Source organism: Arthrobacter sp. 10L424, assembly GCF_056395325.1.
In genome coordinates this window covers 509,490-567,160 of record NZ_JBFTJH010000003.1, presented here as the reverse complement: position 1 = coordinate 567,160, position 57,671 = coordinate 509,490, and the positions used below count along the sequence as shown (strand labels likewise).

Sequence of the window (57,671 nt, the reverse complement as noted above, 5' to 3'; positions counted from 1 at the left end):
GTCCCTGCTCGGTGAACAGTCAGTCGGTTCGGGAAACCGCCGCGTCGAGGCCTTCGTCGGCATGGACGCCTTCCGGCACCTCGCGGCCGAACGCGCCCTCGTCACCGAACTCACCGAAATGCTGAAGGTTCCCTCCGGTCTCCTCACGGACCGCATTGCCACCACCCTGACCAAGCTCAAGACCGCCGAAAAGGAACTGGAGCGCCTGCGCAAGGAGCAGCTCACGGCGGCAGCCGCGCAGCTCGTGGGCACCGCGAAGGATGCCGCCGGAGTCAAGGTCATCGCGCACGACGCCGGCCAGGTCAGTGGAGCTGACGACCTGCGCGGCCTGGCCCTGGACCTCCGGACCCGCCTCGGGTCCGAGCCGGCCGCCGTTGCGGTCGCCGGTGTCAGCAACGACCGCCCGGTCATCCTGATCGCCACCAACGAGGCCGCGCGCGCCGCAGGCGTCAAGGCCGGCGCCCTGGTGCGCCTTGCCGCCGGGATCCTCGGCGGCGGCGGTGGCGGCAAGGACGACGTCGCCCAGGGCGGCGGCACCGATGCGGCCAAGGTCGGCGCGGCACTCGACGCCGTCGTGGACGCCATTACCAGGCGTTAGCGGACGAGCCATGAACGAAGCTGCTGTGCCCGGCGACTACCCCCAGGGCGTGAAACTCGGGGTAGACGTCGGCACCGTCCGGGTCGGCGTGGCGGTCTGCGACCGTGATGGCATCCTTGCCACGCCTCTGCGCACGCTGGACAGGAACGCGAAGAAGAACACCGATGTGCGGATTCTGGCGGCCCTTGCCGTGGAACTCGGCGTGGTGGAAATTTTCGTTGGCCTCCCGCGGACGATGAAGGGCGAGGAACATGCCTCGGCCCGGATGGCTTCGGACTACGCCAAGCTACTGGCGGGTAAACTGGGGGAGAGCGGTTCTGACGTGCCGGTACGGCTGGTGGATGAGCGGCTGAGCACCGTGACTGCCCACCGGAACCTGCACGAAGCTGGCATGAGCAGCCGAAATCACCGTAAGGTTGTTGATCAGGTTGCGGCCGCAGGTATTCTGCAACAAGCGATCGATATGCAAAAGGCCAGGGGGACGGAAGTCGGAAGCCGCGTATACGCGGAGTCCGCGCCGGGGCCGACCGGGGATGGCGCTCAGGCCACTCCGGGACCAGACACGCAATCTGCACAACGCATTCTGCCCAAAATGGAAGGCTACAGTGAGCCCGGTCAATAATGACGACCCCTCCGGTGATGCTTTCGGCGGCGCCGGCCGACCGCTGACGCGCAAGGAGATCAGGGCCCAGGAGAAGTCCCAGGCGACCCAAAGCCAGGACGTTATCCCGCCGCAGGCCTTCGAGACGGGCGAGGACATTCCGGCAACTGCGCCGCGTGCCGCGACCGGGCGGGACACCGCCCCCGAAGCCGCTTCCCGGGCCGAGCCGATCCAGCCCGTGCCGATGCAAGCTGCCGATGCACCGGACGTGCCTGCAGTAGCGCCGACCGTGCACGAAGAGCAAGTGCATGAAGAGCCGTTGCATGAAGAGCCTGTGCATGAAGAGCCGTTGCACGAAGAGTCTGCGCACGAGCCCGTGCATCACGAGCCGGTGCACGAAGAGCCCGTGCACGAAGAGCCCGTGCACGAAGAGCCCGTGCACGAAGAGCCCTCCTACTACGCGCCGGCCCACGAAGAGCCCGTGCACGTGCACGCCGGCGGGGTTGCCCATGGGGACACCGCCCACTATGAAGCTGACGTCCCGGCCGCCTACGATCACGGCCATGACGCTGAGTTCCACCCCGACCACGCAGAGCACGCCTCCGGCGATGCGCACTATGCCTACGATGCCGCGGACGGCCAGCCTGCCGAAGACCACCACGAAGAAGACGGCCATGTTGTGATGGCCGGAGGTGCCGCCATCCGCACGTCCAAGGGCCCGTCCAAAAAGGTCCGACGCCGGCGCCGGTTCCTTGCGCTGTTGCTGACGTTGTCGGTCTTTGTCATCGCGATTGCCGTCGGTGCGCAGTTCCTGAAACCCCTCCTCGGCGGCGATACGGTCGCCGATTACCCTGGCCCCGGAACGGGCGAGGTCACCATCACCGTGCCCGAGGGCGCGGGGCCGAAATCCGTGGCCACCCAGCTCCAGGAGAAGAAGGTCGTCGCGAACGCCGACGCCTTCCTCCGGGACTTCCTCGCCGCAGGCGGGGCGCTGGCCCCCGGCGAGTTCACCATGCGCAATGAGATGAAGAACTCCGACGCCGTGGCAGTGCTGATGAACAAGGACAAGGGCAAGGTCATGTACTTCGCCCTCAGCGCCGGGCTCAGGATCGGAGAATCGCTCCAGGCCATCTCCGAGGGCTCCGGAGTGCCGGTCGCGGAACTCAAGGCGCTCAACGAGTCGCCCGCCCAGTTCGGCCTGCCGGCCAAGGCCAAGAACCTCGAGGGTTTCCTCGCCCCCGGCGAGTACCGGTTCCCGCTCGGCACCCCGGCCAAGGACGTGGTGCAGAAGCTCGTCACCACCACCCTCGACGAGCTCAAATCGCAAGGTGTCACGGATCCCGCGAAGCAGTACGACGTCGTCACGGTCGCCAGTATCGTGCAGGCCGAGGGCGGCCAGGCCGAATACGGCGATGTGGCGGGCGCGATCTACAACCGGCTCAAGCCGAACAACACCGAGACGAACGGGCTGATCCAGTCGGACGCCACGGTGACCTACGGGTTGGGCATCAAGAGCTTCCACATTGACGAGGCCCAGAAGGCCGACAAGTCCAACCTGTACAACACCTACGCCAACCAGGGCCTTCCGGTGGGGCCGATCGGCTCGCCGGGCAAAACGGCCATCGACGCGGCCGCAAAGCCCAAGACGAACGAATACCTCTACTGGGTGACCATCAACCTGGACACCAAGGAGACCCTGTTCGCCAAGACGCTGGCGGAGCACAACACGTACGTCGCCAGGTACAACGCCTGGTGCAACGACAACCCCGGACGCTGTGTATGACGCTGCGGGCCGCCGTGCTCGGGCACCCGATCAGCCATTCGAAGTCACCGGCACTGCACCGGGCCGCCTATGCCCGTCTCGGCCTGCAGCTGGACTACTCGGCGATTGACGTGACAGAGGACGCGCTCCCGGCCTTCATGGCCAGGGTCCGGGAGGACGTCCGGCAGGGGGAGAGCTGGCGCGGGCTGTCGGTCACCATGCCGCTGAAAACCGGCATGGTCCGGGAGCTGGATGAGGTCCGCGGCGTTGCCCGCGCCCTCGGGGTCGTCAACACCGTGGCCTTTGAGCGCCCTGCCCCCGGTGCGGCCGCCGGCGCCACCCGGCTGGTGGGCTACAACACCGACGTCGCCGGAATCGTCAACGCGCTCCGCCATGCGGGCGCCGCGTCCGCGCCCACCGCCGTCGTCCTGGGCGGCGGCGGCACCTCAGCCGCTGCCATCGCCGCGCTGAAGGAGCTGGGCGCACCGGACGCGGACATCTTCGTCCGCGATGTCAGCCGCGCCGCGGAGGCCCGGGCGGCCGCCGCCGCCGTGGGCCTGGCCATCCGGATACTACCCCTCGACGGAGCGGCCGCCGCCGTCGCCGCGGCCGATGTCGTCATCTCCACGCTGCCGCCCCGTGCCGCCGATCCGCTGGCCGACGAACTGGTGCGGGCCTTCGCGCTGCTCCCGGGGGAGCAGGTCCGGCCCGGGGTGTTGCTCGACGTCGCCTACGATCCCTGGCCCAGCCGGATCGCCTCCGTCTGGCAGGAAGCCGGCGGCACCGTGGTCCCCGGACTCGAGATGCTCATCTACCAGGCCGTGGAACAGGTCCGCCATTTCACAGGCCTCGGCGAGGCCATGCCGGCCGAAGTCATAGATGTGATGTGTGACGCAGTCGGGGCGCCCCGACGGGTGTTCTAACCGCCTTACATGGCAGGATGGATTTATGTTGCGTTGGTTGACTGCCGGAGAATCCCATGGCCCGGCCCTGGTCGGAATTATTGAAGGCGTGCCCGCCGGTGTTGAACTCACCAGCGCCCAGATCGCCGATTCGCTGGCCCGCCGGCGGCTCGGCTACGGCCGCGGCGCCCGGATGAAATTCGAGCAGGATGTCGTCACCATCCTCGGCGGCGTCCGCCACGGCCTGACCCAGGGCGGCCCGGTCGCCATCCAGGTCGGCAACACCGAATGGCCCAAGTGGGAACAGATCATGTCCTCCGATCCCGTGGCCCCGGAAATCCTCGCCGACCAGGCCCGCAACGCCCCGCTGACGCGCCCGCGGCCCGGCCACGCGGACTTCACCGGCATGCAGAAGTACGGCTTTGACGAGGCCCGTCCCGTGCTGGAGCGCGCCAGCGCCCGCGAGACCGCCACCCGGGTGGCGCTCGGCACCGTCGCCTCCGCGTTCCTCAAGCAGCTCGGCATCGAGCTGGTCTCCCACACCGTGTCGATCGCCAGCACCGCCGTCCCGGAAGGCCGGCCGCTGCCGGTCCCGGGCAACGTCCTGGCCCTCGACGCCGACCCCCTGCGCTGCTTCGACCGCGAAACGTCCGACGCCATGGTGGCCGAGGTCGACGCCGCGCACAAGGAGGGCGAAACCCTCGGCGGTGTCGTCGAGGTCCTCGCCTACGGACTGCCGCCCGGACTGGGCAGCTACGTCCACTGGGACCGCCGCCTCGATTCACGGCTGGCGGCCGCCCTGATGGGCATCCAGGCCATCAAGGGCGTCGAGGTCGGAGACGGCTTCCTCACCGCGTCCCGCCGCGGCTCCGCCGCCCACGACGAAATCGTCAAGGACGCCGACGGCAGGATCATCCGAACCTCCAACCGCGCCGGTGGCATCGAAGGCGGCATGAGCATCGGCGACGTGCTCCGCGTCCGCGCGGCCATGAAGCCCATCGCCACCGTGCCCCGCGCGCTCAAGACCGTCGACGTCAGCACCGGCGAGGCCGCCAAGGCCCACCACCAGCGCTCCGACGTCTGTGCGGTCCCGGCCGCCGGCGTCGTGGCCGAGGCCATGGTGGCCCTCGTCCTGGCCGAGGCAGTCACCGAAAAGTTCGGCGGCGATTCCGTGCAGGAAACCGCCCGCAACATCAAGGGTTACCTGGACAACATTCCGGCAACCCTGGACTCGATCGGCCACTAGTGCCGGCCGACAATCCGGCGGCGGCAGGGACCGCCGCCCGGCCCGTCGCGCTGATCGGGCCCATGGCAGTGGGCAAATCGGCGATCGGACACCAGCTGGCCCACCAGCTGGGAGCCTCGTTCGTGGACACCGACGTTGTGGTGGTGGCGAACCACGGATCCATCGCGGAGATCTTCGCGAGCCGCGGCGAGCACGCCTTCCGCGAGCTCGAAGCAAGGGCCGTCGCGCGGTCCATTGAAGATGCGCAGGGCAGCAATACGGTAATCTCGCTGGGCGGCGGCGCCGTGCTGGACTCCGGCACCCAGCAACTGCTGGAACACTGCACGGTGGCTTACCTCGAGTGCGATGCGGACACCGTGGCGGAACGCATCGCCCGGAATTCCGGCCGGCCACTGCTGGCCGGAGACGCCATGGAACGATGGAAGACGCTGTTCGCCACCCGGCGGCCGGTCTACGAACGGCTGGCCGACGTCGTCCTGGATGTGCGGACCGGAACGGTCCAGGACCTCGCCCGACGGCTAGAAGAAGCGCTGCAAAGGTACGCCGCTGGAACATCAGCGGCAGAAGCCACCCCAGCGCGGACAAAGGAAGTTGAAAAGTGATCACCGAATCAACCGTCATCAAGGTCACCGGGCAGACGCCCGGTGAGAACTACGACGTCGTTGTGGGCCGCGGCCTGCTGGCGAGCCTGCCCGGGCTGCTGGGCGAGCGGGTCAAGCGTGTCCTCGTCATCCATCCCCGCGCGCTGCGCCTCACCGGCGACACCGTCCGGGAAGAACTCGCCGCCGCCGGCTTCACGGCCCTCACGGCCGAGATCCCCGACGCCGAGGAAGGCAAGCACATCGAGGTGGCGTCCTTCTGCTGGCAGGTGCTCGGCCAGAACGACTTCACCCGCTCAGATGCCGTCGTCGCCGTCGGCGGCGGGGCGGTAACCGACCTGGCCGGCTTCGTGGCCGCGACGTGGCTGCGCGGCGTGAAGGTCATCCACATGCCCACCAGCCTGCTCGGCATGGTGGACGCCTCCGTCGGCGGAAAAACCGGCATCAACACCGCCGAAGGCAAGAACCTCGTCGGGGCCTTCCACCCTCCGGCCGGTGTCCTCGTGGACCTCGACACCCTGGACACCCTGCCGAAGAACGAGATGATCTCCGGCATGGCCGAGGTCATCAAGTGCGGCTTCATCGCCGATCCGGCCATCCTCGAGCTGATCGAAAAGGATCCGGCGGCCGTCACCGATCCCCGGTCGGACGCCGTCCGGGAACTCATCGAACGCGCCATCACGGTTAAGGCCAGGGTCGTCTCCGAAGACCTGAAGGAAACCGGGCAGCGGGAGATCCTCAACTACGGCCACACCCTTGGCCACGCGATCGAACTCGCCGAACGCTACTCCTGGCGCCACGGCGCCGCCGTCGCCGTCGGCATGATGTTCGCCGCCGAGCTGGCACGCAGCGTCGGCCGCCTCAGCGACGCCGACGCCGACAGGCACCGCAGCATCCTGGAGAGCCTCGGGCTTCCCATCACCTACCGGCGCGACCGCTGGCAGGCCCTTCTCGACGGCATGCGTCGGGACAAGAAGTCGCGCGGGGACCTGCTGCGCTTCGTTGTGCTCGACGGCGTGGGCCGCCCCGGCATCCTCGACGTCCCGGACACCTCGCTGCTGTTCGCCGCCTACCAGGAGATCGCCTCCTGATGCCCTTCATCTCAGGGACCAGCGATTGGCCGGATGCAGGCTTTCCGGGGATCAAGATCAACCCGGACAGCCTTGTGCCGCAAATCGTCAACGAGGAGACCTGCGCCGCGGCGCTGGCAGCCTCGACCGACCCCGGTGACCTGATCTTCGTCCGCCTCGTCGAGGGGCACGCCGCCGAGGCCGCCGAGCTGCTCGCCGAGGCCCGGTACAGCGACCCCTCGTCGCTGCGCCTGCGCATCTTCGAAGCGGACATCCTGCGGGTCTCCCACCGGCTGGACCGGGCGGTTGAACTGTTCCGCCAGCTGCTGGCGGAAACGCACGGCACGCTGGACGAGGCTGCCGTCCGCCAGCACCTCGGCCGGTCCTACTTCGCCAGCGGCAACATTGCCGCCGCCGTCGAATCCTTCGCCAAGGCGCTGGACCTGCGGGTTGCCGGCTCCGCCGACGCGGCCCTGATCTACGCCTCCACCGTGGCGCTGCAGCGCGCCCGGGACGTTCTGGATCTCGCCTCCTGAAACCGGGCCGGCGACGCCTCCACGGAGGCCCCGCACCGGGGCGTCCGGCAGTGTTGGCGCAAAACCGGTAGAATAGTTCTTGGATTTTTGATAAATACGCGCTGGCAGCCATTCGGCATGCTCGCCTGGCATAACCGGCTGGCAGCTAGAACCAGCAAGAAACGAAACCAGAGGATACTGTGGCAACCACTAACGACATCAAGAACGGGACCGTCCTTAAGCTTGAGGGCCAGCTCTGGAACATCATCGAGTTCCAGCACGTCAAGCCCGGCAAGGGTGGCGCGTTCGTCCGCACGAAGATGCGCAACGTGATGTCCGGCAAGGTCGTCGACAAGACCTTCAACGCCGGACTCAAGATCGAGACCGCCACGGTGGACCGCCGCGATTACCAGTACCTGTACCAGGACGGCGCCGACTTCGTGTTCATGGACACGTCCGACTTCGACCAGCTCACCGTTCCGGGTGCCACCGTCGGTGACGCCACCAACTTCATGCTCGAAAACCAGATGGTCAACATCGCCATCCACGAAGGCAACCCGCTCTACATCGAACTGCCCCCGAGCGTTGTGCTCGAGATCACCTACACGGAGCCGGGCCTGCAGGGCGACCGCTCCTCGGCCGGCACCAAGCCCGCCACGCTCGAAACCGGCTACGAGATCCAGGTGCCCCTGTTCGTCGAGAACAACACCAAGGTCAAGGTCGACACCCGCGACGGCAGCTACCTCGGCCGGGTCAACGACTAGTGAGTGCACGCGGTAAGGCCCGTAACCGGGCCCTGGATGTTCTCTTCGAGGCGGAACAGCGTTCCGTCTCGGCGTTCGATGTGTTGAAGTCCCGCCGGGAGCAGACGGACCAGATCGTCAACCCGTACACCCTCGAAATCGTTGAGGGCGTTGTCTCCCACCAGGCGGCGATCGACGAGTTCCTGGAAACCTATTCGCAGGGCTGGACGCTTGAGCGGATGCCCTCCGTGGACCGCACCATTCTGCGGATCGGCACCTGGGAGCTGCTCTACAACGACGACGTCCCCGACGGCGTTGCCGTCAGCGAGGCCGTCGCGCTGGCCAAGACCCTCTCCACGGACGAGTCGCCGTCGTTCATCAACGGCCTGCTGGGCCGCCTGCAGCAGCTGAAGCCTTCGCTGCTCGCTTAGGGGCACCGCGCTTCAAAGAACCCGCCCGGGACATCCCGGGCGGGTTCTTTCATATCCGGCCGTTCTTTCACGGCGCTGGCGTAACGGATATCGTGTGCGGGTGGACACCGATTCCGTGCTCGAGGCAACGCTCCGCACCCGGCTGGGGTCCGTGCACCCAAGGTTTGCCGCGGCCGCCATCGCCGGCGGAGAGAAAACCACCGTGGTCAGCGGAGTCGCTCCTGACGCCGATTTCGAGATCGGCTCGATCTCCAAGGGGATCACCGGCCTGCTCTATGCGGACGCGTGCGGGCGGGGCGAGATTTCCCCGGACACCGCGCTCGGGGAACTGCTGCCGCTGGGGAACTGCGCCGCGGCGGGCGTCAGCCTTGGCGCCTTGAGCCGGCATGCCTCGGGGCTGCCCCGGCTGGCGCCCGCCCTACCCGGTTCCGCGTCCGTGATGCAGCGCACGGTGTCACTCCTCCTGCAGGGCGAAAACCCGTACGGGGAGAGCCTCGCGGAACTGCTGGAGCAGGCCCGCGCCGCACGGTTGCAACGGCCCCGGTCGCAGGGGCCGCGGCCACGGTATTCCAACCTCGGGTTCGAACTCCTCGGCCACGCGACGGCGGCCGGCGCCGGGAAGAGCTACCGGGACCTCGTGGCGGCACGCCTCAGCGGGCCGCTGGCTCTCGGCTCGGTGTACCTGCCTGCCACCCCCGGCGAACTCGGCCCCCACGCCCTCACCGGCACCAGCCGCCGTGGCCGGCCCCGGGAGCCCTGGACCGGTGAGGCGCTGGCTCCCGCCGGCGGCATCCGCGCCTCCATCCAGGACCTCGCCCGGCTCACCGGGGCGCTGCTCGACGGCACCGCCCCGGGCATGTCCGCCCTCGATCCGGTGGCAAAATTTGCCGGCCCCGCGGTCCGCATCGGCGCCGCCTGGCTGACCCTCGACTCCAAGGGGCGGAGGATCACCTGGCACAACGGCGGCACGGGCGGGTTCAGCGGCTGGATCGGCCTGGACCGGGAAGCCAAGGCCGGGGTGGTCCTGCTCACGGCGACGGCGGCTTTGGTTGACCGCCCGGGTTTCGAGCTGCTGCGGGAACTGGTTTCGCGCTGACGCGCAGTCAGCGAACGCCCCTACCGAACGACGGCGGCCCGGAGGGCGGCGATTTCGGCGAGCTGGTGCCGCTCATCGAGTTGGTGCGCCGGGACGTCCCGGCCGCTGAGGATCCGCTGTCGGGTGAAGGCCAGCTGGGTGGCGGCATCGAGAAGGGCCTTCATCTGCGGGCCGCGCCCGGTGGACTTTGCCCAGCGCAGGGCGGAGCGGCGGCCGCCGCTGGTGGCCAGCATGTCCACCTCGGCCGCGCTGAACCAGCCGGCCGCCGAGTATTCCCTGAGCCGCTGGCGCGTAAGCCTGCGCTCGGCGACGCGCAGCAGCACGATAACCACAACCGCCAGCAGGAAGATTGGCACCTGCACCATCACGTACGTGGCCAGGAAGTCCGCGCCCATGCTGTTCCAGGCGCTGTGCAGCAGCATCGCAGGCACCAGACCGACGGCGAACGCCAGCACGGACAGGCCGTTGTGCCAGCGGCGCGCGGCGAAGCCCATGATCAGGCCGGTGGTGCCCGTGAAGATGGCGTGGGCGAACGGCGACATGACCCCGCGGAGGAAAAATACCACCGCCAGCTCGGTGCCGGGGTCGCTGGATTCGGCGATTGCACGGCCGAAATAGAGGATGTTTTCAGTGAACGCGAAGCCGGCCGCGATGGTGAAGGCGAACACCACCCCGTCGACCGGGCCGTCGAAGTGCTTCCGGGCGAAGAGCAGGAGCAGCAGCAGCCCCAGGGACTTGGCGAATTCCTCCACCACCGGCGCCTGGACGGTCACGGCGAACGTTGTGTAGTCCAGTCCCGAGGCGGGCCCCGCCACGGCCGAGAAGTATGGCTGCAGGAGCATGGTCACGGCAATCGAGACCACCGCTCCCCAGAGGAAGGCGAACAGCAGCAGTGGACGCGGCTCCGGCTCCCAGCGGTCGATGAAGCGCACGGTCAGCAGCACGGTCCCCAAGGGAATGAGGGAGGCGATGAAGCCGATGACGAAGCCGGAGATCCCGGTGCTGCCCAGAAGGAACGGCAGGACCAGGAAGTATTGCGGCCGCGCCGGGCCGCTGGGAGTGCCGGCGGGAGGACCGGCTGGAACCCGCCACGGTCGTTGGCCGGTGCCTGCCGGTAGTACTCCGGCTGGACATGCCCCAGCCACGTCGGGTTGGCCTGCTGCTGCAGCGGTTGGCCGCCGGGGGAGTACCCGGGGCGGTCTTGCCCGGGCCGCGGCTCGTTCGTCGTCATGAACCCGAGCCTATGTCCGTGTGAGGTTAAACGCATGCCGGCAGCGCCGGGGCGCCAGTAGCGCTGTGGTAATTTGAGAAGGCAAATAATCCTTTTTTAATTCCGTCCCGTGAGGCGGGGAAAGGGGAGACGAGCGTTGACTTCTGTTCCAGAAGCACCGGTTCCGGCCAAGGTTGTACTCACCCGAGTGGTACTCAACCAGGCGGATATCGACCGTGCACTCACTCGTATCGCCCATGAGATCCTCGAGTCCAACAAGGGCTCCCAGGACCTGGTCCTGCTGGGCATCCCGCGGAGGGGCTACCCCCTCGCCGTCCGGCTCGCCGCCAAGATTGCCGCCGCCGATCCCACCGTGGACCCCGCCGCGATCGTCGGCCAGCTGGATGTGACCATGTTCCGGGATGATCTTTCCCACCAGGCCATGCGCCCGCCGTACCCCACGCAGCTTCCCCGCACCGGCATCGACAACAAAGTCGTGGTGCTGATCGACGACGTCCTGTACTCCGGCCGGACCATCCGTGCCGCCCTGGACGCGATCATCGACCTCGGCCGCCCGCGCGTCGTCCGCCTCGCGGTCCTGATCGACCGCGGCCACCGGGAGCTGCCCATCCGTGCGGACCACGTCGGCAAGAACCTCCCCACCTCCTCGTCCGAGAAGGTCAGGGTCCGGCTGGCCGAAACGGACTCGGTCGACGGCGCCCCCGTCAACGAAGTGGTCATCGAGGCCACCGCATGAGGCACCTGCTCTCCACCGAAGACCTGAGCCTTTCCAACGCCGTCCGTATCCTCGACACCGCCGAGGAAATGGCAGCCGTGGGGGAGCGCGAGGTCAAGAAGCTTCCCACGCTGCGCGGCCGGACCGTGGTCAACCTGTTCTTCGAGGACTCCACCCGTACCCGCATCTCATTCGAGGCCGCCGCCAAGCGGCTCTCCGCCGACGTCATCAACTTCGCCGCGAAGGGCTCCTCCGTCTCCAAGGGCGAATCCCTCAAGGACACGGCCCAGACGCTCTCCGCGATGGGCGCGGACGCCGTCGTCATCCGGCACTGGGCCTCCGGGGCCCCGCACCGGCTCGCCGCCACGGACTGGATCGACGCCGCTGTCATCAACGCCGGCGACGGCACCCACGAACACCCCACCCAGGCGCTGCTGGACGCGTTCACCATGCGACGGCACTGGTCCAAACTGGCGGGCACCCCGTCCGCGGGGGCGGACCTCAAGGGAATGCGGGTCGCGATCGCCGGGGACGTGCTGCACTCCCGGGTGGCCCGCTCCAACGTCTGGCTGCTGCGCACCCTCGGCGCCGAGGTCACCCTGGTGGCGCCGCCGACGCTGCTGCCGATCGGCGTCGAACAGTGGCCCTGCACGGTCAGCTACGACCTGGACGAGACCCTCGCCCGCGGCGTGGACGCCATGATGATGCTCCGCGTGCAAGGGGAACGGATGAACGCCTCGTTCTTCCCGACCACCCGCGAATACTCGCGCCGCTGGGGCTTCGACGACAACCGGCTCCGCGCCCTCGACAGCCTGGGCCTGAAGGACACCATCATCATGCACCCCGGGCCCATGAACCGCGGCCTGGAGATCTCCTCCGCCGCGGCCGACTCGCCCCGCTCCACGGTGCTGGCGCAGGTCCGCAACGGCGTCTCCATCCGGATGGCGGCCCTCTACCTGCTGCTCTCCGGGGACACCCGCGAACCGGCCGTCCACGCCACCCCCACCCACCCCGCTTCCGCAGAGATCCACTCCGCCCACGTCACCAAGGAGAGCCACTGATGGCATCACAGCAACAAGACGCAGTCACCGGCGCCTACCTGATCCGCGGAGCCGCCATTCTCGGCGGAGCCCCCGAAGACCTCCTGATCCGCGACGGAATCATCGCCGAACGCGGCCAGGACCTCTCCGCCGATGGAGCCACTGTCATTGAGGCCGCCGGCCTGGTGGCCCTGCCCGGCATGGTGGACATCCACACCCACCTGCGCGAACCCGGCCGCGAAGACGCCGAAACGGTCGAGACCGGCACCCGCGCCGCGGCCCTGGGCGGCTACACCGCCGTGCACGCGATGGCCAACAGCACCCCGGTGGCGGACACCGCCGGCGTCGTCGAACAGGTCCTCACCCTCGGCCGCACCGCCGGCTGGGTGGACGTCCGCCCGGTCGGCGCCGTCACGGTCGGCCTCGCGGGGGAGCAGCTCGCCGAACTCGGCGCGATGGCCGACTCCCGCGCGCACGTCCGCGTCTTCTCCGACGACGGGATCTGCGTCCACGACCCCGTGCTGATGCGCCGGGCCCTGGAATACGTCAAAGCGTTCGACGGCGTCGTCGCCCAGCACGCGCAGGAACCCCGGCTCACCGCCGGCGCGCAGATGAACGAAGGCGAGGTCTCCGCCGTCCTGGGCCTCACCGGCTGGCCCGCCGTCGCCGAGGAAAGCATCATCGCCCGCGACGTCCTGCTCGCCCAGCACGTCGGGTCCCGGCTGCACGTCTGCCACGTCTCCACCGCCGGCTCCGTGGAGATCATCCGCTGGGCCAAGTCCCGCGGCGTCAACGTCACGGCCGAGGTCACCCCGCACCACCTCTGGCTCACGGACGAACTCGCCCGCAGCTACGACCCCGTCTACAAGGTCAACCCGCCGCTGCGCACCGACGCCGATGTCCAGGCCCTGCGCGCCGCGCTGGCTGACGGCACGATCGACGTCGTCGGCACGGACCACGCGCCGCATCCCAGCGAACACAAGGAGTGCGAGTGGGCCCAGGCCGCCATGGGCATGACCGGGCTGGAAACCGCGCTGTCCGTGGTGCAGCACACCATGATCGAAACCGGGCTGATGGGCTGGGCCGACTTCGCCCGCGTCACGTCCACCGCCCCGGCAGCGATCGGCCGGGTCGAGGACCAGGGCCGCCCGCTCGACGCCGGCGAACCCGCGAACGTCACACTCGTGGACCCGGCTGCGCGCTGGACCGTGGACCCTTCTAAGATGGCAACCATGGGCCGTAACTCTCCGTTTGCCGGCCGGGAACTTCCCGGCAAGGTGGTGGCGACGTTCTTCAAGGGCCACCCCACCGTCCTCGACGGCAAACTCAACACCCCGTACCGGTGGCTCGCCGAAACGCCGGCCGCGCCGGGCACCACAGCGGCGGGCCTCTCCTGATGGACAAGCTGCCCTTCTTCCTGATCATGCTGGCCCTCGCCGTGGGCATCTTCGCCATGCTTGCGGTGGGCTGGCGTAACCGCCTGCGCCGCCAGGCCGACGTCGACCCGCTGCCGGAGATCCCCGGAGCGTTGGGCGCCGCGCTGGCGGTAGCGGACGGCCAGTACGTCGCGTCCACCACCGCCGGTGACTGGCTGGACCGGATCGCCGTGCACAATCTGGGCATCAGGACCAACGCCGAACTCAGTGTCCACCGCGAAGGCGTGCTCTTCGACCGCTCCGGCGCGGCCCCGGTCTTCATCCCGGCCGCCAGCCTCACCGGGGTGCGGCAGGAAAGCGGCATGGCCGGGAAGTTCGTCGAAAAGGACGGACTGCTGGTGCTCAGCTGGATGCTCGGCACACGCGAACTCGATTCCGGGTTCCGCACCCGGCACGCCGACGACAAAACCAAGCTCCTCAATGCCCTGCAAGAATTGATCCCCGCGGCCCCCCAGGCCAATGCCGATAGTGGAAAGTAACAACGTGACGGACCCCAACCACATGACATCAAACGCAGCAGCCTCCACCCCGGCAGCGCTCGTCCTCGAGGACGGCCGGATCTTTCGCGGGACCAGCTACGGCGCCACCGGAACCGCGCTCGGCGAGGCCGTGTTCGCGACCGGCATGACCGGCTACCAGGAGACCATCACGGATCCCTCCTACGCCCGCCAGCTCGTGGTGCAGACCGCCCCGCACATCGGCAACACCGGCGTGAACAAGGACGACGCCGAGTCCCGCCGCATCTGGGTGGCCGGCTACATCGTCCGCGACGCCGCCCGCCGCCCGTCCAACTGGCGCTCCGAACGCTCCCTGGACGACGAACTGGTCGAACAGGGCATCGTCGGCATCCAGGGCGTGGACACCCGGGCCATCACCCGGCACCTGCGCGAACACAAGACCATGCGCGCCGGGATCTTCTCCGGCGACGCCGTCCGCGCCACGGACAAGGAACTCGTGGACACCGTCCTGGCCAGCGCCCCGATGGAAGGCTCACGCCTGGCCGAGGAAGTCAGCGTGGACGAGGCCTACACCGTGGAACCCAAGGACTGGGGCTGGGACGGCGAACCGCGCTTCAGCATCGCTGCGATCGACCTCGGCATCAAGCGGATGACCCCCATCCGCTTCGCCGAACGCGGCGTCCGCGTGCACGTGCTGCCGGCCACCGCCACCCTGGCCGATGTCCAGGCGGTCAACCCCGACGGCTTCTTTATGTCCAACGGCCCCGGCGACCCCGCCACCGCCGACAACCAGGTCAAGCTGCTCCGCTCCGTCCTGGACGAGAAGATCCCGTACTTTGGCATCTGCTTCGGCAACCAGATCCTGGGCCGCGCGCTGGGCTTCGGCACCTACAAGCTGCGCTACGGCCACCGCGGCATCAACCAGCCCGTGATGGACCGCCGCACCGGCAAGGTAGAGATCACCTCGCAGAACCACGGCTTCGCCGTCGACGCCCCGCTCGACGGCGCCACGCAGGCCCCCGAGGAGCGCTTCGGCCGCGTCGAGGTCAGCCACGTGAGCCTCAACGACGACGTCGTCGAGGGCCTGTCCTGCCTCGACATCCCGGCCTTCTCGGTGCAGTACCACCCCGAAGCCGCGTCCGGCCCGCACGACGCGGCCTACCTCTTCGACCGCTTCATCGAGCTGATGGCGGACGCTTCTACAAAGACTGAGACCGTCACAAAGACTTCCACCGAATCCAAGACTGAGGACAAGAAGTAATGCCCAAGAGAACTGACCTTAAGAGCGTCCTGGTCATCGGTTCCGGCCCGATCGTGATCGGCCAGGCGGCCGAATTCGACTACTCCGGCACCCAGGCACTGCGCGTCCTCAAGGAGGAGGGCCTCCGCGTCATCCTCGTCAACTCCAACCCGGCCACCATCATGACCGACCCGGAGTTCGCCGACGCCACCTACATCGAGCCGATCACCCCCGAGGTGGTCGAGAAGATCATCGCCAAGGAACGCCCGGACGCGATCCTGCCCACCCTCGGCGGCCAGACCGCGCTCAACACCGCGATCGCACTGGACAAGAACGGTGTGCTGGAGAAGTACAACGTCGAACTGATCGGCGCCAACATCGCCGCGATCGAGCTCGGCGAGGACCGCGAAAAGTTCAAGGGTGTCGTGGAGCGCTGCGGTGCGGAATCGGCCCGCAGCCACATCATCCACACCATTGACGAGGCCCTCACCGCCGCCGAGGACCTCGGCTACCCGATGGTGGTCCGGCCCTCCTTCACCATGGGCGGCCTCGGCTCCGGCCTCGCCTACGACGAGAACGACCTCCGCCGGATCGTCGGCCAGGGGCTGCAGTACAGCCCCACGTCCGAGGTGCTGCTCGAAGAGAGCATCCTGGGCTGGAAGGAATACGAGCTCGAGATGATGCGTGACAAGAACGACAACGTCGTGGTGGTCTGCTCCATCGAGAACTTCGACCCGGTCGGCGTGCACACCGGCGACTCGATCACCGTCGCCCCCGCCCTGACCCTGACGGACCGCGAATACCAGCGCCTGCGCGACATCTCCATCGCTGTCATCCGCGAAGTCGGCGTCGACACCGGCGGCTGCAACATCCAGTTCGCCGTCGAGCCCGACACGGGACGCGTCGTCGTGATTGAAATGAACCCGCGCGTCTCCCGTTCCTCCGCCCTGGCCTCCAAGGCCACCGGCTTCGCGATCGCAAAGATCGCCACCAAGCTCTCCCTCGGCTACACCCTGGACGAGATCCCGAACGACATCACCCAGAAGACCCCGGCCTCCTTCGAGCCGACCCTGGACTACGTCGTCGTGAAGGTCCCGCGCTTCGCCTTCGAGAAGTTCCCGGCGGCGGACCCCACCCTGACCACCACCATGAAGTCGGTGGGCGAGGCCATGGCCATGGGCCGGAACTTCACCGAGGCACTGCAGAAGGCCCTGCGCTCCCTGGAGCAGAAGGGGTCCCAGCTGGACTTCAGCCACGTCCCGGAATGGGAAGTCGCGGAGCTGATCGAGAAGTCCAAGCGTCCCACCACGGACCGCCTGCACCAGGTCCAGCGTGCCCTGCTCGGCGGCGCCACCGTGGAGCAGCTCTTCGAGGCCACCAAGATCGACCCCTGGTACCTTGACCAGCTCCAGTTGCTGAACGAGATCTCGGTGGAGATCCGCCAGGCCGCTGCGCTTACCCCGGAGATGCTGACCCGCGCCAAGCGCCACGGCTTCTCCGACGAGCAGATCGGCGCCCTGACGCACAACTCCGAGGACGTCGTCCGCGGCGTCCGGCAGGCCCTCGGCATCCGCCCCGTCTACAAGACCGTGGACACCTGCGCGGCCGAGTTCGCCGCCTACACCCCGTACCACTACTCCTCCTATGACGAGGAGGACGAGGTTGCGCTGCACGCCAAGCCGTCCATCATCATCCTCGGTTCCGGCCCCAACCGGATCGGCCAGGGCATCGAATTCGACTACTCCTGCGTGCATGCCTCGATGGCACTGCGCAAGGCCGGCTACGAGACCGTGATGGTCAACTGCAACCCGGAAACCGTCTCCACCGACTACGACGTCTCCACCCGGCTGTACTTCGAGCCGCTGACCCTGGAGGACGTGCTCGAGGTCATCGCGGCCGAGGAACGCACCGGCGGCGTGATGGGCGTCTTCGTCCAGCTCGGCGGCCAGACCCCGCTCAAGCTCGCCCAGCAGCTCGCCGACGCCGGCGTGCCGATCCTCGGCACCTCCCCGGAGGCGATCGACCTCGCCGAGCACCGCGGCGCTTTCTCCCGGGTCCTCGACAAGGCCGGGCTCATCTCGCCGAAGAACGGCACCGCCGTGTCCTTCGAGGACGCCAAGAAGATCGCGGACGAGATCGGCTACCCGGTCCTGGTCCGCCCGTCCTACGTCCTGGGCGGCCGCGGCATGGAGATCGTCTACGACGAGCCCAACCTCTCCCGCTACATCGCCAACGCCACGGAGATCACCCCTGACCACCCGGTGCTGATCGACCGCTTCCTCGAGGACGCCGTCGAAATCGACGTCGACGCCCTCTACGACGGCACCGAGATGTACCTCGGCGGCATCATGGAGCACATCGAGGAGGCCGGCATCCACTCCGGCGACTCGGCCTGCGTCCTGCCGCCCATCACCCTGGGCAACAATGTGCTGGAACGGGTCCGGACCGCCACCCTGGCGATCGCCGAGGGCGTGGGCGTCCGCGGCCTGATCAACATCCAGTTCGCCCTCGCCTCCGACGTGCTCTACGTCCTGGAAGCCAACCCGAGGGCCTCCCGCACGGTACCGTTCGTCTCCAAGGCGACCGGTGTGCAGATGGCGAAGGCGGCGGCCCTGATCGGTACCGGCGTCACCATCAACCAGCTCCGCACCGCCTATAAGATGCTCCCGGAAACCGGCGACGGCTCCTCGCTGCCGCTGGACGCCCCGGTCTCTGTCAAGGAAGCCGTGCTGCCGTTCAGCCGCTTCCGCACCCCCGAGGGCAAGGTGGTTGACTCCCTGCTCGGGCCGGAAATGCGCTCCACCGGCGAGGTCATGGGCATCGACAAACACTTCGACACCGCCTTCGCCAAGAGCCAGGCCGCCGCCAACAACGCGCTGCCCACCGAAGGCAAGATCTTCGTCTCGGTGGCCAACCGGGACAAGCGCTCGGTCATCATGGGCGTCAAGCGGCTCTCCGACCTCGGCTTCGAGATCGTCTCCACCGGCGGCACCGCCGACGTGCTGCGCCGCAACGGCATCCAGGCCACCCCGGTCCGTAAGGTCGCCGAGGGCTCCAGCGCCGAGGGCGAGGGAACCATCGCGGACCTCATCATCGCCGGGGAGATCGACATGGTCTTCAACACCCCCTCCGGTGGCGAGGCCCGCAGCGACGGCTACGAACTGCGTGCCGCCGCGACGTCGATCGGCATCCCGTGCATCACGACCGTGGCCGAGTTCAACGCCGCCGTCCAGGCGATCGAGGCGCTGCGCACCTACGAATGGTCCGTCACCAGCCTCCAGGAGCACGCGGCTGCGCTGTTTGCCTCGCAGAATGCGGTATCGCAGAATGCCTGAGGCTGCTGCCACTGATGCGTCCGGCCGGGAGTCCTTCGGCTCCCGGCTGGGCCGGGCCATGGCGGACCTCGGCCCGTTGTGCGTCGGGATCGACCCGCACCCGGCGCTGCTGCAGCACTGGGGACTGAACGACGACGTCGCCGGGCTGGAGCGATTCTCGCTCACCGTCGTGGACGCGGTGGCTTCGCTCGCTGCCGCGGTCAAACCCCAGGTGGCCCTCTACGAGCGGCACGGTTCCGCAGGCATGGCCGTGCTTGAACGCGTCCTCGCCGCGGCGGCGGACGCCTCGGTGTTGACCATTGCCGACGCCAAGCGCGGCGACATTGGCTCCACCATGGCCGCCTACGCCGACGCGTGGCTGCGGGACGGTTCCGCCCTGGCCGCCGACTCGGTCACCCTGAGCCCGTACCTGGGCTTCGAGTCGCTCCGCCCCGCACTGGACCTCGCCGCGCAGACCGGGCGCGGCGTGTTCGTCCTGGCGCTGACATCCAATCCGGAGGGCGCGTCCGTCCAGCATGTCGGCGGCGCGGACTCAGTGGCCCGCCGGATCGTCCGGGCGGCGGCGGCGGAAAACCAGCGGTACGCGGGGGAGTTGGGATCAACCGGGCTCGTCGTCGGTGCGACCGTCGGCTCCGCCCTCACTGACCTGGACCTGGACCTCGCAGCGGTGCGCGGCCCGATCCTGGCCCCGGGCCTCGGCGCGCAGGGCGCCACCGCGGCGGACCTGCGTCGCACCTTTGGCAGCGCCTACGGCCAGGTGCTCGGGACGTCCAGCCGTGACATCCTCGGCGCCGGTCCGCGGATCCAGGACCTCAGCGACGCCGCCCTGCGGACCCTTGAGGAGCTCCGCTCGGCCTAGCCGGGCACCGGGTTCTTCGATCCGAGTCCCGAGGCCCTGGCCACGACGTCGTCCCGCGTCGCGGCCACGCGTTTGACGCAAGTGGCCGCCATGGGGGCCGTGATAGCGGCCATTCGTGGTGAACGGACGCAGCCGGGCCACTGCCGTTCAAGGTCGGGCCGCCATCTGACGCAACCGGCCGCTATGGGGACGGTCGTGGCGGCCATTCGTGGCGAATGGGCACAGCGCGGCCGGCGTCACTCCGGGTCGCATCACCCATTTGACGCAAGTGGCCGCTATGGGGAGGGTCAATGCGGCCATTCGTGGCGAACGGGCGAGCCGGGCCGCCTTCATCACGCGGGGCCACCCATTTGACGCGAGTGGCCGCTATGCGGAGAGTCGTCTCGCGTCGAGGCCACGCAGATGACGCAAGTGGCCGCTAATGGGAGGGTCATTGCGGCCATTCGTGGTGAATTGGCGCAGCCGGGCCATTGCCGTTCAAGGTCGGGCCGCCATCTGACGCAAACGGCCGCTATGGGGAAGGTCGTTGCGGCCTTTCGTGGCGAACGTATGCAGCGAGGCCGCGGTCGGCACGGGTCGGGCCACTTATTTGCCGCAAGTGGCCGCCATGGGGACGGTCATTGCCGCCCCTCGTGGCGACGGACGCAGTCGGGCCGCCGTCGTCACGCGGGGCCACCCATTTGACGCAAGTGGCCGCTAAGGGGAGGGCCATTGCGGCCATTTGTGGCGAATGGACGCAGCCGGGCCGTTGCCGTGCAAAGGTCGGGCCGCCGTCTGACGCAACCGGCCGCTCTGGGGACGGTCGTCCGGCCATTCGTGGCGAATGGCCCCAGCCGCATTGGAGCCGGGCCGACGTCGACAGTCCTGCCCCCTGGCCCGACCTTTGGACAAGCTGGGGCCGGGGCAATCATCCATTGATTTCTTCGGCATCCAGACGGTAGGTTCAGGACAAGTCCGCGGTACCGGCCGGGGCCGTTCGGCCCCGTCCCGCCGGGCCGTTCCTGCGGCCCGTCTGACAATGCAGGGAGGCATTCAGTGAGTTTGCGACCCCTCACTCCGCAGGAGCGTGCCGATGCCTTGAGCAAGGCCGCCGCCGCCAGGACCACCCGGGCCACCGCCAAGGACCGGCTGAAATCGGGGAAGCTGACCATTGCGGAATTGCTCAGCGCAGGGGAGAGCGATGATGCGATCGCCCGGATGAGGATCGTCGAACTGCTGGAGGCGCTGCCCGGAATCGGACGGGTGCGTGCCGCCGCAATCATGGACCAGCTCGGCATCGCCGCGTCGCGCCGGGTCCGCGGCCTGGGAATTCACCAGCGCCGGGCGCTGGTAGATTTTATAGACGACAAACAGCCCGGTCCGCCGCGCTGACTTCAAACCGCCCAAAGGAATATGTGAGCAACAAACCGGGACTGACAGTCCTCGCCGGCCCGACGGCTGTTGGCAAAGGCACCGTGTCCACCTACATCCGGGACAACTATCCCGAGGTCTGGTTGTCCGTTTCGGCTACCACGAGGGCTCCGCGGCCCGGGGAAATCGACGGCGTGCACTACTACTTCAAGTCGAAGGAAGAGTTCGAGTCCCTGGTGGCTGCCGGCGAACTGCTCGAATGGGCCGTGGTGCACGGGCAGAACACCTATGGCACGCTGAAGAGCACGGTCGACCAGGCTATAGCCGAGGGCCGCCCGGTGCTCCTGGAAATCGATCTGCAGGGAGCGCGCCAGGTCAGGCAGGCCGTTCCGGAGGCCCAGTTCGTGTTCCTGGCGCCGCCCAGCTGGGACGAATTGGTGCGCCGGCTGGTGGGCCGCGGCACGGAAAGCGCCGAGGAACAGCAGCGGCGGCTGGAAACCGGTAAAGTAGAGCTAGCTGCTGAACCGGAGTTCGACCACACCGTTGTTAATGACGACGTTCGCCGGGCAGCGGACGAGCTCGTTTCACTCATGGGGCTGACCCCCCACCCGCGCTAGGCGCGGGAAGCCATCAGCCCGTTAGAATTTGGAGAATTCGTGTCCACGAACCTTGAAGGCATCATCAACCCGCCGATCGACGAGCTGCTGAAGGCTGCCGACTCGAAGTACGGACTGGTGATTTTCGGCGCCAAGCGCGCCCGTCAGATCAACGCCTACTACGCCCAGCTGCACGAGGGCCTGTTCGAGTATGTCGGCCCGCTGGTCGACACCAAGCTGAACGAGAAGTCGCTCTCCATCGCCCTGCGCGAGATCAACGAAGGCAAGCTCGTTTCCACCCCGATCGAACCTGCAGAGTAGTTCCGCAGACGCAGACGGAGGTCACGTGCGCATAGTCCTCGGAGTCGGGGGAGGGATAGCCGCCTACAAGGTGGCGTCGCTCCTCCGGCTTTTTACTGAAGCCGGCCATGACGTCACAGTCATCCCCACGGAGGCCGCGACCCGCTTCGTCGGCGTCGCCACATGGGAAGCGTTGTCCGGGCATCCGGTCAGCAACAGCGTCTTCGACGAGGTGCACACGGTCAACCACGTCCGCCTCGGCCACGAAGCTGAGCTGATCGTGGTGGCCCCCGCCACGGCCGACCTGCTGGCACGGGCCGCCACCGGCCAGGCCAACGACCTCCTGAGCAACACCCTCCTGATGGCCGGCGGCTGCCCCGTGCTGATGGCCCCTGCCATGCACACCGAGATGTGGCAGCACCCGGCGACGCAGGCCAATGTCGAGACGCTCCGCAGCCGGGGCGTCACGGTGCTGGAGCCCGCCTCCGGCCGGCTGACCGGATCGGACTCCGGACCGGGCCGGCTGCCCGAACCCGAGGCCATTTTCGAAGCAGCACTGGCCCTCGCCGGTGCACCAACGGTACCGGCGACGGCGCCCCTGCCGGCGTCGGATGCCGCATTGTCTTCCCCGCTAAGCCCGCTGGCCGGGCTCATCGTCACGGTCAGCGCCGGCGGCACCCGCGAACCCCTGGACCCCGTCCGCTTCCTCGGAAACCGCTCTTCCGGCAAGCAGGGAGTGGCGCTGGCCGCCGCTGCCCGCGACGCCGGTGCGAGGGTCCGGCTGCTGGCCGCCCACATGGACGTCCCGCCGCCGTCCGGCGTCGACGTCGTCAAAGTGGAGACCGCACTGGAACTCCGCGAGGCCGCACTGCACGCCGCGGCCGATTCCGACGTCATCATCATGGCCGCCGCCGTCGCCGACTTCCGGCCGGCGGACGTCTCCGGCACCAAGATCAAGAAGCGCGACGACGTCGACGATCCAGTCATCTCGCTGGTCCGGAACCCGGACATCCTTCGCGAGCTCGTCGAGGTCCGCCACGCGGCCTCCCGCAACCAGCTGATCGTCGGCTTCGCGGCCGAGACCGGCGACGCCGACGGCGACGTCCTGGAATATGCCGCGGCCAAGCTGCGCCGCAAGGCGTGTGACCTGCTGGTGGTCAACCACGTGGGCCAGGACAAGGTCTTCGGCGAGGACACCAACTCCGTAGTCATCCTTTCCCGCTCCGGCTCCGAACCCCAAGAGGCGTCGGGTTCCAAGTCCGACGTCGCGGCTGCCGTGATTGACCGCATCAGCGCCGAGCTGAGCCGGGTTGTTCCGCCGGCCTGAGCCGGGCGTAAGCAACGTCTCCTTAGCACAGGGACACGCGCCGCCGGACGTCCGTTTTCCAACCAGTAAGGTAGTTGAGTGACTTTACCGCTGCACATCCCTGACTTCCACGGGTCCACGCCCGCCTCGCTCCGGCTCTTCACTTCCGAGTCGGTGACTGAAGGACACCCCGACAAGATCTGCGACCAGATCAGCGATGCGATCCTCGACGCCCTGCTGGCCAAGGACCCGGAGTCCCGGGTGGCCGTGGAGACGCTGGCCACCACCGGGCTGGTCCACGTCGCCGGCGAGGTCACCACCGACGCGTACGTCGAAATCCCGCAGATCGTCCGGGAGACCATCCTGGGCATCGGCTACGACTCCTCGGCCAACGGTTTCGACGGCGCCCGCTGCGGCGTGTCCGTCTCTATCGGCCAGCAGTCCAACGACATCGCCGGCGGCGTCTTCAATTCGCTGGAGGCCCGCGAAGGCCGCCAGGAAGATGACTACGACCTCCAGGGTGCCGGCGACCAGGGCCTGATGTTCGGCTACGCCAGCGACGAGACCCCTTCCTACATGCCGGTTCCGATCTGGCTCGCGCACCGGCTCTCCGAGCGCCTCACCGAGGTCCGCAAGAACGGCGAGCTCGCCTACCTGCGCCCCGACGGCAAGACCCAGGTCACCGTCGGTTACGACGGCGACCGGCCCGTCTCGGTCGAGACCGTCGTCATCTCCAGCCAGCACGCCGAGGGCGCCAGCCTGGATCAGCTCCGTGCAGATCTGGCCGCCCACGTGGTGGACCCGGTCATGGCGCTGTCCAACCTGGACATCTCGCGGACCAGGAACATCCTGAACCCCGCCGGCGCCTTCGTCATCGGCGGCCCGGTCGGCGACGCCGGCCTGACCGGCCGCAAGATCATCGTGGACACCTACGGCGGCATGGCCCGCCACGGCGGCGGCGCCTTCTCCGGCAAGGATCCGTCCAAGGTGGACCGCTCGGCCGCTTACGCGATGCGCTGGGTAGCCAAGAATGTGGTGGCGGCCGGCCTCGCGAAGCGCGCCGAAATCCAGATCGCCTACGCGATCGGCCAGGCACGCCCGGTGGGAACCTACGTCGAGACCTTCGGCACCGAGACCGTGGATCCCGCCCGGATCAGCGCCGCCATCGCCGAGATCTTCGACCTGCGGCCCCGGGCCATCATCGATGCCCTCGACCTGAAACGCCCGATCTACGCCAAGACCGCAGCCCATGGCCACTTCGGCCGCGAGGACCCCGACTTCACGTGGGAGCGGCTGGACCGGGTGGACCAGCTGAAGGCCTTCTTCAACGCCTGAGGCCGGAGTTCCCGTCCGCTGTGACACCGCCGTCAATGTCACAGCCCTGTGATGTGCTGTAGCCAGGCCGCCGATACCGGCGGCCTGGCTATTCTTTATGGGGCCGGCCTCGACGTGAACCGGCACCAACTGCTGCTGAAGGGAGGACCTGCGCGATGAGCCCGATCCACGGTGCCGCGGCGCCGGACGAGCCCTTCCAGCTCTCGTTGCTGCAAGGTTTTCCAGCTTCCGCGGCAGCGTCCTCCGGCCCCGCCCTGGCCGCGCAGCTTCCGGTGGCGCGGGTGCGGCTGGAGTCCTCCCTCCCACACCTCGACCGGCCCTTCGACTACAGCGTTCCGGCCGGGCTCGACGCTGCGGCGCAGCCCGGTGTCCGCGTCAAGGTGAAGTTCAACGGCCAGGAACTGGCCGGGTACCTGATTGACCGCGTGCAGGAATCCGACGCCGGACACCCCCTCGTCCCGCTGCACAAAGTGGTCTCTCCCGTTCCGGTGCTGACGGCCCCCATCGGCGAACTCGCCGGGCGAGTAGCTGCGCGCTACGCCGGCAGCGTCAGCGATGTGCTGCGCGTGGCCGTGCCGCCGCGGATGGCGAAACTGGAGAAAGACCTCGCCCCTGACGGCGTCCTGGATCCCTCCGTTTTCGCAGCCGAGGGGACCGAAGCCGGGGCCGGAACCGCGATTCCTGCCGGTCTGGAAACGTCCAGCTGGGCCTCGTACCGCAACGGCCGTGCGTTCCTGCAGCACCTTAACGCAGGGGAGCCGCCGCGGGCCGTGCTCAGCGCGCTCCAGGGCTACGGTCCCGGCGGCTGGCCGCGAATGATTGCCGAAGCCGTGGCGGCCGTGCGCCTGTCCGGCCGCGGCGCCGTCGTCGTTGTCCCCGACTACAGGGACCTGGACCGGGTGGAAGCCGCCCTCCTGCAGCTGCTGCCGGCCGGGGACGTTGCCCGGCTCACCGCGGACGACGGCCAGACCCCGCGCTACCGCAGCTTCCTGCGGATCCTCAGCGGTTCCGCCGGCGTGGCTGTCGGCACCCGCTCCGCGGCGTACGCGCCGGTCCACAACCTTGGTCTGGTGGTCTGCTGGGACGACGGCGACGATCTGCACATCGAGCAGCGCTCACCCTACGCCCACTCCCGCGAAGTCCTGCTGCTGCGGGCCGAGCAGGAGGGCGCTGCCTGCCTTCTCGCCGGGCACACCCGGAGCACCGAAACGCAGCGCCTCGTCGAGGCCGGCTGGGCGTGGCCGGTGGAGGCGGACCGCGCCGTCGTCCGCCGGACGGTTCCGCGGGTGCTGAACACCGCCGACAGTTACGAACTCGAACATGATCCGCTGGCCAGGATCGCCCGGCTGCCGGGCGCCGCCTGGCGCGCGGCCAAGGAAGGGCTGGAACGCGGGCCGGTTCTGGTCCAGGTGGCGCGGGCGGGCTATGCGCCGTCGCTTGCCTGCGACAACTGCCGCGAACCGGCGCGTTGCACCGCCTGCAGCGGGCCGCTGGCCATCGCCGGGGCCAGCGGAGGCTCGGCCGTGCCGCAGTGCCGCTGGTGCTCGACTCCGGCTGCGGCCTGGCGCTGCGGTACGTGCAACGGGGTCCGGCTCCGGCGGGGCGCCACGGGTGCCCTGCGCACGGCTGAGGAGCTGGGCCGCGCCTTCCCGGGAAAGCCGGTCATCACCTCGTCCGGGGACCGGGTCCTGGCCACGGTTCCGGATTCTAAGGCCCTGGTGGTGGCCACAGTCGGTGCGGAGCCGGTCGCGGCCGGCGGTTATGCGGCGGCCCTGCTGCTCGACGGCGATTCGCTGCTGCGCCGCGAAAACCTGCGGGCGGGGGAGGACGCCGTCCGTCGCTGGTTCAACGCCGCCGCCCTGGTCCGCCCGGCGGTTGATGGCGGCCTGGTGGTCATCACCGCCGACGACGCCTCCGGAGTCGGCGCCCTGCTGCGCTGGGACCCCGCCGGCTATGCCCAGCGGGAACTGTCCCTGCGCCGGGAACTCCAGCTGCCCCCGGCTGTCCGGGTCGCCTCCATCACCGGCGGGCGGACCGCCGTCGGACATTTCGGCCAGGCTGTCGAGCAGCTGTTGGGCGCGCAGGACATCGTGCTGCGGACCGCCGGCCCGGCGCCCCTCGTGCTGGCCGGTGCTCCGGGCCACGGAGGAGTGCCGGCTGCCGGCGAGGACGTCCGGACGCTGCTCTTCATCCCGTATGGCCAGGCCCCTCTAGTCACGAAGGCGCTGCGGGCGGTCAAGGTTGCCGCGGCCGCCAAACGCACCGACGATCCGGTGCAGCTCCGGCTCGACGGCGTGGACGTGCTCTAAGCGGTTCCCGGCCGCGGACAGCTCCGGGGCCGCCGGTACAGGGCGGGTTCGCCGGTTCGCAACGGCGGCCCCGCAGCGTACCGGCGAGCCGGGCGCGGATTAGGCCTGCGGGCCGGCTACTTCCGGGAGCGGCCGTTGGAGCCGCCGGACCGGCGGGCGCGCAGGGCCATCGCCTCTTCGGCGGTCTCCAGCAGCCTGCGGGCCGACTCGTCCCAGCTGAAGTCAGCGGCGCGCTCCACGGAGCGGCGGGAACGGGTCTTCCACAAGTCCGGATCCTCGAGGTTCCGGACCGCCGCGGCGAACTCCGCCGGTGAATCCGGGTGGACGTAACTGACCGCGTCGCCGCCCACCTCGCGGAAGATCGGAATGTCGCTGGCGATCACTGGGGTGCCGTGGGACATGGCTTCCACGAGGGGCAGGCCATAGCCCTCCGCCTTCGACAGGCTGATCAGGGCCGTGGTGCGTTCCAGCAGAGCCTCGTACTCGGCGTCGGTCACGCCGTTGTGGAAGACGATGTTGGAGCCCGCCGGAGCGAGGGCCTCGAGTTCCGCCCGGCGCTCCGGGGTGATCCGGCTGAGCAGGTGCAGGCTCATGTCCGGGAGTTCCGCCATGCCCCGGATCATGGTCTCCACGTTTTTATACGGCATGAACGAACCCATGTAGAGCAGCGTCTTGTCCGCTCCCGCGCCGGGGTCCCGCGGCGTGTGGCCGTGCTGCGGGGCGTTGCCCACGATCCTGACGGGACGCCGGGTGAGCCGGTACTTCGAGATGAGTGCGGCGGTGGTGGAGCTGATCGTGGCGACGACGTCGGCCCGGTTCAGCAGGAGCCGCTGCGGCCAGAACGCCTTGTGGTACAGCCGCCAGAGGACCCGGACCGGGGCCGGAAGGAAGCCGGGAGGTGCCGGGTGTTCGTAATAGATCAGGTCGTGCAGGGTGAGCACCAGGGCGTACTTCCGGCCCCAGCTGCCCATCGTCTGCATGGGACACACCACAACGTCGGCGCCGAGCTTGTTGACCTTGCCGGCGACAAACAACTCGGCCGGTGACAGCGGGCTGTTGATCAGTGTGTACGGCACATCCGGCAGCATGGCCAGCTGGCGGACATCGCTGATCAGCATGGAGACGTCGGCCATCCTGGCCGTGGCCGCGATCAGGCTCGCGCCGTAGCGGCTGATGCCGTCGTGGTGGTCCAGCCGGGTGAAACGGGCATCGATGAGGATTTTCACGCGGAGTGGTCCTTCAGGAAGCGTCGGATGAAGCCCGCGGCGGGTTCCGGGGTTTCGTAGTGGATCAAGTGGCCGACGTCCGGGATGACGTCCAGGTGCGCATCCGGCAGCAGGGCCAGCAGCGTGTGCTGGTCAGGCAGCGTCGCGATCTCGTCCTTTTCCCCGGCGATCAGCAGCACGGGAAGGGTGAGGCTCCCGGCCACTTCGGCGACGTTGCCGCCGACGGAGGCCTTGAACGCCTGCAGCAGGCTCTCACGGTCAGCGAACGCGGAGAAATACGCGCTGTGCTGGGCATGCACAAAACGGCGCAGCTGCTTGTCCTTGGTTTTCGCCATCGTCTCGCTCATCACCCGCACGATCAGCTGGCTGCGCAGCAGGCCCTGCCCCAGCCGGTGGGGGAGGCGGGCGGCGGCCTCGTAGTACAGGACGGCGAGTTTGGTCATGAGCCCCTTGGGCCCCTCCAGCGCGGGAGCGGCGATCGGGTTGACCAGGATCAGCTCCGAAACCGCGCCGGGGTGGGCTGCCACATAGTGGCTGGCGACGATCGAGCCGAAGGAGTGTCCCAGCAGGACCGTGCCGGTGCCCAGGCCCAGGGCCGCCATGAAGTCGGAGATGAACCGGCCATAGCTCTCGACGCTGTGTTCGGCACCCGCGAAGGCGGCGGAGCTGCCGAAGCCGGGGAGGTCCGGCATGATGAGCCGCATCTCGGGGAGCTGGTCGGCTACCCGGAGCAGGCCGTGGTGGTCGCCCCGAAAACCATGGATGACCAGGATGGTCCGCGTCGCCGGGGTCACGCTGACCGGTTCGTAGGTCCAGTACGCGACTCTGGTGCCGTCCAGGAGCGCGCTGGCTGCATGGGTGCGGGCCTCGAGCCCGGCGCTGAACAGGGGCGTGCTGGGGGAGGACTCGGTTTCCACGTATTCCATTCGATATGTCCTAATTGACGGAGTCCGGGTGGGAGCCGGTACGGAAGCCACGTTCCAGACCGGCCAGGGCTGCCATGGCGGCGTCGTCGAGGCTGAAGCCGAAGACGTCCAGGTTTTCACCGATCCGGGCGTGGGAGCTGGCCTTCGGGATGGCGACATGGCCGAGCTGGACATGCCAGCGGAGGATGACCTGCGCCGCGGTCTTGCCGTGCGCGGCCGCAAGCTCCAGCACCACCGGATCCTGCAGGACCTGGCCGCGGCCCAGCGGGCTCCACGCCTCCGTGGTGATTCCGAGCTCGCGGTGCAGCGTGCGCAGTTCCTCCTGCTGCAGCCAGGGGTGCAGTTCGATCTGGTTGACGGCCGGCACGACCTCGGCGGTCTGCAGCAGGTGTTGCAGGTGGGCCGGCTGGAAATTCGAGACGCCGATAGCCCGCGCCTTGCCCTCCCTGTAGAGGGTCTCCATCGCGCGGTAGCTCTCGGGATACAGCCCGCGCTGCGCGCAGGGCCAGTGGATGAGGTAGAGATCCACGTATTCCAGGCCGAGGTTGGCCATGGACTCGTCGAAGGCCCGTAGTGTGGCGTCGTACCCCTGGTCGTCATTCCAGAGTTTGGTGGTGACGAAGAGGTCTTCGCGCGAGAGCGCAGGGGAGGACTCGCCGGAACCGCCGCGGGCGTCGTCGCGGGTTGAGAAGCCGGAGAGCGAACCAATGCCCCGGCCAACGCCCGTCTCGTTGCCATACATGGCGGCGGTATCAAAATGGCGGTAGCCGGCCTCGAGCGCCATGGTCACGAGTCCGGCGGCGTCCGCGGAGGGCACCTTGTAGAGTCCGAACCCCAACTGGTCGATGAGGACGCCGTTGTTGAGGCTGAACCGGGGCGAGGGTTTCATACCCTCGACTTTACCGACTCCGCCGCCGCTACTCCCCACGGCGGGCCGGGCGCCGCGGGACGGACCAGGCGGCCGGGTCACACCAGGCCGTCGAAGCTGACCAGCCGGCGGGCGCTGGCCTCGTCGAGGATCAGGTCGGTGGCCAGGCCCGCGGCGAGGGCGCCGCGGAGGCCGTTTATTTTGGAGGCGCCCGACACGACACAGATCCTCCGGCGCACCTGGCGCAGCTGCGCGAGGTCCGGGCCGGTGGAGCGTTCGTTGAGGGTGATGCCGTCCGAGGAGCCATCGGCGCGGAAGAACACCGTGGCCACGTCGCCGACGACGTCGGAGCCGGCCAGGACGGTCAGGTCCTCCTCATCGAGGTAGCCGCCGGCGTAAACGTGGCTGGGGTAGTCGGCGTCGACCGATCCCACACCGAAAATCGCGATGCTCATGCGGGCCTGCAGCTCAAGGATCCGCTGAACACTGCGCTCATTCCACATGGCCTTCTTCGTTGCCGCGTGGTCGAAAAACGCCGGCACCGGGAACTGTTCCACGCGCGCCCCGTAAGCGCTGCCAAAGCGCCGCATGATGTCAGAGGCGTAGGTGATGCCAGTGGTTTGCATGTTGCCCGCGCCGTTGAGCTGGACGATGACGCTGTCGTGGGTGATCTTCCGGGTCAGGTGACGGCTGACGGCGCTGAGGGTGGAACCCCAGGCAACCCCGATGATGGCGTTGGAATCGACCAGCGGGCCGATGGTGCGTGCTGCCTGCATGGCCACCCGGTCCAGTGTTTCCGCCTCATTCAGCGTGTCAACGACCGGAACAACGTGCACATCGACTTTGTATTCGGCGCGGATCATGCTGGCCAGCTCCGGACCGGTGTCTAGCGGACTCCGGATCTGGATCTGCACCAGGCCGGATTCCCGGGCCGAGGAAAGCAGCCGCGAAACGGTGGACCGGGACGTCCGGAGCTCGCGCGCAATGGCGTCCATGGTCAGGTCCTGCAGGTAATACAACTGGGCCGCGCGGAGGGCGTCGGAGTGGCGTGAGGGTGTCATCCCATTTCCGTTCTGCACGTTTGTGCATAGTGCTTGACTCCATTTTCCATTATTCCAAAGAATAGTGTTGAACGGCGCCGCGCCCTGGGGCGCGCCGCACAGAACAAGACCCAAAGGAGCAGTTCTTGGGACAGAAGGATTCAGCCCGCAACCAGGCATCGGCCGGCGAGCGAGCATCGGTGCAGAAGCTGCGAACGCGGCCCCATGCCCAGGTGCTCATCATCGGCGGCGGCATCAACGGAGTGGGCACGTTCCGGGACCTGGCCCTGCAGGGTGTGGACGTAGCCCTCGTGGAGCGCGGCGACTACTGCCAGGGAGCCAGCGGGGCGTCCTCGCACATGATCCACGGCGGCATCCGGTACCTCGAAAACGGCGAATTCCGCCTGGTCCAGGAGTCGGTGGTCGAACGTAACCGCCTGCTGCGCATCGCGCCCCACTACGTGAAGCCGCTGCAGACCACCATCCCCATCTTCAGCACGTTCTCCGGGGTCCTGGCCGCTCCGCTGCGCTTCCTGACCCACAAGCAGGGCAAGCACACCGAACGCGGGGCCTTCCTGATCAAACTCGGGCTGAGCATGTACGACTTCTTCTCCCGCGACGGCGGCACCGTGCCCCGCCACCAGTTCCGCGGCCGCAAACGCGCCTTGGCGGAACTGCCGCGCCTGCACCCCGGCATCAAGTACACCGCCACCTATTTCGACGCCTCCGTCCACAACCCCGAGCGGCTGACCCTTGACGTACTCCAGGACGGCGAGAAGGCCGGCGCTTCCGGCGCCAGTGCCGCCCGCGCCAGCAACTACCTCTCGCTTGTCGCGGTCAAGGACGGCATCAAAGACGGGGCTGGGAACGCGGGAAGCACGGTGGAATTGCGGGATGAGCTCACCGGCGAACGGCTCCACTTCACCGCCGACGTCATCGTCAACACCACCGGCGCCTGGGTCGATCTGACCAACCAGGCCATGGGCGCGGCGTCGGCCTTTATGGGCGGCACCAAGGGATCGCACATCGTGCTGGACCACCCGGAACTGCTCGCCGCCTGCAACGGCCGCGAAATCTTCTTCGAACACACCGACGGCCGGATCGTGCTGATCTACCCGATGGGGGACCGGGTCCTGGTGGGCACCACCGACGTCGACGCCGACATGGCTGAAGACGCCGTGTGCACCGAGTCGGAGATCGACTACTTCTTCGACCTGATCGGCCACGTCTTCCCGGACATCACCGTGGACCGGGAGCAGATCGTCTACACCTTCTCCGGAGTCCGCCCGCTGCCGAGGCACGACGCCACCCAGCCGGGCTTCGTCAGCCGCGACTACCGGATCGAGCGGCGCGCCGGCGCGGCGGCAGCCGCAGGAGCGGGGCAGGGCGGCGGCGCCGTCGTGCTGAGCCTCGTCGGCGGCAAGTGGACCACCTTCCGGGCCCTCGCCGAACACCTGAGCAACAACGTCCTCGCCGAACTCGGCATTGAACGGAAGGTTTCGACGGCGAAACTCGCCATCGGCGGCGGCGCCGACTTCCCGGACAGCGAGGACGGCGTGCAGCGTTGGATCAAGGCGCACATGGCCGCCGGACGCGACGCGGACCGCACGGCCGGGCTGCTGACCCGCTATGGCACCCGTGCGGAGGAAGTCATCAGCTTCCTCGACGCGGCCCCGGAATCCGCCCCTGACCGGCTCCTGCACTCGACCAGCGAACTCAGCGTGCGCGAACTGGAGTTCATGGCCCAAAACGAGCAGATCGGGCACCTGGTCGACGTGCTGATCCGCCGCACGTCCCTCGCCTTCCGCGGACTTGTGACCGGCGAGCTGCTGAACGAGGTTGCCGGTATCCTTGCCGGCCCGCTGGGCTGGGACGCGGCGACGCGGACCTCCGAAATCAGCCACGCTCAGGAGGTGCTCAAGCGATTCCACGGCGTCCAGGTCCACAGCCTGGTCTCCTGATAGACCTCGGTGCCCGGACGGGGGACGTCCGGGCACAAGGACTGCGTGGTTCCTCTGGGGGACCGGCGCAGTGGCAGGCCGGCGGCGCCAACACGCCAACGGCCCAACAGCCCCTCAAACTCGCGAGGGGCTGACAACAGAAAATAGAGGAGTCAAAGATGTCTCTTGGAATAGTTTTCCTGTCCGAAGTATTCGGTACCGCAATGCTGACCCTGCTGGGTTGCGGCGTTGTGGCAAACGTTGCACTCAAAGGCACCAAGGGCAACAACGGCGGGTTCCTGATGGTCACCTGGGGATGGGGCATCGCCGTCTTCTCCGGCGTCTACGTCGCCGCCATGTCCGGGGCACACCTGAACCCCGCCGTGACCTTCGGCCTGCTGGTGAACGGTAAAAAGGAGTACGCGCCCGGTGTCCCTGTCGACTTCGCCTCGACGCTGACCTACTTGGGCGGTGAATTGCTGGGTGCCTTCCTGGGCGCCGTCGTGATGTGGCTGGCCTACAGGCAGCACTTCGATGCGGCGGAGGCCGAGCCTGCCAGCCAGCTGGCCGTCTTCTCCACTGGCCCCGCCATCCGCTCCAACGTCTGGAACGTGGTCACGGAAGTCATCGGCACCTTTGTACTCGTTTTCGTCATCCTGGCCTTCGGCGGGACGCCGTCCGGGCTCGGCCCGCTGCAGGTCGCCCTGCTGGTTGTCGGCATCGGCGTTTCACTCGGTGGTCCCACCGGCTACGCCATCAACCCGGCACGTGACCTCGGCCCCCGCATCGCGCACGCCCTGCTCCCCATGAAGGGCAAGGGATCCAGCGACTGGAGCTACTCCTGGGTTCCAATCGTCGGACCCCTCATCGGCGGCGGACTGGCCGGACTCGTGGCGGCCGTCGTGCCGATCATGGCCACCGTTGCCACGTAATTTCCCTCTGAACACAACATCACCGCCCGTCAGACAGCCAGGCCAAAAGACAAGGACGTCAGCATGAACCAGTATGTAATCGCCATTGACCAGGGAACCACGAGCACCCGCGCCATCGTGTTCGATCACAGCGGCAACATCGTTTCCTCCGGCCAGATGGAACACGAGCAGATCTTCCCGCAGGCAGGATGGGTGGAGCACGACCCCGCCGAGATCTGGAACAACACCCGCGAGGTCATCGCCTCCGCACTGTCCAAGGCCAACCTGACCCGCCACGACATTGCCGCCGTCGGCATCACCAACCAGCGTGAAACCGCGGTCGTCTGGGACAAGACCACCGGCAAGGCCGTGTACAACGCGATCGTCTGGCAGGACACCCGCACCCAGTCGATCGTCGACGAGCTCGCCAAGGACGGCGGCCCGGAACGGTTCAAGCAGAAGGTGGGCCTGCCGCTGGCAACCTACTTCTCCGGCACCAAGATCAAGTGGATCCTGGACAACGTCGAGGGCGCCCGGGCCAAGGCCGAGGCCGGCGACCTCGTCTTCGGCAACACCGACTGCTGGGTGCTCTGGAACCTGACCGGCGGCACCGACGGCGGCGTCCACGTCACGGACGTCACCAACGCCTCGAGGACCATGTTCATGGACCTGGAGACGCTGTCCTGGGACCAGGAAATCCTGGATGCCTTCGGTGTTCCCGCTTCGATGATGCCGGCGATCAAGTCCTCCTCCGAGGTCTACGGCACGGTCCACACGTCCCAGCTGCTGCGGGAGGTTCCGGTTGCCGGCATCCTGGGTGACCAGCAGGCTGCGACGTTCGGCCAGGCCGCGTTCGACGCGGGCGAGGCCAAGAACACCTACGGCACGGGCTGCTTCCTCATCTTCAACACCGGCGAGGAAATCGTCCACTCCAAGAACGGGCTGCTGACCACGGTCGGCTACAAGCTCGGCGACGCCAAGCCGCACTACGCCCTGGAAGGCTCCATCGCTGTCACCGGTTCGCTGGTGCAGTGGCTGCGTGACAACCTCGGCATGATCAGCAGCGCCCCCGAGGTGGAGACGCTGGCGGCCTCGGTCGAGGACAACGGCGGCGTGTACATCGTTCCGGCGTTCTCCGGCCTGTTCGCTCCCTACTGGCGTTCCGACGCCCGCGGCGCGATCGTCGGCCTGACCCGGTTCGTGAACAAGAACCACATCGCCCGCGCGGCGCTGGAGGCTACCGCCTTCCAGACCCGCGAGGTGCTCGACGCCGTCAACGCGGACTCCGGTGTGCCGCTGACGGAGCTGAAGGTCGACGGCGGCATGGTCGCCAACGACGCGCTGATGCAGTTCCAGGCGGACATCCTCGGCGTTCCGGTGATCCGGCCCAAGGTCGTGGAGACAACCTCATTGGGTGCCGCCTACGCCGCCGGGCTGGCCGTCGGATTCTGGAAGGACCTGGGCGAATGCTCAGCCAACTGGTCCGAGGACAAGCGCTGGGAGCCGACGATGGACCAGTCCGAGCGTGAGCGCCAGATGCGCCTTTGGAAGAAGGCCGTCACCAAGTCCATGGACTGGGTGGACGACGACGTCAAGTAGCCGCACGGCGTCCCCGCAGGAGGCAACGAAAAGCTCCGGTCAGCCAGGCTGACCGGAGCTTTTCCTGTCGATCGTGCAGGACGGGGGCGTCAGTGCCCGTGACGGGGAGTCACCTCAACGGCGCGGGGCGTCTTGGCGTACACATCCTTGCTGACCTTGTAGCCGCGGCTGTCCAGTTCCAGGGCCTGTTCATTGACCATTCGGAGCTGCGCGTCGCTGAGCTTCCGGATCTTGACCAGGTCCATGGTCTCCTGCTGGTCACCGCCGACGGCGGTCACCCGCACGAGGCCTGAGCCCGCGGAATAGTACTTCCGCTGATGGCCGGCGGCGGCTGGCGGATCCAGCGGGTTGTACTCGTCGATCACCAGCACATCGTTGTAGCACCCGGTCGGGACGCAGACGCGCTGGTTCGTTTTGAGCACGTCGCCGCAATCAAGGAAGTCGACTTTGGGCGCATAGGCCTGGACGTACGCGGGGGTGCCGGTCCGCGGACGGCCCTGCATTGCGATTCCGGCCTGTGCCGTGGCGATCCCGCTGATGAAGGTGCTGGGAGCACCCACGAACTTGCCGTTTTCGTACTCCTCCGGATACTCGCCGAACAGCCAGACGTCGCCGTCCTTCGACTGGGCGAAGAACGCCAGCTCGGATTCGGCCAGTACGCCGTCGGAGTAGTCCCGGTCCCACATCACGACTGTGTTCACACCATCGATGACCTTGGTCAGCCCGGTGATGGTATGAACCACTTTGTGTGCGCTGGTCCCTTCCGGCGATGTCACTGTGCCATCCGTGGTGAACTGCATTCCCGGCTTCAGCGGGAACCACTTGTTATCGACCCGCGGTGACGCAGGGAACTCCCAGGGATCGAAATCGATCTTCGAGCCGGGGCCGCAGAGTTCCTTTGGACCCGGGGCGGCGGCGGCTGTGGCCGCCGTCGTCACGGTCATCGTGGCCAGCACCAGCAGGATTGCGGAGCCGTAGGCCGTGAAACGTTTGCCTGGTAAGGCCATGTCACTGGCTTCTTTCTTGGGATGGTGGTGGCTCGGGCTATACGGCCGGGGCCGGCTGGGGCTGGTTGGGCCGCCGCTCACGCTTCGGTCCCTTCTTGGCGAACCGAAGGTACAGCGACGGGACGATGAACAGGTTGACCAGTGTCGACGTGACAAGGCCGCCCAGAATCACCACCGCCATGGGATGTTCAATCTCATGGCCGGGGATGTTCCCCATCACCACCAGGGGCACCAGGGCCAGTGCGGTGGCGAGGGTGGTCATCAAAATCGGCGACAAACGTTCGGCGGCCCCGCGCAGCACAAGGGCAGGCCCGAAGGTCATGCCCTCGAACTGCTCCAGATGCTGGCAGTGGTTGATCAGCAGGATGCCGTTGCGGGCGGCGATACCCATCAGCGTCAGGAAGCCGACGAGGGATCCCAGCGACAGGATGCCGCCGCTGAGGTGGGCGGCAATCACGCCGCCCACCAATGCAGCCGGCAGCGTCAGGATGGCCAGGATGGCCAGACGCCAGCTCCGGAATGCCGCCTGGAGCAGGAGGAAGACCACGATGACAGCGCCCGCCGAGTACAGCAGCAGGCGCTGCGAGGCGGCTTGGCGTTCGGCGTATTCGCCGAGGACAACCGCCTCGTAGCCGACCGGGAACTGGATCGACTCCATTTCGGACTTCAACTTCTCCACAACCTTGGCCAGATCGCCTTCCTTCACGTTGGCACTGACATCGATGCGCCTGGATCCCTCCGACCGCTCGATGACATTGGGCGTGGGTTTGACCGAAATTGAGGCGACGTCAGCCATCCGGATCCTTTCCCCGGAAGGAGTGTCGAGCGGGAGATTCTCGATACTGGTGACGCTGGTCCGGGTTTCCGGCGCGCTCCACACCTGGACGTCGTAGGCCTTGCCATCCCGGTAGACGTCGCCGACTTCCTCTCCAGCGACCAGGGTGGCGGCCGCGCGTCGCACGTCGCCGGGCTTCAGCCCGTAACGCTCTGCGGCATCCAGATTCACTTCCACATTGATCTGCGGAATGTTGGCCTGGAGCGCGACCTTCGCGCCGATGGCCCCCTCAATGCCGCCCAGGATGCCCTTGATCTTGTCGGCCTCCGCTTTCAGGGTGCCCAAGTCGTCGCCATAGACCCGCACGACGACGGCGTAGCCGGTGCCTGTCAGGACCTCGCGGATGCGCTCCTTGAGGTACGTCTGGACGTCCCGCACGATTCCGGGGTAGCCACTCACGACTTCCTGCACGGCGGCAAGGGTCTCGTCATAGTCCACCGCGGGGTCAACGCTGATCCAGTTCTCCCCGAAGTAGACGCCCACGACTTCATCGGCGTTGAACGCTTGGCCAATGTGGGACCCGCAGTTGTTGACTCCCTTGATCGTCATGAGTTCCTTGCAGGCGAGCTGGCTGACCCGGACTTCCTCGGAGTTTGACGTGCCGGGCTGCGTGAGCCAGTGCATCAGGAAGTCACGCTCCTTGAAGGAGGGGAGCAAGGATTGGCCCAGCAGAGGTGCCAGTACAAGGCCGATGACGCCCAGGGCGCCCAGGGCAAGATACCCAGGGGCGGGACGCCGGACCATGGGCCGGAGTAATTTGCCGTACCAGCGCTTCAGCACCCTGACCACGGGTGGATCCTTATCTTCCAGTTTGGCGTTCCTGAGGAAGATGTAGGCCATCGCCGGCGTGACGGTGAGCGCAACCACCATGGACGCCACCACCGCGAGGGTGTAGGAGGTGGCCAGCGGGCGGAAGAACGCCCCGGTCAGCCCGTCCAGGAAGAAGATCGGCACTGTCGCGGCGACGATGATCAACGTGGCATAGACAATCGGGCCTCGGACCTCGAGCGAGGCGTTCACCACGACCCTGGCCGTGCTTTCGGTGCCTCCGCTGGCACGGTGGTGCCGGAGCCGCCGGACGATGTTTTCGACGTCGATGATGGCATCGTCCACCACCACCCCGACGGCAATCACCAGCCCCGCGAGCACCATCGTATTAATCGTGCCCCCGGTCCAATAGAGGACCAGGGCCGCGGCCGTCAGCGACAACGGTATGGCCATGACGCTGACCAGCGCCGTCCGCCACTGGAAGAGGAAGACACTCAGCACCAGGATGACCAGCAGGCAGCCCAGCAGGAGGGCCACGCCCAGGTTGCCGAGGGATTCCTCAATGAAGGTCGCAGGCCGGAATATCGTGGTGTCCACGGCAATCCCGGAAAGGCCGGGTTCGAGCTGCTTCAGCGCCTCTTCCACCCCGCGCGTCACTTCGAGGGTGTTGCCCCAGGGGAGCTTCTCCACGATCAGCATGAGCCCGGGACCGCCATTGATCACCGCGTCGCCGATCAGCTGCTGGTGGTCCTCCACCACGTTGGCGACGTCTGACAGCCGCAGCGGGGCCTGGCCCTCACGGTCCGTCACCGCCACCTTCGCCAGTTCTTCCGGCGACGTGATGGCCTGGACGTGCCGGATGCCAATGGTCTGGCTGGGTGTGTCGATCGAACCGCCTGTTCCGATGAGGGCGCCGGGGGAGTAGTGCAGCAGACCCGCGTCCAGGGCATCGGACGTGGAGCTCATCACGGTTTCCAGGGTGACGTTGTTGGCTGCCAGCCTGGCCGGATCCACCTGCACCTGGAGCATCTGGAGGCGTTCGCCCCAGATGGCGACATTGGCCACCCCCGGAACGCGCAGCAGATGTGCCCTGATGTTCCAGTAGGAGATCATGGACATCTCGATGAGCGACCGGGTGTCCGAGGACAGGCCGATCTTCATGACCCGGCTGGTGGAGGAGAGGGGCTGCAGCATCAGCGGCGGTGCGGCCCAGGTGGGCAGGGTCGGGATGACCGTCGCCATGCGCTCGGACACCAGTTGCCGGGCAGTGAGCAGATCAGTGCCGTTCTCGAATTCCATCACAATCGACGAGAGCTGGGGCACCGATTTTGACCTCATGTGGTTGAGGCCGGCGATACCGTTGAACGCCTCCTCCATAGGAACCGACACCAGTTCCTCGACCTCGGCGGCGGTAAGTCCCAGGCAGGCTGTCTGGACCTCGACCTTCGGTGGCGCGAACTCGGGGAACACGTCCACCGAGGCGCTGCTGAGTTGCGCGCCGCCCACGATCATCAGCGCAGCCGCCATCGCGATGATGATCGATCTGAACTTCAGGCTGGCTGCGACTATCCGGCGCATGTCATTTGCCCGTGTTGAACTCGGTGCCGAAGAGTTCTACCGCGCCCACCGTGACGACAGGAGTCCCCACGGCGGGGCCGGCGCTGGCCGTGACCACACCTGCCTCGACCTTGGCAACGGTGACTGCCTGGCGCTCAAACACCCGCGGTGCGGGGTTGGTGTAGACCCACGTCTTGCCGTTGGCGTCGTACAACAGCGCGGCATAAGGCAGCAGCACGTCCGAGCCCGCGCCCGCCGCGACCGGTTCCGTCTTCAGATCGATGCGGGAAAGGCCGTGTTCGGTCACGGTCAGCTTGGCGATGCCCGTCGTGGCGTTCTTCTCGACTTTGGCGGGGGCTTCACCGGCCGCCGCGGGCGTCACCGCGGCGGACTGCGCGCAGGCCGGAAGGGCGAAGAGAACTGCTGCACAGACGGCTGCAGCCAGGGGCAGGCGCCGTTGGGGCTTTTGGCTGGTCATTTTGCTTCCACCTTTTCCTGCTTAACGGGGGTTTCCGGTTCGTATACTTCCGACCAATCTTCGGGTGCGGCGTGAGGGCCGAACCAGAGGGCCAGCAGGGGGAGCACCAGGAGTGCCACAAGCGTTGTGGTCACGAGGCCTCCGCCGATGATCAGCAATATCGGAACAATCACGGCCTGGCCGACGCCGCCAATCAGTGCGGGCGGAATCAGTACCAGCACGGTTACCAGGGCAGTCTTCAGGACCGGCGATACCCGGTCCCGGGCTGCCGTCATGACGGCCTTAGCGCGGGACGCTTGCGGCTGGGAACGCCACAACTCATCGGCACGGGCCGAGAGCATCGTTGCGTTGCGGGCGGCAATGGCGAGGCTGGCGGCGAAGGCGGTCATGGCAATCCAGGACATCGTTGCAGTACCGATCCAGGCGGCCACGGCGGCCCCGGAGAGCGCCGCCGGAAGGGACAGGAAGTTGGCGAGGGCCAGCTTCCAGCTCCGTACCGCAGTCTGGAGCAGCAGGAACACCCCGAGGAGGGCGGCCACCGCAAGCCACAGGACGAGGGAATCGGCGGCCTGCACCTGGGCATACTTGGCCGGGATCTCTGCGTGGTATTCCACCGGGAACTGGATCTGCTTGATGGCAGCTTCAACATCCCGCTGAATGTCGGCCAGCGGGCGTCCGCTGACATCGGCATGGACGTCGACCCGCCGGGACGTGTCATCGTGCAGCACGACGACCTCGTTGGGGACCATCCGGACCGTGGCGATCTCGCCGAGCTGGACATGCCCGCCGGTGGGAGTATCAAGGAGCAGTTCACGGATGCTGGTCAGGTCATCCCTGACGTCAACCGCGCCGCGGACCACTACTTCGAAGACCTTTTGCTCTTCGAAGAGGTTGCCCACGACAATCCCCTGCATCAGGGTTGCTGCGGCGCGCCTGGCGTCACCGGGCTTGATGCCGAACTTCTGGGCAGCCTCGAGATTGACCTCGACCTCCACGATCGGCGTCATCGGTATGGCGTTGATTGTCGGGTTCTTGACGCCGTTGATGTTCTCGAGGGCTTTGCGGACTTCTTCGGCCTTCTCCCGCAGGACCGGCAGTGCCGTGCCATAGACCCGGACCGCGAAGCCGGGCTCCAGGGTGCTGTTCATGGCACCGATTTTTTGCTCGGAATAGTTCACAACATTGTGTGCGATGCCGGGGTAGCCCTGGACCACGTCGCGGACGGCCTGCTCGGTCGCTCCGAAGTCGGCGTCCGGGGCAATGGATACCCACAGTTCGGCGGCGCTGTTTCCGACGACCTGGTCGGAGGTGATGGCGCGGCCGATGTGGCCGCCGACTCCTGACACGCCTGGCAGCGCCTTCAGTTCGTCTGAAGCCTTGGACGCGACCCGGCGGACCTCGTCATTGGACGTGCCGGCCATGGAGTCCCACTGGACCAGCAGGGTCCTGTCCGGCAAGGTCGGGACGACCGGCCGGTTCCCGATCAACTGGGATCCGGCGGCGAGTCCAAGCACGCCGACGACGGCCACTGCGACCAGCGTGAGGGTTTGGCGGGAACGGGCGCCCTTGAGGGCACGGTCGTAGTAGGCGCGGGCCCTGCCGGTGGAGGGTGCGTCCCGAGGGGTCGCAGTCTCCTTCGGCAGCAGGAGCTGTGACAGCACCGGGGTGACAGAGAGTCCGACGAGCAGGCCGGCCGAGAGGGCCAGCACCACTGACCAGAACAGCGGAGTAAAGAAGGATCCGCCGATTCCGGACACGAACAGCGTTGGAATGAGGACCACCACCATGATCAGCGAGGCCTGGAACAACGGGGTTCGGACCCCCCGGACGACAGCCACGATCCTGGACCTTAGCGTGGCCTCGGTTTCCGTGGCTTCGGTCACCAGCGGCCTGCGCCGCTGGGCCTGGACGTCCTCCACAATGTCGCCCACGATCACTGACATGGCAAGGACAAGGCCGACCAGGACCGTGATGTTGAGGGTGGCGTGTTGCGCGTAGAGGACCACGGCCGCCGTGACGACGGTTGTCGTGATGGCCGCGAGGGCAATCACCGCCACTCGCCAGGAACGGAAGAGCAGCCAGAAAAGCCCGACCGCGATCAGCAGGCTGATCAACAGCGCAAGGCCAAGGCCGCTCACGGAGTCCTGAACACCGGTCGCCGGGCGGAACACCGTGGTGTCAAGCTGGACTCCGGTCAGGCCGGGCTCCATATCTTTCAGCGCCGCTTCGATATCTTCGGTGACCTGCACAGCACTGGTTCCGGGGAACTTCTCAATGACCAGCATCAGCCCGGCGTCCTGTCCGACGACGGCATCGCCGATGAGGGGCTGATGGTCTTCCCTGACCTGGGCTATATCGCCCAACGACATCGCCGGCGTCGAATCCTCCACGCTGACCTTGGAGAGGTCGGCCGGGGTCCGGATGGGGAGGACATGCTGGATGCCGAGGCGCTGGCTCGGAGACTCAACGAAACCGCCGGTGCCCGGGGTGGACGCTTCGAGGAAACTCAGCGGCGAAACCCACACCGCGTTGCCGGTGGTCTTGATGACCTGTTCGAGGGTGATTCCCTTGTCCCGCAGCTGCGTGGGGGTGACCTCGACCTGGAGCTGCTGCTCGCGCTGGCCCCAAATGGAAACGTTCGCCACGCCCGGAATGCCGATCAGCCGCGGTTTGATCTTCCAACGGGCCAGGACCGACATCTCGATGCCGGAGAGCTGCTTAGAGTTCATCTTGACCATCAGCACCCGGCTCGTGGAGGAGACGGGCTGCATGATCAGCGGCGGCGCGGACACATTCGGCAGCGCCACGGCCTGGGTCATCCGTTCCGCGACCAGCTGGCGTGCCCGCAGCAGATCCGTGCCCGGCTCGAAGACGAGTTGGATGGATGACAGACCCGGGACGGATTTCGAGCGGATCTCGTCCAGCCAGGCCACCCCGTTGAGGAGGTCCGCTTCCATCGGAGAGGTAATGAGCTGCTCAACTTCGACAGCCGAGAGGCCCAGGGCCTCTGTCTGGATTTCGACTTGCGCCGGCGCGAATTCGGGCATTGTGTCCACGGCGATGCGGGGAACATTGATGATGCCAAAAGCGATAATTCCGGCGGCGAGGGCGAGCACCAGGATGCGGAACTGCAGACTGAAGCGGGTGATCCAGCCGAACATGGCTAGTCGGCTTCCAGGCCGCTTCCGGTGGGCGCGCAACGCCCGGCCGGATTGATGAATTGTTGCAGGCAAGAACTCCGCAAGTGACACATGTCAGGCTCCTCAACCCGAGACCTGTTGCGAATCCCCCAGAGATCTTGTGAGCATAGTGTCCCTGTTGAAAGCGTTTGGCAAGGGCGCAAATGCCCGCAATGGAGGCCCAAATTCGTGCCGCGCCTGCACCCGATCTGCAGGATGACACTCACATAGGTTGCGTTTTGTCAATATGCGTATCCTGACTACTGGGAAACGCGGCAGAACTACTGGGCGCCGGACCGAGAACTACTTGCCTCTTTGCCGCCGGCACTCTCTCCGGCGATTGCTGGCGGGCCGGCGGGGCCGTGATGTGCCCAGTAGTGGAAGCTGCAGTCCGAGTGGTCGTTCCCAAAAAAATCCGGGCTTTCAGGGCCGGGAAGTCCGCCCGGCGCGGCGGCGGCCGCGGCGAGATCCGCGGGGCCGGAAGCCGTCCGGATCCGCAACAGCTCTCCCGTTTCCCCGCGAACCGGCCGGAGGCGCTAAAGTAGAGCTATGCGTGCGATCCTCCTGCTTAGCTAGCCGCCCGGCATCCCGACGAGAACTCGGATTGCCGAGCGGCAGCCCCTCCGTGTCGAGGGGCTTTTGTGTGTCTGGACCCTTTCGGGCGGACGGCAGGAGAACAGGCAGGGGCGGGACAGTGGCCTTGGCCTGGGAGATTGACGGCACAAGACTTGACGGTACATAGGGCTTGACAGAACAGAAGAGGCCAGCAGTGAGCGTTCAGCCGGAGACAGAGACCGGAACACCAGCAGTCGCAGCGGAGACGCCGGAAGAGGGTGCCTATAGCTTCGCGGCCATGGAAGCCAAGTGGCCGCAGGTCTGGGAGGACTTGAAGGTCTTCACGCCCGTCGATGACGGATCGAAGGAGCGGCGGTACGTGCTGGACATGTTCCCGTACCCGTCCGGCGATCTCCACATGGGCCACGCCGAGGCGTTCGCGATGGGCGACGTCGTCGCGCGTTACCTCCGCCAGCAGGGCTACGATGTGCTGCACCCGATCGGCTGGGACTCCTTCGGGCTGCCCGCCGAAAACGCCGCGATCAAGCGCAACGCCCACCCCAGCGAGTGGACGTACGAAAACATCGACACGCAGGCGGCGTCCTTCAAGCGCTACGCCATCTCTGCCGACTGGTCCCGCCGGATCCACACCTCCGACCCGGAGTACTACCGCTGGACACAGTGGCTCTTCAAACGCTTCTACGAGCGCGGACTGGCCTACCGCAAGAATTCCCCGGTCAACTGGTGCCCCAAGGACCAGACCGTGCTGGCGAACGAACAGGTGGTCAATGGCGCCTGTGAACGCTGCGGCACTCCCGTCACCAAGAAGTCGCTGAACCAGTGGTACTTCAAGATCACCGATTACGCCGACCGGCTGCTCGATGACATGGACGAACTGCGCGGCCACTGGCCCGAACGCGTCCTGGCGATGCAGAAAAACTGGATCGGACGCTCCGAAGGCGCCCACGTCAATTTCGTAATCGAAGCCGACGGCGGCAAGCCCGCCAAGGACGTCACGGTGTTCACCACCCGCCCGGACACCCTGTACGGCGCGACGTTCTTCGTCGTCGCCGCCGACGCGCCGCTCGCCGTCGAACTGGTCACCGGGGAGCACGCCGCGGCCCTGGACGCATACCGCGAACAGGTCAAGGCACTCTCCGAAATCGAACGCCAGTCCACCGAGCGCGAAAAGACGGGCGTCTTCACCGGCCGCTACGCCATCAACCCGCTCAACGGCGAGAAGCTGCCCGTCTGGGCAGCCGACTACGTGCTGGCCGACTACGGCACCGGCGCCATCATGGCCGTCCCGGCGCACGACCAGCGCGACCTCGACTTCGCCCGCACCTTCGACCTGCCGGTCCGTGCCGTGCTGGACACCGGCGAGGAAGATCCCGCAGTCAGCGGCACCGCGACCTCCGGCGAGGGGACGCTGATCAACTCCGGCGCCCTGGACGGCCTGCCGAAGGCGGAAGCCATCCCGGCGGCCATCGAGATCCTGCAGGAGCTGGGCACGGGCGAGAAATTCGTGAACTTCCGCCTGCGCGACTGGCTGCTCAGCCGGCAGCGCTTCTGGGGCACCCCGATCCCGATCATCCACTGCCCAGCCTGCGGCGAGGTTCCGGTCCCGGACGAGCAGCTGCCCGTCACGCTGCCGGCCGACCTGCGCGGCGAGGACCTGTCCCCGAAGGGCACGTCGCCGCTGGCCGCCGTCGAAAGCTGGGTCAACGTCGAGTGCCCCGACTGCCACGGCCCGGCCAAGCGGGACACGGACACGATGGACACCTTCGTGGATTCCTCCTGGTACTTCCTGCGCTTCGTCTCCCCGCAGTACACCGACGGCCCGTTCGATCCGGAGAAGATCAACGACTGGATGCCGGTGGGCCAGTACGTCGGCGGCGTGGAGCATGCCATCCTGCACCTGCTCTACGCCCGGTTCTTCACCAAGGTCATCCACGACCTGGGCATGATCGACGCCGACGAGCCGTTCAGCGCACTGCTGAACCAGGGGCAGGTGCTCAACGGCGGCAAGGCCATGAGCAAGTCCCTGGGCAACGGCGTCGACCTGGGCGAGCAGCTGGACAAGTTCGGCGTCGACGCCGTCCGCCTCACCATGATCTTCGCCTCCCCGCCGGAGGACGACGTCGACTGGGCTGACGTTTCGCCGTCGGGTTCCGCCAAGTTCCTGGCCCGCGCCTGGCGCCTCGGCCAGGACGTCACGAGCGCACCCGGCGTTGACTTCACCACCGGCGACCGTGCCCTGCGCACCGTGACCCACCGAACGATCGCCGACGCGGAAGCGCTGCTGGACTCAAACAAGTTCAATGTGGTGGTGGCCAAGCTGATGGAATTGGTCAACGCTACGCGCAAGACGATCGATGGCGGCGCCGGCGGCGCCGACCCGGCCGTCCGTGAAGCGGTTGAAACCGTCGCGGTCATCCTGAGCCTCTTCGCGCCGTACACGGCCGAGGATCTCTGGAATGTGCTGGGACACCCCGCTTCGGTGGCCAACGCCGGCTGGCCGACGCACGACGAGGCCCTGCTTGTGGAGGACACGGTGACAGCCGTCGTCCAGGTCCAGGGCAAGGTCCGGGACCGCTTGGAAGTCTCGCCGGAGATCGGCGAGGACGAACTGCGGGAACTGGCGTTGGCCTCGGAGAACGTCCAGCGCGCCCTCGACGGGCGGGGGATCCGCACGGTCATCGTGCGGGCGCCTAAACTGGTCAACATCGTCCCGGCCTAGCCGGGCGGGCCAAACGACAGTCCGGCCGCCGGTGCAATCCGGCGGCCGGCACCACAGCAGGTCCGAACAGCCAGCGCAGACAGCAGGAGGTGCTTCGTGCCCCACCGCGACCCCGCGGGGTGGCCGTGGCTGAAGGAGCGCCTTAGCGGGCTTCGTCAGGCCGCGCGGCCGGTAATGGTCCCTGAAGCGGTGCCCGCCGCCGTCGTGAGGACGGCTGTGGTCACCGACTCCGCCGCGGCACTGCCGGCTGACTGGGTTCGGGGCCTGGCCGCCGACGGGCGGCTGACGGTTGTCCCGATGCCCGTCATGGTGGGTGCTGAAATCTATGGCGAGGGCGAAGACGACATCGCCGACACGATCGCTGTGGCGCTGGCCAGCGGCAAACCCGTTAAAACCTCGCGGCCGTCCCCCGGTCAGTTCGAACAGGCCTACCTCGCGGCCCGGCGGCTTGGCTATGAGTCGGTGGTGTCGGTCCACATTTCCGGGGAACTGTCCGGAACGGCGGATTCTGCCCGCCTGGCAGCCGCCCGTGTGGGCTTCCCGGTCGAGGTCCTGGACTCGCGTACCGTCGGCATGGCGCAGGGGATGGGGGTCCAGGCCGCCGCTGCCGCCGCGGCGGACGGCCGGACCGCGGCGGAGGTGCGGGAATATGCCGAGCAACGGCTGGCCCGCGCCAGGGTGTATTTCTATGTGCCCAGCCTTGAGCAACTAAGGCGGGGCGGCCGAATCGGCGCCGCGGCCTCACTCTGGGGGACCATGCTTTCGATCAAGCCCATCCTCGCGGTGGAAGACGGCCGGGTGGTTCCGCTGGAGAAAGTGCGGTCGGCGGCGAAAGCCGTCGCGCGGCTCAAGGAGATAGTGGTGGCCGACGCCGCCGCCCGGCCCCCTGGGCAGGCCCGGCTCGCCGTCCACCACTTCGGCAACCCGGATGAGGCCGAACAGCTCGCGGCGGACCTGGCCGCAGCAATTCCCGGCTGTCCGCCCGTCCAGATCAGTGCGCTTCCGGCGGTGCTGGCGGCACACGCCGGCCTCGGTGTGCTGGCAGTGATCGTGGGGGAGGACAGCACGCCTTTGGCCGGGGCCGAGGACACCCCCGCCGCGCCGTAGCCCGGCACGGGACCCAAATTGGTTCCGGTGTGCCCTGGAGTGGCTAAACTTCAGCTGACAGCCATTGAAAGGTCTCAGCCATGACAAAGGAAGCAGTCGCCGAACAGGCGCGGGAGATCGTCCGCGGCATCAGGGACGGAATGATCACCTTTGACACCGAAGAAGAAGCTGTCGCAGCGATCGGGATGCTCGTCAAGAAGCGCGAGTACGAGTCGGCAGCGGAACTCCTCGAAGGGCTCAGCCAGTGGATCCTGACTTACCCGCGCGCGGGGGATGGATGGAGCGAGCACCTGATTGGCGACCTCTGCCTGACACTCATGAAGCTGCTGGAAAATTTCGGCCAGCTGGGCTAGCCACCACCCCAAAGGGGCCACAGCGCGTCCTGCCGTATCCACATAGGCGCGGCCGGCCCTGACCACTTCGCCTGGGGCTTCCTAGGATGGGCAGATGCCGCGCCGCCATCCGGGAATTCCGCCCAGTGCTGATCAGAGCCGGGTCGATCCGGGCCGCACCGGCCGGAGGCTGTCTGCTGCCGTCGGGTCCGGGACCGGCCTGCTCGCCGAGGCGTCGGTGGCTTCTCTTAGTGCGGGAAGCGTCGAGCCCGGCCCGGATGATTCGCCGGCGCAGAGCCATATCCGGTGGCGTACGGGCCGGCGCGCCGCCGCGCTGCTGTGCGTGGTGGCCGCGCTGTTCCTCGGCTGGTTCTGGTGGCAGGCGGTGAACGCTACAAGCGAGGTCAGTCCGTTGGGTTCTGTCACGGCGGCGGAACCCGGCGACGTGCCCGCCCCGGAACCGGAAACCGGAGCGGGCCCCGCTCCGGACGACTCTCCCGGCGGGCCGGCGGGGGACAGCGGCGGAAACCTTATTATCGTGCACGTAGCCGGTGCGGTGGTTCGTGCCGGAATCGTGGAGTTGCCGCAGGGGAGCCGGCTGCACGAGGCCATCGCGGCGGCGGGAGGCGGCGCCCCGGACGCGGACCCGAACCAGCTCAATCTCGCGGCCGTACTCGAGGATGGACAGAAGGTCCTGGTGCCCCGGCAAGGGGAAACCGTTCCTGCCGGGTCAGCCCCGACCGTTGATTCCGGCGCCCCGGGCGGCCCGGCTGGCGGTGGAAACGGAACCGCTCCGGCGGAAGGAAAGATCAACCTGAATACGGCCGGTGCCGACGAGCTGGCAACCCTTCCGCGCGTGGGTCCAGTACTGGCGCAGCGGATTGTGGAGTGGCGCGCCGAGCACGGCCGCTTCCAGCGGGTAGAGGAGCTGGACGCCGTGGACGGGATCGGACCCAAAATGCTCGCAGCGCTGCTGCCCCTGGTTCGGGTCTGAGGGCGGAGGTCGACATGGAACGGCACAGCCGGTGGCAGCCGTACGTTGACGCCGCCGTCACCCGGACGCCCGCCGTCAGCGGGGAGGGTGGGTCCGCCCGTTCGTCCTTCGTCGCCCGGACGCCCGGGACCAGGCAGTCACAGCCCGAGCCGCCGCGTGCCGTCCGTCAGCGCGGCAGGTTGCGGCTCCGTGACCGGCTCCCGCCATTGGCCCTCCCGCACCGCGCCATCCCGGCGCGGGAGGAGAGGCTCCGCCGGACTGATGTGCGGCTGGTCCCCTCTGCAGCGCTGGTATGGGCCACGGCTTCTGCCGGACATTACCTTCACCCCGCAGCGCTGGCGGCCGTCTGCATGACCTTTCTGGCCGGCGCGGGGCTCCTCCTGCTGTGGGCATCATCCGGCAGCAGGGCCGGTGGCAGGGCCGGTGGCGGGGCCGGCAACGTGGCGCGGCGGCACCGTGGTCCGCCACGTCGAAGTTTCCTCGCGACAATGGCCGTGGCCCTGCTCCTCTCCGCGGCAGCGGGCGGCCACGCCGCCGTCGACTCCTCCCGGCGGCACGACGGCGCCGTGGCCGCAGCCGCCGCTGCGCATGCGGCGGTCGTCGCCGAGGTGGAGGTAACGGGTGCGCCGCGGGGACTCAGGACGCCGGGAAGATCCGGGCTCGCGGACCGGTGGGCGGTGCCGGCGGCCCTGATCGAAATGAACGTTGCCTCAAACCGCGTGAGAGCATCGGTCAAGCTGCTGGTCATAGGCGGTGCCGGCTGGGAACATGCCGTGCCCGGGCAGCGGCTACGCACCACCGGGAAACTCAAGCCTGCCGCACAGGGCCAGGCTGAAGCGGCCGTCCTCTCGGCAAGTTCTGCCCCGCTCCCGCTCGGCACGCCCGGGCCCTGGCAGAGCGGCCCCGGTGAACTCCGCGGCCACTTCACTACTGCCGCGGGGCAATTCGGAGGTGACGCCCGAGGACTCCTCCCGGGAATGGTCACCGGCGATACCGGCTCCCTGGACGCCGAGCTGGAGGTGGCCATGAAATCCGTCGGGATGACCCACCTGACGGCGGTCAGCGGCGCCAACTGCAGCCTCATCCTCGGCGCCCTGCTGCTGGCCGCGCGCAGCCTGCGGTTCAGCCGGGCGTTCGCGGCGGTCCTCGGCCTCGCGGGACTGGGACTGTTCGTTTTGATGGTCGGTCCGGACGCCAGCGTCCTGCGGGCCGCCGTGATGGGCGCCATTGGGCTGGTGGCCCTGGCGGGCGGGCGGCCGGGCCGGGGCTTGAGCTTCCTGTGCCTCGCTGTGATCGTGCTGGTGTTGGCCGAACCGGCGCTGTCCACCAGCTTCGGGTTCCTGCTGTCCGTGCTTGCGACCCTCGGCATCGTCGTGACGGGGCGGCCGATCATGAGGTGGTTCCCTCCCGTGGTGCCTCGCTGGCTGGCCGCCGGAGTCGCCGTTCCGTTGTCCGCGCAGACCTTCTGCGGGCCGGTGATCGTGATGCTCCAGCCGCAGTTCTCGAGCTACGCCCTGCCCGCCAACATGGCAGCCGCCGTCCTCGTCGCCCCGGTCACGCTGCTGGGGACCGCCGCCGTGCCGGTGGTGCCGCTGGCCCCGGCCCTCGCCGCCGTGCCGCTGGGTATCGCCGCGGCCTTCGCCACCGGGGTCGGAGCAATCGCCCGCTTCTTCGCCGGGCTGCCCGGCGCCGTGTTGCCGTGGCCGGAAGGTGCCTTCGGTGCCGCCACCATGGCGCTCCTCTCCGCCTGCACCATCGCAGCCTGGTGGTTGCTCTTGCACCCCGCCCGCACGGTAGGCCTGGCGCTGGCGGCCCACAGCCGGACGGTGGCATTGCTCGAGGCAGTGACCTTGCTCAGGAGGGCGAGATCGCTCAACCGGACGCCGCGGTACTCCAACGGCCATCGGGTGCCGCGGGGAAGGCGCCGGGCCGGCTTGGTGCACCGTCCAGGCCGTGGCACGCTTAGAGTCTGCAAACAATCTTCCGGGAGGAAACCTCAGTGGCTGCTGCCCAGACCCAACGCACCCGGCCAGCGGCGTCGAACACCGCCACCTGGCGCGACGTGACCCCGGCCGCCGTCGTGCTGGTTGGCGGGCCGGAGGACTATCTGGGGTCCCGCGCCATGGACCGCATCCGCGCCCAGGTCCGCGCGGCCGCCCCCGACGTCGAAGTCACCAGGCTCAACGCGGGCAGCTACGAGCCCGGCGCCCTCGCTATGAACGTCAGTCCTTCCCTCTTCGGCGAGCAAAAGCTCCTCGAGGTGGAAGGCCTCGAGGCTATGAACGACGCGTTCCTGGCCGACGGGCTCAAGTACCTCAAGCAGCCCGAACCGGACGCCGTGCTGGTCCTCCGCCACAGCGGCGGTGTGCGCGGGAAGAAACTCCTCGACGCCGTCAAGGCCGGCGGCTGGCCGGTGGTGGACTGCCAGCCCCTGAAGAAGGACGCAGACAAGATCGCCTTCGTCACCTCCGAGTTCAAGGCCGCGTCCCGGCGCATCGATCCGGAGGCAGTGCACGCGCTTGTCAACGCTGTCGGCGCCCACCTGGCCGAGTTGGCCGCCGCCTGCAGCCAGCTGATCGCCGACGCCTCCACCGGAGTGGATTCGGCAATGGTGGACCGGTACTACGGCGGCCGGGTGGAGGCCACCGCCTTCAAGGTCGCTGATGCCGCAATGGCCGGGAATGCTCCGCTGGCGCTTTCCACCCTCCGCCACGCCCTCGATACCGGAGCGGACCCGGTACCGCTGGTCGCCGCCCTGGCATCGAAGCTGCGCACCCTTGCCAAGGTCGCCGGAGCTCAGGGTTCCTCGGGCCAGATCGCCAAGCAGCTGGGCATGCAGCCCTGGCTTGTCGAACAGGCGCAGCGGGAAGTGCGGCGCTGGACACCGGAGGGGCTTGTCCGTTCCATTCAGGTGACCGCCGAGGCTGATGCCCAGGTCAAGGGGCTGTCCCGGGATCCTGTTTACGCCGTGGAACACGCCGTGACGGTGATTGCGACGTCAGTGCGGCGCTGAGCCGGATATGTGACGCCCGTTCCGCGCGTGGCGGCTGTGTTGGAGTTGTGGGACACGCCGCTGCCACCGGTCCCAACGCCACCGGTCCCAACGCCTGCGTACCCGCCCGGATCCGTCAACGGCGCACCCGATAGCGCAGGTGAAGCACCCGGTTGCCCTGGATCACCACGTCAGGATCCTCCAGCAGGTGCTGCGCGTGGACCGACCCGAAGTAGCGCTTGCCGGACCCGAACACGAAGGGTGCAACGTCCATGCGCACCTCGTCGACCAGGCCCGCGGCAAGCACCTGGCCGCCGACGTCGCCGGCAGCGACCTCGACGATGTGCTCACCCGCAAGCTCCTGCGCCTTGGCCACGGCAGCCTCGACGCCGTCGACGAAGTGAAACGGCGCCTCGGGGTCCCAGCCCGCAGGCTCCGGCCGGTGCGTCACGACGACCACGTGGCCGACCCCGCTCGGAGGCTTCCCGTCCCAGCCGTCCGTCATGTCGAAGATGTGGCGGCCGACGACGGTCGCCCCGATTTGGTCCCAGTAGGGCCGGGTGTAGTCGTAGGACGTCTGCGACACCTTCAACTCGCCGCTCTCGTCCAACGGCACGTCACCGCTGGACAACCAGTCGAACAGGGGGCCGGGCTGGTCGTTCTCGTCCGCGATGAAGCCGTCCACGGACACCGAGCTGTACATGACAACCTTGCCCATGGGGCTCTCCTTTGCTGTGGGGTGCCCCCAGATTAGCGGCTCGTCGCGGTTCGTGGCGGGCTGACCTGCTCACTCACGTTTGTTCTGCAACCCGCAGTCGGCGGGTTACAACGCAGCTTAACTGGAAGTGGCCGGCACCCGAGGGTGCCGGCCACAATCATCAGTTCAAGTGAACTGGAAACCTTTAGAGCGCGTTGACCTTCTTGGAGATGGCCGACTTGCGGTTTGCAGCGTTGTTCTTGTGGAGAACGCCCTTGCTGACAGCCTTGTCCAGCTTGCGGCTGGCAGAAAGCAGTGCGGCAGCCGCAGCATCCTTGTCGGTGGACTCAACGGCGGTGTTGACGGCGCGGATGGCCGTCTTCAGCTCGGACTTGACTGCGTTGTTGCGCAGACGGGCCTTCTCGTTGGTGAGGATGCGCTTCTTCTGGGACTTGATATTAGCCACGTGTGAACTCTCTTTTTCAATGCGGAAAATGGTCTAGAGGGCTTTCAGATTGGCCATTGACTGAGCGGCGTGGGGATACCTATGGCGACCAACCATCTGTGGCCGTCGACCTGCACGGACACACAGCTGTCAATAGTAGCAGAAACGCCGCCGCAGGCACGAACAGAGTGGCGATCCAGCGTCGGGTCAGCGCCAGCCGTGGCGGGACTGCAGGGCGGCGGCGATCACACTGAAGCGACCGGCGTCGAGAATGGCCCCCTCGCGCCGGACGTCCCGGGGGTTGATCTGCAGGATGCGGTCCAGCTTGGCTTCGCTGGGGCGCCATTGCCGGTCCCACGGTCCGGTGCCGATATCGACGTAATCGTCCGCGCGCCGCGCATCGCCGTCGTGGTCCTTGCTGGTCAGCATGAGCCCGAGCAGGTAGCTGCCGCTCGCGCCGACCAGCAGTACCGGACGGTCCTTGCCCTGCGAGTAGTCCTCTTCATAGGGAACCCAGGTCCAGACGACCTCGCCCGGTTCGGGGCGGCCGTTGGGGGAGGGCGCATAGCTGACCTTGGCTTTCCCGTGAAAATCGCCGGGGTACTTGCTGGACAGTCCGACGGCGGCCCCGCCCCCGGTACCCGGGCGGCCGCCGGACTTCGGGCCCTTGGCCTTCGTGCCGGACCCGCGCGGCGCGGAGACGGGCCGCCCTTCCAGGAAGCGCAAGGTGCTGCGGATTGCATTGCCGATAGAGCGGAGGTTCCAAGCCATGGGGAAACCATACCGGCACCTTCCGGCAGAAAGGTGGGCGGCTGCGGTGGGGATGGCGGGCCGCGGGACAGCCGCGCCGGGCTGGGGCCGAGGTGCAGCCCGGGAGGCCACGCGCAGGACAGACCGAAAAAATGCGGTCCGCAACGGAAATCCGGGATGCCAACCCAAGGGGCCGGACGTGGGAGACTATACGGAGAGAAAGGCGGCACGGCGCAGGATGGGAAACCAGCCCGGCGCCCGGTCCGTGGAAAAGCCAACAGTAAGGACCCTGCGTGTCTCCCATGGCCCGCACCGCCCCGGTGCCCGCCGCAACAGATCCGGCCATCATCCGGAACTTCTGCATCATTGCGCACATTGACCACGGCAAATCCACACTGGCCGACCGGATGCTCCAGTACACCGGCGTTGTCCAGTCCCGTGACATGAAGGCCCAGTACCTGGACCGCATGGACATTGAGCGCGAACGCGGCATCACCATTAAGTCCCAGGCCGTCCGTATGCCCTGGGAGCTCGACGGCACCAGCTACGCGCTGAACATGATCGACACTCCCGGGCACGTCGACTTCACCTATGAGGTCTCCCGCTCGCTTGCGGCCTGCGAAGGCGCCGTACTGCTGGTGGATGCGGCCCAGGGCATCGAGGCCCAGACCCTCGCCAACCTCTACCTGGCGATGGAAAACAACCTCACGATCATCCCGGTCCTGAATAAGATCGACCTCCCCGCAGCCCAGCCCGAGAAGTACGCCGCGGAACTCGCCAACCTGATCGGCGGAGACCCCGACGACGTGCTCCGCGTCTCCGGCAAAACCGGCATGGGCGTCGAGGCACTGCTGGACAAAATCGTCCGCGACCTGCCGGCCCCCGAGGGCGACCCGAACGCCCCGGCCCGGGCCATGATCTTCGACTCCGTCTACGACACGTACCGAGGCGTGGTCACGTACGTCCGCGTGGTGGACGGCAAGCTGCACCCGCGCGAACGCATTCAGATGATGTCCACCCGCGCCACGCACGAACTTCTCGAAATTGGCGTCAGCTCACCGGAACCCACCCCCTCCAAGGGCCTCGGCGTCGGCGAAGTGGGCTACCTCATCACCGGCGTGAAGGATGTCCGCCTGTCCAAGGTGGGCGACACCGTCACCAACCTGGCCAAGCCGGCCTCCGAGTCGCTTCCCGGCTATGCGGACGCCAAGCCGATGGTCTTCTCCGGCCTGTATCCCCTGGACGGCACTGACTATCCGGTGCTCCGCGATGCGTTGGAGAAGCTGATGCTCAACGACGCCGCGCTGGTTTACGAGCCGGAGACATCGGCCGCCCTGGGCTTCGGCTTCCGTGTGGGCTTCCTGGGGCTGCTGCACCTCGAAATCACGCGTGAGCGGCTCGAACGCGAATACAACCTGGACCTGATTTCCACCGCCCCCAACGTGGAATACGAGGTGACGCTGGAGGACAAGAAGCTCGTCCACGTCACCAACCCCAGCGAGTACCCCACGGGCAAGGTCGCGGAGGTCCGCGAGCCGATGGTAGCCGCGACCATCCTGGCGCCGAACGAGTTTGTCGGCGCCATCATGGAACTGTGCCAGAGCCGGCGCGGCGTCATGGGCGGCATGGATTACCTCTCCGAAGACCGGGTGGAAATCCGCTACCGGCTGCCGCTGGCCGAAATCGTCTTCGACTTCTTCGACATCCTCAAGTCCAAGACCCGCGGTTACGGCTCGCTGGACTGGAAAGCCGACGGCGACCAGGTGGCGGACCTCGTCAAGGTGGACATCATGCTCCAGGGCGAACAGGTTGACGCCTTCTCCGCCATCACACACCGTGACAAGGCCTACGCCTACGGTGTGATGATGACCACCAAGCTCCGCGAGCTCATTCCCCGCCAGCAGTTCGAGGTGCCCATCCAGGCTGCCATTGGCTCCCGGATCATCGCCCGCGAAAGCATCAGGGCCATCCGCAAGGACGTGTTGGCGAAGTGCTACGGCGGCGACATCTCCCGCAAGCGAAAACTGCTGGAGAAGCAGAAGGAAGGCAAGAAGCGCATGAAGATGGTGGGCCGCGTCGAGGTTCCCCAGGAAGCGTTTATTGCCGCCCTCACCACGGACGAGTCCAAGGACAAGGCCAAGAAGTAGCGGTGCCCGTGATAACTGTCCAAAAGCAAGCGGGACCCGACCGTGCCTAGCGCCCTTCCGCTGGGGGACCCGGCGCCGCCGGACGGGCTGCTGCCCGGACAAGCGCTGGAAGGCGCCGCATCCAGGGCTTTCGGGCTGTACGTCCATATCCCGTTCTGCGCGGTGCGCTGCGGCTACTGCGACTTCAACACCTACACGGCCACGGAGCTCGGCGGCGGGGCGTCCCAGGACGCCTATGCCGGCACGGCCGTCGCGGAGGTCGACTTCGCGGCAGCAGTCCTGAAGACCAGCGGCCTGCCGGCACGTCCGCTCAGCACGGTCTTCTTCGGCGGCGGCACGCCCACGTTGCTCCCGGCCGAGGACCTTGCCCGGATCCTCACCGCCGCCATCGGCGCCTGGGGTCTGGAGCCGGGCGCCGAGGTGACCACCGAGGCCAACCCGGATTCCGTTACCCCCGAATCCCTGCAACTGCTGGCCGACACAGGCTTCACAAGGGTGTCCTTCGGGATGCAGTCGGCCGTCCCGCACGTGCTGAAGGTCCTGGACCGCACCCACACGCCCAGCCGCGTGCCCGAAGTGGTGCAGTGGGCGCGTGATGCGGGCCTCGCGGTCAGCCTCGACCTGATCTACGGCACGCCGGGGGAGTCGCTGGAGGACTGGCGCTACTCGCTGGAGACGGCGCTGTCCTACGGCCCCGACCACATCAGCGCCTACGCGCTGATCGTCGAGGAGGGCACCAAGCTTGCCGCGCAGATCCGCCGCGGAGAAGTCCCCGGCATCGACGACGACGACCACGCCGACAAATACGAACTCGCCGACGAACTCATCTCGGCGGCAGGGCTGTCCTGGTATGAGGTCAGCAACTGGTCCCGCACCCCGGAGCAGGCCTGCCGGCACAACCTCGCCTACTGGCGCGGCGACGACTGGTGGGGCATCGGACCCGGGGCGCACTCCCACGTGGGCGGCGTGCGCTGGTGGAACGTCAAGCACCCCACCGCCTACGCCAACCGCCTCGGATCGGGGCTCTCGCCGGCTGCCGGCCGGGAGACCCTCGATTCACAGACCCGCAACATGGAGCGCGTCATGCTGGAGGCCCGCCTGAATTCCGGGCTGGACATCGCCAGCCTCGGCGGACTGGGTGACACCGGTCGCCACGCCGTCGCCGGACTCATCGCCGACGGCCTGATTGACCCGGCGTCGGCGTTCCACGGCAGCCTCGTGCTGACACTCAAGGGCCGGCTGCTCGCCGACGCCGTGGTTCGCAGGATCCTGCCGGATTAGGAGTCCGGAGGACTATACCGAAAAAGCCGGCCGCTGCCCTGAGGGCAACGGCCGGCTTTCCTGTTTGGATCGGGCGGCTTGGGCCCGTGACCGGTTCCGGCGGGACGGCTACTTAATCCAGCGGAGGTTGAACTCATAGCGGTGCGGCTGGCCGCGGTTGACGTGGATACCGGCCGCGACGGAGAAGCACGTGACGGCAATCCAGATAACCGTGGCGAGGACGG

48 protein-coding genes (2 of these 48 cut by a window edge) are annotated in these 57,671 nt (G+C 67.6%); 35 read left to right on the top strand and 13 right to left on the bottom strand.

Going from position 1 to position 57,671, the window contains the following annotated elements:
* From alaS to AC1DC5_RS08120, 11 genes are all read left to right on the top strand, one after another.
* Positions 1 to 598: the final stretch of an alanine--tRNA ligase gene (gene alaS / locus AC1DC5_RS08170; RefSeq protein ID WP_476864786.1), read on the top strand. It extends 2,081 nt beyond the left edge of the window; the window shows 598 of its 2,679 coding nt (coding positions 2,082-2,679); its start codon lies beyond the left edge, outside the window; its stop codon occupies positions 596 to 598.
* Positions 599 to 608: 10 nt separating this feature from the next.
* Complete coding sequence (gene ruvX / locus AC1DC5_RS08165) at positions 609 to 1,220, top strand: Holliday junction resolvase RuvX (RefSeq protein ID WP_476864785.1); 612 nt, start codon at positions 609 to 611, stop codon at positions 1,218 to 1,220.
* Positions 1,204 to 2,982, top strand: coding sequence for an endolytic transglycosylase MltG (gene mltG / locus AC1DC5_RS08160; protein ID WP_476864784.1), 1,779 nt, complete (start codon positions 1,204 to 1,206; stop codon positions 2,980 to 2,982). The genes ruvX and mltG overlap by 17 nt, the downstream gene beginning before the upstream one ends.
* Complete coding sequence (locus tag AC1DC5_RS08155) at positions 2,979 to 3,884, top strand: shikimate dehydrogenase (RefSeq protein WP_476864783.1); 906 nt, start codon at positions 2,979 to 2,981, stop codon at positions 3,882 to 3,884. The genes mltG and AC1DC5_RS08155 overlap by 4 nt, the downstream gene beginning before the upstream one ends.
* Before the next feature lie 25 nt (positions 3,885 to 3,909).
* Positions 3,910 to 5,109, top strand: a complete 1,200-nt coding sequence (gene aroC, locus AC1DC5_RS08150; RefSeq protein WP_441404202.1) for a chorismate synthase — start codon at positions 3,910 to 3,912, stop codon at positions 5,107 to 5,109.
* A 62-nt stretch (positions 5,110 to 5,171) separates the two neighbouring features.
* Entirely contained in the window at positions 5,172 to 5,711 is a 540-nt protein-coding gene (locus tag AC1DC5_RS08145; RefSeq protein ID WP_441404327.1) for a shikimate kinase, read from the top strand.
* The gene (aroB, locus tag AC1DC5_RS08140; protein WP_441404201.1) at positions 5,708 to 6,799 is read left to right on the top strand and encodes a 3-dehydroquinate synthase; all 1,092 of its coding nucleotides are present in this window, start codon (positions 5,708 to 5,710) and stop codon (positions 6,797 to 6,799) included. The genes AC1DC5_RS08145 and aroB overlap by 4 nt, the downstream gene beginning before the upstream one ends.
* Complete coding sequence (locus tag AC1DC5_RS08135) at positions 6,799 to 7,314, top strand: tetratricopeptide repeat protein (RefSeq protein WP_441404200.1); 516 nt, start codon at positions 6,799 to 6,801, stop codon at positions 7,312 to 7,314. Before aroB ends, AC1DC5_RS08135 begins: the two co-directional genes overlap by 1 nt.
* 179 nt (positions 7,315 to 7,493) lie before the next feature.
* A complete protein-coding gene (gene efp / locus AC1DC5_RS08130; protein WP_024368580.1) occupies positions 7,494 to 8,057 on the top strand; it encodes an elongation factor P in 564 nt (187 codons plus the stop codon).
* Positions 8,057 to 8,467 (top strand): transcription antitermination factor NusB, encoded by a 411-nt coding sequence (gene nusB / locus AC1DC5_RS08125; RefSeq protein ID WP_427131383.1) that lies wholly within the window; start codon positions 8,057 to 8,059, stop codon positions 8,465 to 8,467. The genes efp and nusB overlap by 1 nt, the downstream gene beginning before the upstream one ends.
* Before the next feature lie 100 nt (positions 8,468 to 8,567).
* The gene (locus AC1DC5_RS08120) at positions 8,568 to 9,563 is read left to right on the top strand and encodes a serine hydrolase domain-containing protein (protein WP_476864782.1); all 996 of its coding nucleotides are present in this window, start codon (positions 8,568 to 8,570) and stop codon (positions 9,561 to 9,563) included.
* A 20-nt stretch (positions 9,564 to 9,583) separates the two neighbouring features.
* Here AC1DC5_RS08120 and AC1DC5_RS08115 read toward each other — a convergent pair whose 3' ends face one another.
* On the bottom strand, positions 9,584 to 10,708 hold the full coding sequence (locus AC1DC5_RS08115; RefSeq protein WP_441404197.1) for a PrsW family intramembrane metalloprotease: 1,125 nt from the start codon (positions 10,706 to 10,708) through the stop codon (positions 9,584 to 9,586).
* Positions 10,709 to 10,930: 222 nt separating this feature from the next.
* Between AC1DC5_RS08115 and pyrR the strand changes: the two genes are divergently transcribed.
* The 13 genes from pyrR to AC1DC5_RS08050 all read left to right on the top strand — a co-directional run bounded on the left by pyrR (position 10,931) and on the right by AC1DC5_RS08050 (position 27,073).
* Entirely contained in the window at positions 10,931 to 11,530 is a 600-nt protein-coding gene (gene pyrR / locus AC1DC5_RS08110; RefSeq protein WP_441404196.1) for a bifunctional pyr operon transcriptional regulator/uracil phosphoribosyltransferase PyrR, read from the top strand.
* Positions 11,527 to 12,570, top strand: coding sequence for an aspartate carbamoyltransferase catalytic subunit (locus AC1DC5_RS08105; RefSeq protein WP_441404195.1), 1,044 nt, complete (start codon positions 11,527 to 11,529; stop codon positions 12,568 to 12,570). The genes pyrR and AC1DC5_RS08105 overlap by 4 nt, the downstream gene beginning before the upstream one ends.
* Positions 12,570 to 13,946 (top strand): dihydroorotase, encoded by a 1,377-nt coding sequence (locus AC1DC5_RS08100; protein WP_441404194.1) that lies wholly within the window; start codon positions 12,570 to 12,572, stop codon positions 13,944 to 13,946. The genes AC1DC5_RS08105 and AC1DC5_RS08100 overlap by 1 nt, the downstream gene beginning before the upstream one ends.
* Positions 13,946 to 14,464: a PH-like domain-containing protein gene (locus tag AC1DC5_RS08095; protein WP_441404193.1), complete on the top strand. Its 519-nt coding sequence runs from the start codon at positions 13,946 to 13,948 to the stop codon at positions 14,462 to 14,464. Before AC1DC5_RS08100 ends, AC1DC5_RS08095 begins: the two co-directional genes overlap by 1 nt.
* Positions 14,445 to 15,704, top strand: a complete 1,260-nt coding sequence (carA, locus tag AC1DC5_RS08090; protein WP_441404192.1) for a glutamine-hydrolyzing carbamoyl-phosphate synthase small subunit — start codon at positions 14,445 to 14,447, stop codon at positions 15,702 to 15,704. The genes AC1DC5_RS08095 and carA overlap by 20 nt, the downstream gene beginning before the upstream one ends.
* Entirely contained in the window at positions 15,704 to 19,018 is a 3,315-nt protein-coding gene (gene carB, locus AC1DC5_RS08085) for a carbamoyl-phosphate synthase large subunit (RefSeq protein ID WP_441404191.1), read from the top strand. Before carA ends, carB begins: the two co-directional genes overlap by 1 nt.
* Positions 19,011 to 19,877 (top strand): orotidine-5'-phosphate decarboxylase, encoded by an 867-nt coding sequence (pyrF, locus tag AC1DC5_RS08080; RefSeq protein ID WP_476864781.1) that lies wholly within the window; start codon positions 19,011 to 19,013, stop codon positions 19,875 to 19,877. Before carB ends, pyrF begins: the two co-directional genes overlap by 8 nt.
* A gap of 1,035 nt (positions 19,878 to 20,912) precedes the next feature.
* Positions 20,913 to 21,248, top strand: coding sequence for an integration host factor, actinobacterial type (gene mihF / locus AC1DC5_RS08075; protein ID WP_441404189.1), 336 nt, complete (start codon positions 20,913 to 20,915; stop codon positions 21,246 to 21,248).
* Between the two features lie 23 nt (positions 21,249 to 21,271).
* A complete protein-coding gene (gmk, locus tag AC1DC5_RS08070; protein WP_476864780.1) occupies positions 21,272 to 21,844 on the top strand; it encodes a guanylate kinase in 573 nt (190 codons plus the stop codon).
* 39 nt (positions 21,845 to 21,883) lie between these two features.
* Positions 21,884 to 22,144 carry a DNA-directed RNA polymerase subunit omega gene (gene rpoZ / locus AC1DC5_RS08065; protein ID WP_011692102.1) on the top strand — a complete coding sequence of 87 codons (261 nt, stop codon included), beginning with the start codon at positions 21,884 to 21,886 and terminating at the stop codon, positions 22,142 to 22,144.
* A 25-nt stretch (positions 22,145 to 22,169) separates the two neighbouring features.
* Complete coding sequence (locus AC1DC5_RS08060) at positions 22,170 to 23,450, top strand: bifunctional phosphopantothenoylcysteine decarboxylase/phosphopantothenate synthase (RefSeq protein WP_476864779.1); 1,281 nt, start codon at positions 22,170 to 22,172, stop codon at positions 23,448 to 23,450.
* A 78-nt stretch (positions 23,451 to 23,528) separates the two neighbouring features.
* The gene (gene metK / locus AC1DC5_RS08055) at positions 23,529 to 24,764 is read left to right on the top strand and encodes a methionine adenosyltransferase (RefSeq protein ID WP_476864778.1); all 1,236 of its coding nucleotides are present in this window, start codon (positions 23,529 to 23,531) and stop codon (positions 24,762 to 24,764) included.
* A 155-nt stretch (positions 24,765 to 24,919) separates the two neighbouring features.
* Positions 24,920 to 27,073, top strand: a complete 2,154-nt coding sequence (locus tag AC1DC5_RS08050) for a primosomal protein N' (protein ID WP_476864777.1) — start codon at positions 24,920 to 24,922, stop codon at positions 27,071 to 27,073.
* A gap of 116 nt (positions 27,074 to 27,189) precedes the next feature.
* On the opposite strand, the gene AC1DC5_RS08045 is transcribed toward AC1DC5_RS08050, so the two are convergent.
* The 4 genes from AC1DC5_RS08045 to AC1DC5_RS08030 form a co-directional block, all read right to left on the bottom strand.
* Positions 27,190 to 28,299: a glycosyltransferase family 4 protein gene (locus AC1DC5_RS08045; protein ID WP_476864776.1), complete on the bottom strand. Its 1,110-nt coding sequence runs from the start codon at positions 28,297 to 28,299 to the stop codon at positions 27,190 to 27,192.
* The gene (locus AC1DC5_RS08040) at positions 28,296 to 29,225 is read right to left on the bottom strand and encodes an alpha/beta fold hydrolase (RefSeq protein WP_476864775.1); all 930 of its coding nucleotides are present in this window, start codon (positions 29,223 to 29,225) and stop codon (positions 28,296 to 28,298) included. Before AC1DC5_RS08040 ends, AC1DC5_RS08045 begins: the two co-directional genes overlap by 4 nt.
* Positions 29,226 to 29,235: 10 nt before the next feature.
* Positions 29,236 to 30,114, bottom strand: coding sequence for an aldo/keto reductase (locus AC1DC5_RS08035; RefSeq protein ID WP_476864774.1), 879 nt, complete (start codon positions 30,112 to 30,114; stop codon positions 29,236 to 29,238).
* Positions 30,115 to 30,191: 77 nt separating this feature from the next.
* Positions 30,192 to 31,154: a sugar-binding transcriptional regulator gene (locus AC1DC5_RS08030; RefSeq protein WP_441404181.1), complete on the bottom strand. Its 963-nt coding sequence runs from the start codon at positions 31,152 to 31,154 to the stop codon at positions 30,192 to 30,194.
* Between the two features lie 125 nt (positions 31,155 to 31,279).
* Between AC1DC5_RS08030 and AC1DC5_RS08025 the strand changes: the two genes are divergently transcribed.
* The 3 genes from AC1DC5_RS08025 (at position 31,280) to glpK (ending at position 35,583) form a co-directional block, all read left to right on the top strand.
* Entirely contained in the window at positions 31,280 to 33,094 is a 1,815-nt protein-coding gene (locus AC1DC5_RS08025) for a glycerol-3-phosphate dehydrogenase/oxidase (RefSeq protein WP_476864773.1), read from the top strand.
* A 158-nt stretch (positions 33,095 to 33,252) separates the two neighbouring features.
* Positions 33,253 to 34,005 carry an MIP/aquaporin family protein gene (locus tag AC1DC5_RS08020; protein WP_476864772.1) on the top strand — a complete coding sequence of 251 codons (753 nt, stop codon included), beginning with the start codon at positions 33,253 to 33,255 and terminating at the stop codon, positions 34,003 to 34,005.
* 63 nt (positions 34,006 to 34,068) lie between these two features.
* Positions 34,069 to 35,583, top strand: coding sequence for a glycerol kinase GlpK (gene glpK, locus AC1DC5_RS08015; protein ID WP_441404178.1), 1,515 nt, complete (start codon positions 34,069 to 34,071; stop codon positions 35,581 to 35,583).
* An 89-nt stretch (positions 35,584 to 35,672) separates the two neighbouring features.
* On the opposite strand, the gene AC1DC5_RS08010 is transcribed toward glpK, so the two are convergent.
* From AC1DC5_RS08010 to AC1DC5_RS07995, 4 genes are read right to left on the bottom strand one after another with little or no spacing between them, the layout of a single operon-like run.
* Positions 35,673 to 36,590 (bottom strand): hypothetical protein, encoded by a 918-nt coding sequence (locus tag AC1DC5_RS08010; protein WP_441404177.1) that lies wholly within the window; start codon positions 36,588 to 36,590, stop codon positions 35,673 to 35,675.
* A 37-nt stretch (positions 36,591 to 36,627) separates the two neighbouring features.
* Entirely contained in the window at positions 36,628 to 39,771 is a 3,144-nt protein-coding gene (locus AC1DC5_RS08005; protein WP_476864771.1) for an efflux RND transporter permease subunit, read from the bottom strand.
* Position 39,772: 1 nt separating this feature from the next.
* Positions 39,773 to 40,228, bottom strand: coding sequence for a hypothetical protein (locus AC1DC5_RS08000; RefSeq protein ID WP_476864770.1), 456 nt, complete (start codon positions 40,226 to 40,228; stop codon positions 39,773 to 39,775).
* Positions 40,225 to 43,389 carry an efflux RND transporter permease subunit gene (locus AC1DC5_RS07995; protein ID WP_476864769.1) on the bottom strand — a complete coding sequence of 1,055 codons (3,165 nt, stop codon included), beginning with the start codon at positions 43,387 to 43,389 and terminating at the stop codon, positions 40,225 to 40,227. Before AC1DC5_RS07995 ends, AC1DC5_RS08000 begins: the two co-directional genes overlap by 4 nt.
* Positions 43,390 to 44,176: 787 nt before the next feature.
* Between AC1DC5_RS07995 and leuS the strand changes: the two genes are divergently transcribed.
* The 6 genes from leuS to holA all read left to right on the top strand — a co-directional run bounded on the left by leuS (position 44,177) and on the right by holA (position 52,148).
* Positions 44,177 to 46,702, top strand: a complete 2,526-nt coding sequence (leuS, locus tag AC1DC5_RS07990) for a leucine--tRNA ligase (protein WP_476864768.1) — start codon at positions 44,177 to 44,179, stop codon at positions 46,700 to 46,702.
* Between the two features lie 96 nt (positions 46,703 to 46,798).
* The gene (locus AC1DC5_RS07985) at positions 46,799 to 47,809 is read left to right on the top strand and encodes a DegV family protein (protein WP_476864767.1); all 1,011 of its coding nucleotides are present in this window, start codon (positions 46,799 to 46,801) and stop codon (positions 47,807 to 47,809) included.
* 80 nt (positions 47,810 to 47,889) lie between these two features.
* Complete coding sequence (locus AC1DC5_RS07980) at positions 47,890 to 48,162, top strand: hypothetical protein (RefSeq protein WP_476864766.1); 273 nt, start codon at positions 47,890 to 47,892, stop codon at positions 48,160 to 48,162.
* Positions 48,163 to 48,256: 94 nt separating this feature from the next.
* Positions 48,257 to 49,135 (top strand): ComEA family DNA-binding protein, encoded by an 879-nt coding sequence (locus AC1DC5_RS07975; RefSeq protein WP_476864765.1) that lies wholly within the window; start codon positions 48,257 to 48,259, stop codon positions 49,133 to 49,135.
* A 14-nt stretch (positions 49,136 to 49,149) separates the two neighbouring features.
* The gene (locus tag AC1DC5_RS07970; RefSeq protein WP_476864764.1) at positions 49,150 to 51,201 is read left to right on the top strand and encodes a ComEC/Rec2 family competence protein; all 2,052 of its coding nucleotides are present in this window, start codon (positions 49,150 to 49,152) and stop codon (positions 51,199 to 51,201) included.
* On the top strand, positions 51,135 to 52,148 hold the full coding sequence (gene holA / locus AC1DC5_RS07965) for a DNA polymerase III subunit delta (protein ID WP_476864763.1): 1,014 nt from the start codon (positions 51,135 to 51,137) through the stop codon (positions 52,146 to 52,148). The genes AC1DC5_RS07970 and holA overlap by 67 nt, the downstream gene beginning before the upstream one ends.
* Positions 52,149 to 52,263: 115 nt before the next feature.
* Here holA and AC1DC5_RS07960 read toward each other — a convergent pair whose 3' ends face one another.
* From AC1DC5_RS07960 to AC1DC5_RS07950, 3 genes are all read right to left on the bottom strand, one after another.
* Positions 52,264 to 52,845 carry a dihydrofolate reductase family protein gene (locus AC1DC5_RS07960; RefSeq protein WP_476864762.1) on the bottom strand — a complete coding sequence of 194 codons (582 nt, stop codon included), beginning with the start codon at positions 52,843 to 52,845 and terminating at the stop codon, positions 52,264 to 52,266.
* A 184-nt stretch (positions 52,846 to 53,029) separates the two neighbouring features.
* Positions 53,030 to 53,290 (bottom strand): 30S ribosomal protein S20, encoded by a 261-nt coding sequence (gene rpsT, locus AC1DC5_RS07955; RefSeq protein ID WP_024365662.1) that lies wholly within the window; start codon positions 53,288 to 53,290, stop codon positions 53,030 to 53,032.
* Positions 53,291 to 53,476: 186 nt separating this feature from the next.
* The gene (locus AC1DC5_RS07950; RefSeq protein WP_441404166.1) at positions 53,477 to 54,040 is read right to left on the bottom strand and encodes a type II toxin-antitoxin system PemK/MazF family toxin; all 564 of its coding nucleotides are present in this window, start codon (positions 54,038 to 54,040) and stop codon (positions 53,477 to 53,479) included.
* Positions 54,041 to 54,312: 272 nt separating this feature from the next.
* Between AC1DC5_RS07950 and lepA the strand changes: the two genes are divergently transcribed.
* Together lepA and hemW are read left to right on the top strand one after the other, a co-directional pair.
* Positions 54,313 to 56,166, top strand: coding sequence for a translation elongation factor 4 (gene lepA / locus AC1DC5_RS07945; protein ID WP_441404165.1), 1,854 nt, complete (start codon positions 54,313 to 54,315; stop codon positions 56,164 to 56,166).
* 42 nt (positions 56,167 to 56,208) lie between these two features.
* On the top strand, positions 56,209 to 57,447 hold the full coding sequence (gene hemW, locus AC1DC5_RS07940; RefSeq protein ID WP_441404164.1) for a radical SAM family heme chaperone HemW: 1,239 nt from the start codon (positions 56,209 to 56,211) through the stop codon (positions 57,445 to 57,447).
* Between the two features lie 108 nt (positions 57,448 to 57,555).
* On the opposite strand, the gene AC1DC5_RS07935 is transcribed toward hemW, so the two are convergent.
* Positions 57,556 to 57,671, bottom strand: partial view of a DUF4870 domain-containing protein gene (locus tag AC1DC5_RS07935; protein ID WP_476864761.1) — the end only. 304 nt of this gene lie beyond the right edge of the window; the window shows 116 of its 420 coding nt (coding positions 305-420); its start codon lies off the right edge, out of view; its stop codon occupies positions 57,556 to 57,558.

What these genes read in the sequence shown, in the direction of transcription:
- ruvX (WP_476864785.1), top strand. Translation starts at nt 609, where the DNA reads ATGAACGAAGCTGCTGTGCCCGGCGACTACCCCCAGGGCGTGAAACTC.
- AC1DC5_RS08155 (WP_476864783.1), top strand. Translation starts at nt 2,979, where the DNA reads ATGACGCTGCGGGCCGCCGTGCTCGGGCACCCGATCAGCCATTCGAAG.
- aroC (WP_441404202.1), top strand. Translation starts at nt 3,910, where the DNA reads ATGTTGCGTTGGTTGACTGCCGGAGAATCCCATGGCCCGGCCCTGGTC.
- AC1DC5_RS08145 (WP_441404327.1), top strand. Translation starts at nt 5,172, where the DNA reads ATGGCAGTGGGCAAATCGGCGATCGGACACCAGCTGGCCCACCAGCTG.
- AC1DC5_RS08135 (WP_441404200.1), top strand. Translation starts at nt 6,799, where the DNA reads ATGCCCTTCATCTCAGGGACCAGCGATTGGCCGGATGCAGGCTTTCCG.
- AC1DC5_RS08105 (WP_441404195.1), top strand. Translation starts at nt 11,527, where the DNA reads ATGAGGCACCTGCTCTCCACCGAAGACCTGAGCCTTTCCAACGCCGTC.
- AC1DC5_RS08100 (WP_441404194.1), top strand. Translation starts at nt 12,570, where the DNA reads ATGGCATCACAGCAACAAGACGCAGTCACCGGCGCCTACCTGATCCGC.
- AC1DC5_RS08095 (WP_441404193.1), top strand. Translation starts at nt 13,946, where the DNA reads ATGGACAAGCTGCCCTTCTTCCTGATCATGCTGGCCCTCGCCGTGGGC.
- carA (WP_441404192.1), top strand. Translation starts at nt 14,445, where the DNA reads ATGCCGATAGTGGAAAGTAACAACGTGACGGACCCCAACCACATGACA.
- carB (WP_441404191.1), top strand. Translation starts at nt 15,704, where the DNA reads ATGCCCAAGAGAACTGACCTTAAGAGCGTCCTGGTCATCGGTTCCGGC.
- pyrF (WP_476864781.1), top strand. Translation starts at nt 19,011, where the DNA reads ATGCCTGAGGCTGCTGCCACTGATGCGTCCGGCCGGGAGTCCTTCGGC.
- AC1DC5_RS08050 (WP_476864777.1), top strand. Translation starts at nt 24,920, where the DNA reads ATGAGCCCGATCCACGGTGCCGCGGCGCCGGACGAGCCCTTCCAGCTC.
- AC1DC5_RS08040 (WP_476864775.1), bottom strand. Translation starts at nt 29,225, where the DNA reads ATGGAATACGTGGAAACCGAGTCCTCCCCCAGCACGCCCCTGTTCAGC.
- AC1DC5_RS08035 (WP_476864774.1), bottom strand. Translation starts at nt 30,114, where the DNA reads ATGAAACCCTCGCCCCGGTTCAGCCTCAACAACGGCGTCCTCATCGAC.
- AC1DC5_RS08030 (WP_441404181.1), bottom strand. Translation starts at nt 31,154, where the DNA reads ATGACACCCTCACGCCACTCCGACGCCCTCCGCGCGGCCCAGTTGTAT.
- AC1DC5_RS08020 (WP_476864772.1), top strand. Translation starts at nt 33,253, where the DNA reads ATGTCTCTTGGAATAGTTTTCCTGTCCGAAGTATTCGGTACCGCAATG.
- glpK (WP_441404178.1), top strand. Translation starts at nt 34,069, where the DNA reads ATGAACCAGTATGTAATCGCCATTGACCAGGGAACCACGAGCACCCGC.
- AC1DC5_RS08010 (WP_441404177.1), bottom strand. Translation starts at nt 36,590, where the DNA reads ATGGCCTTACCAGGCAAACGTTTCACGGCCTACGGCTCCGCAATCCTG.
- AC1DC5_RS08005 (WP_476864771.1), bottom strand. Translation starts at nt 39,771, where the DNA reads ATGCGCCGGATAGTCGCAGCCAGCCTGAAGTTCAGATCGATCATCATC.
- AC1DC5_RS08000 (WP_476864770.1), bottom strand. Translation starts at nt 40,228, where the DNA reads ATGACCAGCCAAAAGCCCCAACGGCGCCTGCCCCTGGCTGCAGCCGTC.
- AC1DC5_RS07995 (WP_476864769.1), bottom strand. Translation starts at nt 43,389, where the DNA reads ATGTTCGGCTGGATCACCCGCTTCAGTCTGCAGTTCCGCATCCTGGTG.
- AC1DC5_RS07980 (WP_476864766.1), top strand. Translation starts at nt 47,890, where the DNA reads ATGACAAAGGAAGCAGTCGCCGAACAGGCGCGGGAGATCGTCCGCGGC.
- AC1DC5_RS07975 (WP_476864765.1), top strand. Translation starts at nt 48,257, where the DNA reads ATGCCGCGCCGCCATCCGGGAATTCCGCCCAGTGCTGATCAGAGCCGG.
- AC1DC5_RS07970 (WP_476864764.1), top strand. Translation starts at nt 49,150, where the DNA reads ATGGAACGGCACAGCCGGTGGCAGCCGTACGTTGACGCCGCCGTCACC.
- AC1DC5_RS07960 (WP_476864762.1), bottom strand. Translation starts at nt 52,845, where the DNA reads ATGGGCAAGGTTGTCATGTACAGCTCGGTGTCCGTGGACGGCTTCATC.
- AC1DC5_RS07950 (WP_441404166.1), bottom strand. Translation starts at nt 54,040, where the DNA reads ATGGCTTGGAACCTCCGCTCTATCGGCAATGCAATCCGCAGCACCTTG.